Origin of the sequence: Pedobacter sp. HDW13, from assembly GCF_011303555.1 — a bacterium.
Lineage (GTDB): Bacteria > Bacteroidota > Bacteroidia > Sphingobacteriales > Sphingobacteriaceae > Pedobacter.
On the sequence record NZ_CP049868.1, the window covers coordinates 5,938,875 to 5,996,545 of the forward strand.

The 57,671-nt window shown below is 40.4% G+C and carries 57 protein-coding genes (2 of these 57 cut by a window edge); 27 read left to right on the top strand and 30 right to left on the bottom strand.

From position 1 onward, the window contains the following. Positions 1 to 111, bottom strand: the start of a protein-coding gene (locus G7074_RS24690) for an ion transporter (protein ID WP_124559914.1). It extends 714 nt beyond the left edge of the window; 111 of the gene's 825 nt are visible here — the first part of the coding sequence; it begins with the start codon at positions 109 to 111; its stop codon lies off the left edge, out of view. Positions 112 to 415: 304 nt separating this feature from the next. Here G7074_RS24690 and G7074_RS24695 point away from each other — a divergent pair, with 304 nt between their 5' ends. Continuing rightward, positions 416 to 1,765, top strand: coding sequence for an alpha-L-fucosidase (locus G7074_RS24695; protein ID WP_124559913.1), 1,350 nt, complete (start codon positions 416 to 418; stop codon positions 1,763 to 1,765). 101 nt (positions 1,766 to 1,866) lie between these two features. Here the strand turns inward: G7074_RS24695 and cobA are convergent, their stop codons facing one another. Next, positions 1,867 to 2,631 (bottom strand): uroporphyrinogen-III C-methyltransferase, encoded by a 765-nt coding sequence (gene cobA, locus G7074_RS24700; RefSeq protein ID WP_166211859.1) that lies wholly within the window; start codon positions 2,629 to 2,631, stop codon positions 1,867 to 1,869. 241 nt (positions 2,632 to 2,872) lie between these two features. On the opposite strand from cobA, the gene nirB reads away from it, so the two are divergent. The 7 genes from nirB to G7074_RS27415 are packed head-to-tail and all read left to right on the top strand — an operon-like array spanning position 2,873 to position 13,216. After that, complete coding sequence (nirB, locus tag G7074_RS24705; RefSeq protein ID WP_124559911.1) at positions 2,873 to 5,383, top strand: nitrite reductase large subunit NirB; 2,511 nt, start codon at positions 2,873 to 2,875, stop codon at positions 5,381 to 5,383. Positions 5,384 to 5,426: 43 nt separating this feature from the next. Then, positions 5,427 to 5,777 carry a nitrite reductase small subunit NirD gene (gene nirD, locus G7074_RS24710; protein WP_090763800.1) on the top strand — a complete coding sequence of 117 codons (351 nt, stop codon included), beginning with the start codon at positions 5,427 to 5,429 and terminating at the stop codon, positions 5,775 to 5,777. A 51-nt stretch (positions 5,778 to 5,828) separates the two neighbouring features. Further along, positions 5,829 to 6,224 carry a hypothetical protein gene (locus G7074_RS24715; protein WP_233603869.1) on the top strand — a complete coding sequence of 132 codons (396 nt, stop codon included), beginning with the start codon at positions 5,829 to 5,831 and terminating at the stop codon, positions 6,222 to 6,224. A gap of 36 nt (positions 6,225 to 6,260) precedes the next feature. Then, the gene (locus G7074_RS24720; RefSeq protein WP_166211862.1) at positions 6,261 to 7,628 is read left to right on the top strand and encodes an MFS transporter; all 1,368 of its coding nucleotides are present in this window, start codon (positions 6,261 to 6,263) and stop codon (positions 7,626 to 7,628) included. Between the two features lie 40 nt (positions 7,629 to 7,668). After that, entirely contained in the window at positions 7,669 to 11,214 is a 3,546-nt protein-coding gene (locus G7074_RS24725; protein ID WP_124559908.1) for a nitrate reductase, read from the top strand. A gap of 15 nt (positions 11,215 to 11,229) precedes the next feature. Next, on the top strand, positions 11,230 to 11,727 hold the full coding sequence (locus G7074_RS24730; protein WP_205944117.1) for a nitrate reductase associated protein: 498 nt from the start codon (positions 11,230 to 11,232) through the stop codon (positions 11,725 to 11,727). Between the two features lie 10 nt (positions 11,728 to 11,737). Then, positions 11,738 to 13,216 (top strand): rubredoxin, encoded by a 1,479-nt coding sequence (locus G7074_RS27415; protein ID WP_124559907.1) that lies wholly within the window; start codon positions 11,738 to 11,740, stop codon positions 13,214 to 13,216. Positions 13,217 to 13,227: 11 nt separating this feature from the next. On the opposite strand, the gene G7074_RS24740 is transcribed toward G7074_RS27415, so the two are convergent. The 3 genes from G7074_RS24740 to G7074_RS27425 all read right to left on the bottom strand — a co-directional run bounded on the left by G7074_RS24740 (position 13,228) and on the right by G7074_RS27425 (position 14,467). Continuing rightward, positions 13,228 to 13,812 (bottom strand): molybdenum cofactor guanylyltransferase, encoded by a 585-nt coding sequence (locus G7074_RS24740; protein ID WP_166211865.1) that lies wholly within the window; start codon positions 13,810 to 13,812, stop codon positions 13,228 to 13,230. Positions 13,813 to 13,823: 11 nt separating this feature from the next. Then, the gene (locus G7074_RS27420) at positions 13,824 to 14,123 is read right to left on the bottom strand and encodes a Crp/Fnr family transcriptional regulator (RefSeq protein ID WP_240916403.1); all 300 of its coding nucleotides are present in this window, start codon (positions 14,121 to 14,123) and stop codon (positions 13,824 to 13,826) included. An 83-nt stretch (positions 14,124 to 14,206) separates the two neighbouring features. Next, positions 14,207 to 14,467: a Crp/Fnr family transcriptional regulator gene (locus G7074_RS27425; protein WP_240916404.1), complete on the bottom strand. Its 261-nt coding sequence runs from the start codon at positions 14,465 to 14,467 to the stop codon at positions 14,207 to 14,209. Between the two features lie 236 nt (positions 14,468 to 14,703). On the opposite strand from G7074_RS27425, the gene G7074_RS24750 reads away from it, so the two are divergent. After that, complete coding sequence (locus G7074_RS24750) at positions 14,704 to 14,913, top strand: hypothetical protein (protein ID WP_124559904.1); 210 nt, start codon at positions 14,704 to 14,706, stop codon at positions 14,911 to 14,913. Between the two features lie 46 nt (positions 14,914 to 14,959). Here G7074_RS24750 and G7074_RS24755 read toward each other — a convergent pair whose 3' ends face one another. From G7074_RS24755 to G7074_RS24765, 3 genes are read right to left on the bottom strand one after another with little or no spacing between them, the layout of a single operon-like run. After that, on the bottom strand, positions 14,960 to 16,273 hold the full coding sequence (locus tag G7074_RS24755; protein WP_124559903.1) for a PepSY domain-containing protein: 1,314 nt from the start codon (positions 16,271 to 16,273) through the stop codon (positions 14,960 to 14,962). Between the two features lie 39 nt (positions 16,274 to 16,312). Then, positions 16,313 to 17,539 carry a DUF4374 domain-containing protein gene (locus G7074_RS24760; protein WP_124559902.1) on the bottom strand — a complete coding sequence of 409 codons (1,227 nt, stop codon included), beginning with the start codon at positions 17,537 to 17,539 and terminating at the stop codon, positions 16,313 to 16,315. Positions 17,540 to 17,569: 30 nt separating this feature from the next. After that, the gene (locus G7074_RS24765; RefSeq protein ID WP_166211868.1) at positions 17,570 to 19,936 is read right to left on the bottom strand and encodes a TonB-dependent receptor; all 2,367 of its coding nucleotides are present in this window, start codon (positions 19,934 to 19,936) and stop codon (positions 17,570 to 17,572) included. Between the two features lie 251 nt (positions 19,937 to 20,187). Between G7074_RS24765 and G7074_RS24770 the strand changes: the two genes are divergently transcribed. After that, the gene (locus G7074_RS24770) at positions 20,188 to 20,775 is read left to right on the top strand and encodes a DUF4142 domain-containing protein (RefSeq protein ID WP_166211871.1); all 588 of its coding nucleotides are present in this window, start codon (positions 20,188 to 20,190) and stop codon (positions 20,773 to 20,775) included. A 36-nt stretch (positions 20,776 to 20,811) separates the two neighbouring features. Here the strand turns inward: G7074_RS24770 and G7074_RS24775 are convergent, their stop codons facing one another. Then, positions 20,812 to 21,207, bottom strand: a complete 396-nt coding sequence (locus G7074_RS24775) for a LytTR family DNA-binding domain-containing protein (RefSeq protein ID WP_124559899.1) — start codon at positions 21,205 to 21,207, stop codon at positions 20,812 to 20,814. A gap of 169 nt (positions 21,208 to 21,376) precedes the next feature. Continuing rightward, positions 21,377 to 22,039 (bottom strand): competence protein, encoded by a 663-nt coding sequence (locus G7074_RS24780; RefSeq protein WP_233603867.1) that lies wholly within the window; start codon positions 22,037 to 22,039, stop codon positions 21,377 to 21,379. A gap of 194 nt (positions 22,040 to 22,233) precedes the next feature. Between G7074_RS24780 and G7074_RS24785 the strand changes: the two genes are divergently transcribed. From G7074_RS24785 to G7074_RS27750, 6 genes are all read left to right on the top strand, one after another. Further along, positions 22,234 to 22,452 carry a hypothetical protein gene (locus G7074_RS24785; protein WP_166211874.1) on the top strand — a complete coding sequence of 73 codons (219 nt, stop codon included), beginning with the start codon at positions 22,234 to 22,236 and terminating at the stop codon, positions 22,450 to 22,452. A 61-nt stretch (positions 22,453 to 22,513) separates the two neighbouring features. Beyond that, complete coding sequence (locus G7074_RS24790) at positions 22,514 to 22,897, top strand: transmembrane 220 family protein (protein WP_158674035.1); 384 nt, start codon at positions 22,514 to 22,516, stop codon at positions 22,895 to 22,897. Between the two features lie 139 nt (positions 22,898 to 23,036). After that, the gene (gene pta / locus G7074_RS24795; protein ID WP_166211877.1) at positions 23,037 to 25,124 is read left to right on the top strand and encodes a phosphate acetyltransferase; all 2,088 of its coding nucleotides are present in this window, start codon (positions 23,037 to 23,039) and stop codon (positions 25,122 to 25,124) included. A 1-nt stretch (position 25,125) separates the two neighbouring features. Continuing rightward, entirely contained in the window at positions 25,126 to 26,328 is a 1,203-nt protein-coding gene (locus G7074_RS24800) for an acetate/propionate family kinase (RefSeq protein WP_166211879.1), read from the top strand. Between the two features lie 74 nt (positions 26,329 to 26,402). After that, complete coding sequence (locus G7074_RS24805; protein ID WP_124559894.1) at positions 26,403 to 27,473, top strand: aminotransferase class V-fold PLP-dependent enzyme; 1,071 nt, start codon at positions 26,403 to 26,405, stop codon at positions 27,471 to 27,473. A 201-nt stretch (positions 27,474 to 27,674) separates the two neighbouring features. Continuing rightward, entirely contained in the window at positions 27,675 to 27,809 is a 135-nt protein-coding gene (locus G7074_RS27750; protein ID WP_255420103.1) for a hypothetical protein, read from the top strand. Positions 27,810 to 28,000: 191 nt separating this feature from the next. On the opposite strand, the gene G7074_RS24810 is transcribed toward G7074_RS27750, so the two are convergent. The 8 genes from G7074_RS24810 to G7074_RS24835 all read right to left on the bottom strand — a co-directional run bounded on the left by G7074_RS24810 (position 28,001) and on the right by G7074_RS24835 (position 35,239). After that, a complete protein-coding gene (locus G7074_RS24810; protein ID WP_205944118.1) occupies positions 28,001 to 29,710 on the bottom strand; it encodes a M1 family aminopeptidase in 1,710 nt (569 codons plus the stop codon). After that, positions 29,662 to 30,564, bottom strand: coding sequence for a hypothetical protein (locus G7074_RS26825; protein WP_205944119.1), 903 nt, complete (start codon positions 30,562 to 30,564; stop codon positions 29,662 to 29,664). Before G7074_RS26825 ends, G7074_RS24810 begins: the two co-directional genes overlap by 49 nt. A 4-nt stretch (positions 30,565 to 30,568) precedes the next feature. Continuing rightward, positions 30,569 to 31,378 (bottom strand): NRAMP family divalent metal transporter, encoded by an 810-nt coding sequence (locus G7074_RS24815; RefSeq protein WP_240916405.1) that lies wholly within the window; start codon positions 31,376 to 31,378, stop codon positions 30,569 to 30,571. 11 nt (positions 31,379 to 31,389) lie between these two features. Further along, the gene (locus G7074_RS27430; protein ID WP_240916406.1) at positions 31,390 to 31,752 is read right to left on the bottom strand and encodes a hypothetical protein; all 363 of its coding nucleotides are present in this window, start codon (positions 31,750 to 31,752) and stop codon (positions 31,390 to 31,392) included. Then, the gene (locus tag G7074_RS24820; protein WP_166211882.1) at positions 31,742 to 32,509 is read right to left on the bottom strand and encodes a LamB/YcsF family protein; all 768 of its coding nucleotides are present in this window, start codon (positions 32,507 to 32,509) and stop codon (positions 31,742 to 31,744) included. Before G7074_RS24820 ends, G7074_RS27430 begins: the two co-directional genes overlap by 11 nt. Next, complete coding sequence (locus G7074_RS24825; protein WP_166211885.1) at positions 32,506 to 33,507, bottom strand: biotin-dependent carboxyltransferase family protein; 1,002 nt, start codon at positions 33,505 to 33,507, stop codon at positions 32,506 to 32,508. The genes G7074_RS24820 and G7074_RS24825 overlap by 4 nt, the downstream gene beginning before the upstream one ends. A gap of 3 nt (positions 33,508 to 33,510) precedes the next feature. Continuing rightward, positions 33,511 to 34,248 (bottom strand): 5-oxoprolinase subunit PxpB, encoded by a 738-nt coding sequence (gene pxpB / locus G7074_RS24830; protein ID WP_124559890.1) that lies wholly within the window; start codon positions 34,246 to 34,248, stop codon positions 33,511 to 33,513. A 193-nt stretch (positions 34,249 to 34,441) separates the two neighbouring features. Further along, positions 34,442 to 35,239, bottom strand: a complete 798-nt coding sequence (locus G7074_RS24835) for a LytTR family transcriptional regulator DNA-binding domain-containing protein (protein ID WP_166211888.1) — start codon at positions 35,237 to 35,239, stop codon at positions 34,442 to 34,444. A gap of 223 nt (positions 35,240 to 35,462) precedes the next feature. On the opposite strand from G7074_RS24835, the gene G7074_RS24840 reads away from it, so the two are divergent. Beyond that, positions 35,463 to 35,771, top strand: a complete 309-nt coding sequence (locus tag G7074_RS24840) for a hypothetical protein (protein ID WP_166211891.1) — start codon at positions 35,463 to 35,465, stop codon at positions 35,769 to 35,771. 97 nt (positions 35,772 to 35,868) lie between these two features. Beyond that, the gene (locus G7074_RS24845) at positions 35,869 to 36,093 is read left to right on the top strand and encodes a helix-turn-helix domain-containing protein (RefSeq protein ID WP_124559887.1); all 225 of its coding nucleotides are present in this window, start codon (positions 35,869 to 35,871) and stop codon (positions 36,091 to 36,093) included. A gap of 13 nt (positions 36,094 to 36,106) precedes the next feature. Here G7074_RS24845 and G7074_RS24850 read toward each other — a convergent pair whose 3' ends face one another. After that, positions 36,107 to 36,880 carry a GDSL-type esterase/lipase family protein gene (locus G7074_RS24850; protein ID WP_124559886.1) on the bottom strand — a complete coding sequence of 258 codons (774 nt, stop codon included), beginning with the start codon at positions 36,878 to 36,880 and terminating at the stop codon, positions 36,107 to 36,109. A 46-nt stretch (positions 36,881 to 36,926) separates the two neighbouring features. After that, positions 36,927 to 38,210 (bottom strand): ATP-binding protein, encoded by a 1,284-nt coding sequence (locus G7074_RS24855; RefSeq protein WP_166211894.1) that lies wholly within the window; start codon positions 38,208 to 38,210, stop codon positions 36,927 to 36,929. A gap of 233 nt (positions 38,211 to 38,443) precedes the next feature. Between G7074_RS24855 and G7074_RS24860 the strand changes: the two genes are divergently transcribed. From G7074_RS24860 to G7074_RS24875, 4 genes are all read left to right on the top strand, one after another. Continuing rightward, positions 38,444 to 40,030, top strand: a complete 1,587-nt coding sequence (locus tag G7074_RS24860) for a 7TM diverse intracellular signaling domain-containing protein (RefSeq protein ID WP_166211897.1) — start codon at positions 38,444 to 38,446, stop codon at positions 40,028 to 40,030. Positions 40,031 to 40,239: 209 nt separating this feature from the next. Beyond that, positions 40,240 to 40,428, top strand: coding sequence for a hypothetical protein (locus G7074_RS24865; protein WP_124559883.1), 189 nt, complete (start codon positions 40,240 to 40,242; stop codon positions 40,426 to 40,428). 150 nt (positions 40,429 to 40,578) lie between these two features. Then, a complete protein-coding gene (locus G7074_RS24870; protein WP_124559882.1) occupies positions 40,579 to 40,896 on the top strand; it encodes a hypothetical protein in 318 nt (105 codons plus the stop codon). 14 nt (positions 40,897 to 40,910) lie between these two features. Next, positions 40,911 to 41,285, top strand: a complete 375-nt coding sequence (locus G7074_RS24875; protein ID WP_124559881.1) for a response regulator transcription factor — start codon at positions 40,911 to 40,913, stop codon at positions 41,283 to 41,285. A 42-nt stretch (positions 41,286 to 41,327) separates the two neighbouring features. Here the strand turns inward: G7074_RS24875 and cysM are convergent, their stop codons facing one another. The 4 genes from cysM to G7074_RS24895 all read right to left on the bottom strand — a co-directional run bounded on the left by cysM (position 41,328) and on the right by G7074_RS24895 (position 47,706). Further along, on the bottom strand, positions 41,328 to 42,200 hold the full coding sequence (gene cysM / locus G7074_RS24880) for a cysteine synthase CysM (RefSeq protein ID WP_166211900.1): 873 nt from the start codon (positions 42,198 to 42,200) through the stop codon (positions 41,328 to 41,330). A gap of 12 nt (positions 42,201 to 42,212) precedes the next feature. Further along, the gene (locus G7074_RS24885) at positions 42,213 to 43,025 is read right to left on the bottom strand and encodes a serine O-acetyltransferase (RefSeq protein ID WP_124560070.1); all 813 of its coding nucleotides are present in this window, start codon (positions 43,023 to 43,025) and stop codon (positions 42,213 to 42,215) included. 181 nt (positions 43,026 to 43,206) lie between these two features. Beyond that, complete coding sequence (locus G7074_RS24890) at positions 43,207 to 45,090, bottom strand: heparinase II/III family protein (RefSeq protein WP_205944120.1); 1,884 nt, start codon at positions 45,088 to 45,090, stop codon at positions 43,207 to 43,209. A gap of 6 nt (positions 45,091 to 45,096) precedes the next feature. After that, complete coding sequence (locus G7074_RS24895; protein WP_124559879.1) at positions 45,097 to 47,706, bottom strand: c-type cytochrome; 2,610 nt, start codon at positions 47,704 to 47,706, stop codon at positions 45,097 to 45,099. Between the two features lie 476 nt (positions 47,707 to 48,182). Between G7074_RS24895 and G7074_RS24900 the strand changes: the two genes are divergently transcribed. The 4 genes from G7074_RS24900 (at position 48,183) to G7074_RS27440 (ending at position 49,984) form a co-directional block, all read left to right on the top strand. Then, complete coding sequence (locus G7074_RS24900) at positions 48,183 to 48,350, top strand: hypothetical protein (RefSeq protein ID WP_158674034.1); 168 nt, start codon at positions 48,183 to 48,185, stop codon at positions 48,348 to 48,350. A 253-nt stretch (positions 48,351 to 48,603) separates the two neighbouring features. Further along, positions 48,604 to 49,191 carry an SGNH/GDSL hydrolase family protein gene (locus G7074_RS24905; protein WP_124559878.1) on the top strand — a complete coding sequence of 196 codons (588 nt, stop codon included), beginning with the start codon at positions 48,604 to 48,606 and terminating at the stop codon, positions 49,189 to 49,191. Between the two features lie 65 nt (positions 49,192 to 49,256). Then, the gene (locus G7074_RS27435; protein WP_240916407.1) at positions 49,257 to 49,640 is read left to right on the top strand and encodes a hypothetical protein; all 384 of its coding nucleotides are present in this window, start codon (positions 49,257 to 49,259) and stop codon (positions 49,638 to 49,640) included. Further along, positions 49,637 to 49,984: a hypothetical protein gene (locus G7074_RS27440; RefSeq protein ID WP_240916408.1), complete on the top strand. Its 348-nt coding sequence runs from the start codon at positions 49,637 to 49,639 to the stop codon at positions 49,982 to 49,984. The genes G7074_RS27435 and G7074_RS27440 overlap by 4 nt, the downstream gene beginning before the upstream one ends. A gap of 20 nt (positions 49,985 to 50,004) precedes the next feature. On the opposite strand, the gene G7074_RS24915 is transcribed toward G7074_RS27440, so the two are convergent. Beyond that, the gene (locus G7074_RS24915) at positions 50,005 to 50,535 is read right to left on the bottom strand and encodes a hypothetical protein (RefSeq protein WP_166211903.1); all 531 of its coding nucleotides are present in this window, start codon (positions 50,533 to 50,535) and stop codon (positions 50,005 to 50,007) included. A 205-nt stretch (positions 50,536 to 50,740) separates the two neighbouring features. Here G7074_RS24915 and G7074_RS24920 point away from each other — a divergent pair, with 205 nt between their 5' ends. Further along, on the top strand, positions 50,741 to 51,523 hold the full coding sequence (locus tag G7074_RS24920; RefSeq protein ID WP_124559876.1) for an HAD-IIA family hydrolase: 783 nt from the start codon (positions 50,741 to 50,743) through the stop codon (positions 51,521 to 51,523). Between the two features lie 244 nt (positions 51,524 to 51,767). Here the strand turns inward: G7074_RS24920 and G7074_RS24925 are convergent, their stop codons facing one another. The 5 genes from G7074_RS24925 to G7074_RS24945 form a co-directional block, all read right to left on the bottom strand. After that, positions 51,768 to 53,177: an alkaline phosphatase gene (locus tag G7074_RS24925; RefSeq protein ID WP_166211906.1), complete on the bottom strand. Its 1,410-nt coding sequence runs from the start codon at positions 53,175 to 53,177 to the stop codon at positions 51,768 to 51,770. Between the two features lie 28 nt (positions 53,178 to 53,205). Next, complete coding sequence (locus G7074_RS24930) at positions 53,206 to 53,478, bottom strand: hypothetical protein (RefSeq protein WP_124559874.1); 273 nt, start codon at positions 53,476 to 53,478, stop codon at positions 53,206 to 53,208. 538 nt (positions 53,479 to 54,016) lie between these two features. Next, on the bottom strand, positions 54,017 to 55,519 hold the full coding sequence (locus tag G7074_RS24935; protein WP_240916409.1) for an alpha-L-fucosidase: 1,503 nt from the start codon (positions 55,517 to 55,519) through the stop codon (positions 54,017 to 54,019). 16 nt (positions 55,520 to 55,535) lie between these two features. Further along, the gene (locus G7074_RS24940; protein ID WP_124559872.1) at positions 55,536 to 57,122 is read right to left on the bottom strand and encodes a beta-N-acetylhexosaminidase; all 1,587 of its coding nucleotides are present in this window, start codon (positions 57,120 to 57,122) and stop codon (positions 55,536 to 55,538) included. After that, positions 57,122 to 57,671, bottom strand: the 3' portion of a protein-coding gene (locus G7074_RS24945; protein WP_166211909.1) for an alpha-L-fucosidase. 839 nt of this gene lie beyond the right edge of the window; only the last 550 of its 1,389 coding nucleotides appear in the window; its start codon lies off the right edge, out of view; the stop codon is at positions 57,122 to 57,124. Before G7074_RS24945 ends, G7074_RS24940 begins: the two co-directional genes overlap by 1 nt.

Genomic DNA, 57,671 nt, shown 5'->3' on the forward strand with positions numbered 1-57,671 from the left:
AAAAATAGCAATCAGAAGCCCTACATCGAAAGCCTTACCCGCCGGCGTATTCGATTCGTAAATAATTTCGTGCAATTTAAAACGCCAACCTTTCGAAGGACCTGATACCATGTAAGCTTTTTTGACTAAGATACAGAATTAACCATTAATCACTTCGCCGCCTATTATTAAAGCAATTTTACCATTAAGTTTTGCCGCAGCTTTGCAACCCGATTTGCTAATATTTCAGGTTAAACTTCTCTTCTAAAACAAACAAGCTTAAGAACTGTAAAGTTTTACAATCAAAAATTAAGCTAATTTCAATACCCGCATTCATACATGGTAATTTAGCTTAATCATTTGCTCATATCCGATTATTTTGATCAGATGTACCTCATTAAATTAGCTCTTCATATCCTAACCAAAAAACCACACAATGAAAAAACCAATTTTACTTATTTTACTATTGCTCAATCTGGCTCTAACCGGTTCGGCACAAAAAAGACTGGGTAAAGAAACTGCCGAAGAAAAAACCAAAAGAATGGAATGGTGGACGGATGCCCGCTTTGGTATGTTTATACACTGGGGCTTATATGCGCTACCTGCACGTCACGAATGGGTGAGAAATTATGAGCACATTACCAATGAGAACTACCAAAAATATTTTGATAATTTTAATCCCGATTTATTCAACCCAAAACAGTGGGCAAAGGAAGCCAAGGCTGCCGGCATGAAATATGCTGTTTTAACTACCAAGCACCACGAAGGCTTTAACCTGTTTGACAGTAAATACACCGATTATAAAGCCACCAATACACAGGCAAAAAGGGATCTGGTAAGAGAATTTGTTGATGCTTTCCGCGCAGAAGGTATAAAAGTTGGTTTCTATTATTCGCTTATTGACTGGCACCACCCCGACTTTACGGTAGACAGGGTTCACCCTTTACGTCCTGAAAAAGAATCTGAAGAGGCTTATGCAGCCTTAAATAAAGGTAGAGATATGGCCAAATACCGTAAATACCTATACGATCAGGTAACAGAACTCCTAACCAAATACGGCAAAATTGATATCCTTTGGGCCGACTTCTCTTATCCTGGTAAATATGGCAAAGGTAAAGACGACTGGGGATCGGTTGAATTACTTAAGCAAATCAGAAAACTGCAGCCGGGCATTATTGTAGATAATCGCTTAGATTTAAATGATTACGAAGACGGTACCGATTTTGAAACACCTGAACAGGTTGGACCGAAAGAACTGGAAAAATACCGCGGAAAGGTATGGGAAACCTGCCAAACCTTTTCAGGATCATGGGGCTACCATCGTGATGAAAATACCTGGAAAAGTAACAGAAAACTACTGGACTTACTAATTACATCAGTAGCAAATGGCGGTAATTTACTATTAAACGTTGGGCCAACCGCCCGTGGTGAATTTGATTACAGAGCTGAAACGGCATTAGATAGTCTCGGTATCTGGATGCATGCCAATTCTAAATCTATTTACCATTGTACTTTTGCACCGTCAGCTTTTAAAGCAGCCGAAGGGACCCGACTTACTTACAATAAAGATACAAAACGTTTATATGTTCACCTGTTCGAATACCCTAATACCGGCACCATTGCTTTAGACGGCTATAAAGACAAAGTAAAATACGCACAGTTTTTACATGATAATTCGGAACTTCAGGTTGACACCGAAAAATCTAAAGACAATACCCTGGTTTTAAAATTACCGAAGAAAAAACCCAACTTCGAAATACCAGTAATCGAACTAATATTAAATTAACCCATTAATATTAATAATCGGGCCTGCAAGCTAAACCTTGCGGGTTTTTTTTTAACCCAATCTCGATCATCCATCTCACCTCTTCCATCATCCATCATATTTTACGCCGACAACAAATCCGACTGATGCAAAGCAGCATAAGCTTTTGCCTGAACTACATTACCTATAATAATAATAGCAGGATAAGTTAAACCAGCATCTTCAGCTGCTTCCTGCAGGTTATTAGCCAAACATACCACCTGTTTCTGATTAGGAAGTGTAGCATGCTGAATAATTGCAGCTGGCATGGTACCTAAACCTGCATCACAATAAGCTTTAGAAATTTCGGCAACCTTTTTCATACCCATATAAATAACTACAGTTGCCGAGCTCTTCATTGCACATTTTAAATCTTCGGTTAAACTTCCATCCTTTTTGGTACCGGTTAGTATCCAAACACTCTCGCTAATGCCGCGATGGGTTAAAGGAACATCAATAAAACCAGCCCCCTGCATGCTGCTGATACCTGGAATATAGTGACATTTAATGCCCCGGGCTTCCGCATAAATCAATTCTTCGAAGCCACGGCCAAAAATAAAGGGATCGCCACCTTTTAAACGCACTACTACCTTATATTGATGTGCATTTTCTACAATTAATTCATTTATTTTCTCTTGTGGTGTATATTCTCCATAAGGTTGCTTACCAACATAAACCATTTTACATGTTTTCGGTGCAATTTCAAGCAATTTTTCATTACTTAAGTTATCATACAGTATAACTTCTGCTCTTTTTAACACATTAAACGCTTTCATAGCGATCAATTCCGGATCACCAGGACCTCCACCCATTATAAATACTCCAAAATCTCCTGTTTTTTGATTCATAATTTTAATGTTTTAACTATTTAAAGATAAAAGTGATAAAAATATCTTAAAAAATTAAATATTTTATGATAAAAATCACAAAATAATAAGTTTTAACTCATTTTTAACCTATATTTGAATATTAAAAATAATAAAACAAACAAATAAAGTGTTTTTAAAATCAAAATAACCTAAAAAAACACAACAAATAAACCAAACAACTAAAAAACAATACCATAATCACAATATACCTTTAAGATTTATGAAAGAACCACAAATAATCGTAATCGGAAATGGAATGGTGGGATACAAGTTCTGCGAAAAACTGAGATCAAAAACATCTTCCTTTAATCTTATCGTTTTTGGAGAAGAACCCCGCAGGGCATATGACCGTGTTCACCTAAGCGAATACTTTAATGGTAAAACAGCAGACGATCTTTCGCTTTCTACCGAAAACTGGTACCAGGAACAAAACATTACACTCTTTCTAAACAATCCTGTAGTTAAAATAGATCGCGAACAACAAAAGGTATATACTGGCAATGGTTTAGAGTATATTTATGATATATTGGTTTTTGCCACGGGCTCCGGCGCCTTTGTTCCGAACATCCCAGGCATAGAAAAAGAAGGCGTTTTTGTTTACCGTACCCTCGAAGACCTCGACCTGATTAGCGCATACGCAAAAAAAGCAAAAACAGCCTCAGTTATAGGTGGTGGCTTGCTTGGTTTGGAAGCAGCAAAAGCACTAATAGATTTAGGAATCGATAAAACCAGTATCATCGAATTTGCTCCGCGTTTAATGCCCAGACAAATTGATGCCGCAGGTAGTGATATGCTAAAATCGAAATTAACTGACCTGGGCTTACAAATCCACTTAAACAAAAACACCTCTAATATTGAAGGTGAGGGCAAGATTACTGCATTAAAATTTACTGATGACACAATACTAGAAGCCGACATGCTGGTTATATCGGCAGGTATTAAACCCAGAGATGAACTGGCAAAAGCCTGTGGAATTGAAGTAGGTCCGCGTGGTGGTATTGTTGTGGACGAGAAAATGCAAACCAGCGACCCGGCAATATTTGCTATTGGCGAATGCGCCCTGTTTGATGACATGATTTACGGATTGGTAGCACCTGGCTATGAAATGGCCGAAGTTTTAGCCACCAACCTGTGTGCAGGCAATAAAAACTTCAGCAGCTTCGACATGAGCACGAAGCTGAAACTCATTGGTATAGATGTAGCCAGTTTTGGCGATAACTTTATTACCGAACCTGATTGCCGCACCATTATTTTCGAAAACAAACACAAAGGTGTTTATAAACGGATTAATGTAAGTAACGACGGACAATACCTTTTAGGCGGTATACTTATTGGAGATGCATCGGCCTACAACATGCTCTTACAAACGGCCATCAATAAAATTGCATTACCCGAAGACCCTGAAGAATTAATACTGGGTTCACGTGGTGGCAGCGAGCCGGCAGGCGCAGGCATTACCAGTTTGCCCGATAGCGCGTTAATTTGCAGCTGCGAGGGAGTTAGCAAAGGCGATATCTGCGCTTCGGTTACCAGCGGTGGATGCGAAAATATAGATGATGTAAAAAAATGCACCAAAGCCGGTACAGGTTGCGGCGGTTGTATGCCAATGGTGAAAGATCTATTGAACTACACTTTAAAATCGCAAGGCAAATACATAAAAAATGTGATCTGCGAGCACTTTAACTACAGCAGACAGGAGCTTTACGACCTCATCCACATCCATGAGCTGAAAAATTACGACGAAGTATTGAATGCTTTGGGCGAAAACGATGGTTGCGAGATATGTAAACCATTGGTTTCATCAATCCTGGCCAGTCTTTGGAACGAAATGATCCTTAAAAAAGGAAACGATGTAGCTCAAGACAGTAATGACCGCTTTTTGGCTAACATCCAAAAAGGAGGCTCCTACTCTGTGGTACCACGCATACCTGGCGGAGAAATAACTCCTGAAAAACTGATCGTTATTGGCGAAGTAGCTAAAAAATACAACTTGTACACCAAGATCACCGGCGGTCAGCGTATCGATTTGTTTGGTGCACACCTGAACGATTTGCCTGTAATCTGGGAAGAACTGATTGCCGCAGGCTTCGAAAGCGGCCATGCTTATGGAAAAGGATTGAGAACGGTAAAAAGCTGCGTGGGCAGCACCTGGTGCCGTTTCGGATTGCACGATAGCGTAAGCTTTGCCATCCGCATTGAAGAAAGATACAGAGGTATACGTGCCCCACATAAATTTAAATCGGCAGTAAGTGGCTGTATCAGAGAATGTGCAGAGGCTCAAAGCAAAGACTTCGGCATTATTGCTACCGAAAAAGGCTGGAATTTATACGTGTGTGGTAACGGCGGTAGTAAACCGCAGCACGCACTCTTGCTTGCCACCGATTTAGATAGCGAAACCTGCATCAAGTATATCGATAGGTTCTTAATGTTCTATATCCGCACAGCCGATCCACTTACCAGAACCGCAACCTGGTTAAATAAAATGGAGGGTGGCATCGATTACCTGCGCAACGTAGTGATCAACGACAGTTTAGGCATGGCCAAACAATGGGAGCACGAAATTGAAAAACTGATCAGCTCGTACAAATGCGAATGGAAAGAGGCAGTAGAAAACCCGGCAATCAGAAAACGTTTCTCTCATTTTGTAAATGCACCTGAAGAGAAAGATCCTTCGATCGAATTTGTAGAAATGCGCGGACAAAAAAGAACCGCTGAATGGAAAATAGTCTAACCAAATATAATCAACCAACAATTTTCAATTTAAACTTAATCTTATGACAGAAACAACAAACAACTGGTTAGCCGCATGTCGTGTTGAAGACGCAGTAGAAAATGGCGGGGTATGTGTAAAACACGGTGAAGAACAAATTGCGTTATTCTATTTTACCAGAAGAAATGAGTGGTATGCCACCCAAAATGAGTGTCCCCACAAAAAGCAAATGGCTTTAAGCCGTGGAATGATTGGCTCTATTACCGACGAACCTAAGGTAGCCTGCCCTTTCCACAAAAAAACGTTTTCGTTAAACACCGGTGAATGCTTAAGTGGCGATGAATGCGCCATAAAAACCTACCCGGTAAAGGTAGAAAATGGAACTGTTTATGTTGGAATCAATCCAAAATCTTAAATTGTATTATTAAGAGAAAACAAACCAAAGTTCAACCTAAACCAAACCAAAATGAAAACTCAAAATCGCGTAGCTATTATTAGCTGCTTAGTATCCACTGTGTTCTTTTTTCAAGCCAAAGCACAAACCAAAGCTGTTTTATTTGATGGCATTTTAACTGCAGGCTATGTTGACCACGGCGCTTTTATAAATTGTGCAGGTCCAAGTATCAAATTCAGCAAAAAGCCTTATACAGTTTTACTAGGCATGTTACCTAGCTTAAGAATTAAGGAAGATAAAGTTGCAACTGGTGCTACCAAAAACTCAGTACTTACCCCTAATCTGGGTTTTGGCTTAACTGCCGCCTTCCGTCACATTGCCATTCAATTACCCGTTTTTTACAATGCTAAAACTGCGGTAAAAAATGGTGAATGGAACCTGGGTGCTGGCCTGGGCTATAAATTTTAATCCAACCATTAAATCAACCCCGCTTAACTGAACATTATGACAACTAACCTTAGCCCCAAACCGTTAGATAAACTGAATATATTTTCGCTTAAAGGCGTTCAGATGAAAACCTTCCACATTACCTGGCTTACCTTTTTCTTCTGCTTTTTTGCCTGGTTCGGAATGGCTCCACTGATGAAAATTGCCCGCGAGCAGCTGCATTTAACCAAAGATCAGGTTGGTAATATCCAGATTGCCTCAGTATCAGCCACTATTATTGCACGCTTGCTGATTGGAAGACTGATTGATAAATTTGGCCCGAAACTCATTTATACCTGGTTACTCGTACTTTGTGCCATTCCGGTGCTGTTAATTGGCACCAGTCAGTCTTACACTTCCTTTTTGCTTTTCCGTTTGGCTATTGGCGTAATTGGCGCATCATTCGTTATTACACAGTTCCACACCTCTATTATGTTTGCCCCAAACATTAAAGGCACAGCCAACGCTACAGCAGGTGGTTTTGGTAATGCAGGTGGCGGTGCTGCAAATTTGTTTATGCCCCTGATTGCCTCTGCGTTGACTGCTTTAGGCTTTTGCAGTACTGAAGATAGCTGGCGTTATGCCATGATTTTCCCTGGAGTAATGCTTTTAATCTGCGCTTTCTTATATAATCGCTACACGCTCGATAGTCCGCAGGGAGATTTTAAAAACATTAAAGACGAAAACATCAAAAGCACCCAAAACACTTTCCTGATTGCAGCAAAAGATTACCGTACCTGGATTTTAACCATTGCCTATGCAGCTTGTTTCGGTGTAGAAATTACGGTCGACAATTTTGCGCCGATTTTCTTTACCGATTCATTTGGTGCAACAATAGCTGTAGCAGGCATGGTTGCAGGTATTTTTGGCTGGATTAACGTTTTTGCCCGCCCACTTGGTGGCATCGTAGCCGATAAAATAGGTAAAACCTGGGGCTTTGACGGCAAAACCCTCTTGTTAGCCATATTATTACTTGTAGAAGGTGTTGGATTGATCTGGTTTGCCAAATCCGGCAATATCAGCATGGCTATTTTCATGATGTTCGTATTTGGCCTGAGCCTAAAAATGGCCAACGGAGCAACCTATAGCCTGGTTCCCTTCATCAATCCGCTTGCTGTGGGCAGTGTGGCAGGTATTGTTGGGGCCGGCGGAAATATCGGTGCCATGTTAATTGCCTTTATGTTTAAGGCTAAAGCCAGTCATGCTTCAAAAAACATAGTCGAAAATGGCATAAACGTACATAAAGACTTAATTGATTACACCAGTGCATTTACCTTACTGGGCTTCATCATTTTAGCAATCGGCGTTGTGGTATTCATTTTCAGAACGATTATGGCTCAGAAAACTGTAGAAATTGATGAGTTGGTACTAAGCACCGGTAAATAAAGACTTAATCCGAAAAACTACCTATAACCTTGTTTATCATTTGAACAACGAAACAAACATATCGCCAAATACCACCACCTGCTGCTATTGTGGCGTGGGTTGTGGTATTGTGGTAAATAAAGACATCCACGAAAGGATTACGGTTGAAGGCGACAAAACCCACCCGGTAAATAAGGGCATGTTGTGCAGCAAAGGGCTGAACCTGCATTATACCGCAAACGATAAAAGCGACCGCCTGCTTTATCCTGAAATGCGCTACAATAAAAACATGCCTTTGCAACGGGTAAGCTGGAATACGGCGCTGGATAGAACCGCAGCGGTATTTAAAGCGCTTATTAAAAAATATGGCCCTGATAGTGTAGCCTTTTATGCCAGCGGGCAATGTTTAACCGAAGAATATTACGTAGTAAATAAATTAATTAAAGGTTTTATCGGTAGTAATAACATCGATACCAACAGCCGCTTATGTATGAGCAGTGCGGTTGTTGGTTATAAAATGAGCCTGGGCGAAGATACCGTACCCATTAGCTACGACGATATTGAAATTGCCGATTGCATTTTTGTGGCTGGCGCAAACCCGGCTTGGTGCCATCCCATCCTGTGGCGCCGGGTTGAAGCCGCTAAACTAAATAACCCCAATTTAAAAATTATTGTCAGCGACCCGCGTAAAACCCAAACCTGCTCACTCGCAGATGTGCATTTACAACTAAACCCGGGTACAGATATTACGCTGCACCATGCTGTTGGCCGCTGCCTGATTGAAGACGGGAAAGCAGATGCTGATTTTATCATCAACAGTACCAACGGTTACGAAAAATACCATGAAACTGTTTTTCAAACCACCATAGCAGAAGCCGCTGCCATTTGTGGCATCGAAGAAAGCGCCATCCGTTTAGCTGCCAGTTACATTGGCAATGCCAAAGGTTTTATTACCATGTGGACCATGGGGCTTAATCAAAGCGTGGTGGGCACCAATAAAAACCTTTCGTTAATTAATCTCAACCTGATAACGGGGCATATTGGCAAACCCGGCAGTGGTCCATTTTCACTGACCGGGCAACCTAATGCCATGGGCGGTCGCGAAGTAGGCGGATTAAGCAATTTATTACCCGCGCACCGCAACCTTGCCAACGAAAACCACCGTAACGAGGTAGAAAAATTTTGGCAAATCCCTTTGGGCACCATCCAGTCTAAACCGGGCTTAACTGCCACAGAAATGTTTGACGAGCTGAACTCAGGAAAACTGAAAGCTGTTTGGATACTCTGTACCAATCCCTTAATCAGCCTGCCCGATGTACGTATAGCAGAAGCTGGCCTAAAGAATGCCAGATTCGTAGTGGTGCAAGACATCAGCAATAAGGTAGAAACACTGAAATATGCCGATGTAGTACTACCCGCAGCCGCCTGGGCCGAAAAAGAAGGCACCATGACCAACGCAGGACGTTATATTGCCTATCTGAGTAAAATTACCGAGGCGCCCGGAGAGGCTTTACCCGATTCGGAAATCATTTGCCGCTTTGCACAAAAAATGGGCTACAGCGGTTTTGGCTTTAAAAATGCTGCTGCTATTTATGATGAACATGCAGCACTTACCGAAGGTACCAATATTGATATAAGCGGGCTTAACTACCAGATTTTAAAAGAAAAAAGAGCGGTACAATGGCCATACCCAAAAAACAAAAACACAGAGGGAACTGCGCGTTTATTTACCGATCATCAATTCTTTACACCCGATAAAAGAGCTAACATTGTATCGGTGAGCGATGCCAACCAATCGGAAGCCCTCAGCCCTGAACACCCACTGATTTTAACCACAGGCAGGATCAGAGACCAGTGGCACACCCGAAGCAAAACGGGGAAGGTTAACAAACTGAACCAACACATCAGCGAATCTTTTTTAGAAATAAATCCGGTTGATGCAGCAGCAAGAAACATCAAAGACAACGATATAATCGAAGTGTTAAGCTTACGCGGTAATGTGCGTGTAAAAGCCAAATACTCTACCGATATTAAACCCGGTGTTGTTTTTATGCCCATGCACTGGGGATTGATTTTAAAAAGCGATTTAAACCGCGTAAACAACCTAACCAACAACCTGGTTGATCCGTTAAGTAAAGAACCCGATTTCAAGTTTACCGCTGTAGAAGTAAAGCTATATAAAAAAGCAAGGCAAAAAATTATTGTAATTGGTGCAGGAGCCGGAGCCTGCGGTTTTGTTAAAAGCTACCGGGCACTAAACACAACCGACGATATCGAGATTTTTAGCAAAGAAGATTTCCCTTTTTACAACCGCGTACTCCTTCCCGATTACATTATCGGTACGCTCCCATGGCACAACCTCATCAAAATGAGCGATAGCGAAGAGGAAGATTATAGAATTAAGCTACACCGTGGCTTAAGTATCGAAAAAATAAATAAAGCAGATAAAACCGTTACCGATAGCAAAGGAAAAACGCATCATTACGATGTACTGCTCCTTGCAACCGGAAGCAGAGCATTTGTGCTTAAAGACCTGCCCAAACTGAATGGCATTTTTACCATGCGTAGTCGTACAGATGCAGATGAATTTAAGAAACATGTACCCCAAACCAATGGCAAAGTAGTCATTGTAGGTGGCGGTTTGCTGGGAATCGAACTGGCTACATCACTAGCCGAAACAGGCTCAAAAGTAGCCATAATCCAAAGGATTTCGCGTTTAATGGGCCGCCAGCTCGATGCTTTAGGTAGCCAGCTATTACACGAAGAATTGATTAGCAAGGGCATCGAAATCTTTTACAACGATGAGGTAGACCGTGTGATCGGCGAAAAAAACATCACTGGTGTACGTTTAAAAAGCGGGTTGATGATTGATTGCGAATCTTTTGTAACTGCCATCGGCACCGTACCCAATATCGAATTAATTAAAGAGGCTGGCATAACCTGCAAAAGAGGTGTAGTGGTTGATGAATACCTGCGAACCAACGAAGAAGACATTTTTGCCATTGGCGAAATTGCCGAATTTAAAGGTGAAATGTATGGCATTACCGCAGCAGCAGAGCAACAGGCAGAAATAGTAGCACGATTTCTATGTGGCGATATTGCCAAATTTTACCAGGGCAGTTTGCTGATGAATATTTTGAAAATGCACAGTCTCGAACTTTGTTCGTTAGGTCTGGCCGAAATACCCAACAACGACCCTACCTACGAAGAAATTGTTTTTATTGACAAGGCCAAACGCTATTATAAAAAATGTATTGTACACAACGACAAACTGGTAGGCGCAATATTAATTGGCGATAAAGGCGAGTTCCTGGAGTTCCGCAACCTGATTGAAAACAAGATGGAGCTGAGTGAAAAAAGGCTTCAGCTTTTAAGAAGCGGCAAAACAACGGAACCGCTTATTGGCCGAACCGTTTGCAGCTGTAACAATGTGGGCGAGGGTAACTTAATCAACAAAATAAAAGATGGCTGTAAAGATCATTTACAACTTTGCCAGCTAACCGGGGCAGGCATGGGCTGTGGCAGTTGCCGCCCCGAAGTTAAAGCCATTCTCGATTCTTTTGTAAACGTACTCAAAACCGAACCTAAAGCCGCTCTGGCCGAATAAATTAAACTGAAAGCGATGATGAAAACAACTCTTGGTCCTTCTGAATTTATTAACGTTAAAGGCATCGAATATTTTAAGTTCGAAGAAGATTTTATTGAAGAAAATGTACGTTGCATCCCGATGATTGTCCGTTTTAAAATGGATGCTGCAGGGATAAAACTCAAACTGGCCGAATGGAGCAGGTTTCATCCGCAAGAGCGGGTTCAACTGGCCTTACTGCCTGTATTTACGCAAGAGGAAACCAACAAATACCACCAGTTCTTAATTAGCCTGATTGCCAAATACACCGGAAACCAGGCTACCACCCTCCCTATTGATCCGCTGCCCGACTGGGCCAATTTACACCAAATCCCAGCCATGCTTCAGGAGAAACTGGCAGAACTACAGCTACAGCTTTCCATTAGCCAATGGCGAAAGCTCACTAATATACAGCGATTTGCGCTTTTAAAATTATGCAGGCCCGGGCACGAAAACAAGAACTTCCCCAAAGCCATTATCGAATTTGGAATTTAACCAGCTGAGCATGTACAAAACAATTATTATTAACTTTCCAGGGGGCATTATCTCGCCCGGCAAGCTATTCAACATCCTTGTAGCAGCGAGTAAAGCACGCATTCAATACGTACGCTTTGGCCTGCGCCAACAGTTATTAATCGATACCACGACTTACAACATTGATATTTTTACGGCAGAACTAGATAAGCTGGAAGTTGACTATGAAGAAAACACCAATAATTCCCCCAACATCATTAGTTCTTACCCTGCAGAAGAAATTTTTATCCAAAAAACATGGCTAACAGAAGGCGTATATAAGGATATTCTTGATAGTATCGACTTTAAACCAACTATAAAAGTAAACATTTGCGATAACGACCAGAGTTTCACTCCGATGTTAACGGGTAACATTAACTGGATAGCCTCTTCACAATCGCAACATTACTGGCATCTGATTATCCGTTTTCCGAAAACCAATGTAATATACGAGTGGAACCAGCTCTGCTACACCAACCACATTGCCCAGGTTACAAAAGCTATAGAAACGATTATTAAGAACAACCCTGATAAATTTATCGATAATCCCACAGCCAATGGCGAGGAATTGTTTGCAGCACTGGCGCATGATCATTTCATCATTAAACCTGCACAGCAGTCCGTTTCCTTATCATCATTTAACCTTCCATATTACGAGGGCTTAAACCGTTATAACAATAAATACTGGTTAGGCATATACCGCCGCGATGAGCTGTTTAGCATAGCCTTCTTAAAAAAACTATGTCAGCTCTGTTTGGCTACCAAATTAGGTCAGCTTTGCTGTACCTCGTGGAAAACGATTATTATCAAAGGAATTAACGAAGAAGACAAAAAGCTTTGGAATACCCTGCTCGAAGAGTTTGAAGTGAACATGCGCCACGCCGCCAATGAGCTTAATTTTCAGGTAGAAGACAATTGCAATGAAGGTTTGGCGCTCAAAAATTTTCTGGTAAAAAGCTTAAGCATTGATGATACCCGCACCTTCGGGATTTGTTTCGGCATTAAAACCCGCAAAAAGAGCGAAGTTTTTAGCAGCATATTGATTCAAAAACGACATTTAATCGATTTGTTTGGCCTAAAACTCTTTCCGGTATACGATATTCTATGCGCCAAAGATTTTAACCCTAATGAGCGCACGGGAGAAATTTTTAGTCGCAGTAACCCAAGCTTTCTGCTACCTGAGCAAGTGAGGCGTGCGGTGTTCAAATTTTACAAATACCGTTTAAATACCATCAAAACAGATCAGCAGCAACCCATTATTACAGAAGAACCTGCTAAAAAAGGAAGCGATTTTTTGTACCAATGCAACAGTTGCCTCACGGTGTATAACGAAAAAACGGGAGATGAAACTCAGGGTATTTTACCGGGCACAACATTTAAAGATTTGCCAGAAAACTATTGCTGTCCACTTTGTGAAGGAGATAAAAATGATTTTAGCAAGATCGATCAATCTGCATTGCAATTGTTGTAAACACAATCGCCTTACAATCCATTAATTTCGGCATGGGAATTAAAATTCCCGAAAAAACGATCGTCGTTATCTTCAACAGCTATTTCGCACACCTGCAGCTTACTCAATACAAATTTCATACTGTGTTTGGTTAACTGATGCGTTTGTAATAAATGCCAGATGCTTTTTAAACCTTTGGCGGTATAAATACCACACAAAGGCTCTTGTTGGCCATTCCGCGTAAAAATATAGGCATCGAAAGCCTCAGCGGCAAGGTACGCTTCTGATAATTGATTGAGCAACCGGTTCTCCATCAGCAGTAAATCGCAGGCCAGTACAAATAAATCATGCCTGGGGCTTAACAAATGCGCAGAAAGTACGCCAAGTAGTGGTCCTCTAAAGTCAAACGAAGTATGATCGGCCACTAGATGCTCTTCTCCGAAATAGCCTGCATAAGCTACCTGTTGGATGGCATTAACAGAAAATATAACCGGAATTTGCAATAAAGCAAGTTTATCGGCAGCCAATTGTGCCCAAAGCTTATCCTGATGGCTTAACAACCCCTTATCGGAGCCCATCCTTAAACTTTGACCGCCACATAAAACTACGCCTAACATAGCCAATTGCTTTATTTATTACTCAATTCTTTTAGCCCCGCTTCATTTAAAATACCAATTTGCTTACCCGCTACCACAACCAGTTGCTCTGCAAGCAACTCGTTCATGGTCCTGAAAACCGTTTCGTAAGTTGCACCGGTATAAGCTGCCAAATCTTGTCTGCTTAAAGCCAGGTTTAAAAAACCACCTTCATTTAAGCCAAACTGATCTTTAAGGTTCAAAATAGCCATAGCCAACCTGCCTTTAACCGACATTAAGGCCAGGTCTCTCATTTTCTTCTCAGAAGTATGCAGCTCATCGGCATAAAACATTAACAAACCATAGGCAAACTCCTGGTTTACTTTTATGGTAGCTTTAAAAAATTCGATATCAACAAAACAAAGCTGTGTTGTTTCTAAAGCTGTTGCCGATATCGGGTAAGTAGAAATGTTATTGCTGATTCCCGATGGCCGATAATTGCACCATCGTTGGCAAAACGCAAAATCAGTTCTTTATCGCCCCAATGCTTATGCACTTTTACATTACCCGAAGTTACGAAATAAACCCCGCTCACGGGATCGCCTTCTTTAATAATCACCTCTCCTTTTTTGGCTGTAAAATTCCTTTTATGGTTATCAATAGCTGCATGCCATTCTTTTAAGGTAAGTTGGCACATAAAGCAAGTTTTAAGATCGCAACTACTGTTTTTTTTCATTTATAATGGGGATATAAACGTAAAATTAACAAATGTTACCAGCTTTTGGTCCTTTTCTCCCCAAATACCTGCTTATTAACCATTGTTGAAAATTTTATTACAACAAAACTCCCTGAATGTGAACGTTTAGCGTTTTTTGCCGGCTAACTATGCATAAAGAAGTTTAAAGATATGCCGTCAAATTTTAATTTTGTGTTATGGCAAATACGAACGTTAGAAAATCAATTCAGAATAAAATCGAATCATTGGGTAAGGAAATTGAAACCCTGCAAGGCGAATTAAAAAGATGGGAAAAAATCGCTGCTGATTATGAAACCAACTCAGAAAGTATCGATCTGATTTTATCGATTCAATTACCTGAAAAAGCTGAACCTAAAGCTAAAAAAAGTAAAGCCGTATTGGCTTAAAAAAGAATTCCCGGACAATGTCCGGGAATTCAACTCATTCAAAATCTCAGTGTTCATATGCAGCAACAGTTTCGCCTGTTTTACGTGCCGGAATTTTTGCCCTTGGCTTTACCTGTGCCAGCAAAGCTTTACCCCCTGTTTGTACGGGTTCCTTTTTCGTTGATTTTTTCTTGAATTTACGTCCGTACCAGATCAGAAAACCGGTAATGGGCAAGCTTGCACCAATTAAAGCGGCCAAAAATGCAAGCACTTTCCCCGGAAAACCTAAAATGCTGCCCACATGGATATCGTAATTCATTTTTCGCAGCTTACCACCAAAACCTGCCTCATCGTAAGGAATGGCATAAACTCCCTTTCTCTGAAATTCTTTTAAGGTATGCTGATCAAAAGTATAGCCCTGGTTATTGTAAAACTGACCTTTGTTGGGATAAACTGTAATGTTGATGGTAGCTTTCGCTTTACTGGTATCGGGGAAATTATAATAAAACCCTGCTGATTTCGGGTGTCTGCTGATTACTTTGTTCCAGGCCAGATCCATGGCTTTTTGTGGGGTATAAAATTTACCTAAAGCCAGCGAATCGGATTCTAAACGCTGAAAATCACCCAGCTTATCGCCACCCGAGGTTACCCAATAAAGGCCTTCGCTATACCACCTGATACCGTATACCATACCAGTTAGTGCAATAAACAATAAAAAGATAAGCGAATAAAAGCCCAGTACGTTGTGCAGGTCTAAATTAACCCGCTTAAATGAGGCACCCCACTTAATCTTGAAACTCTTATCGCGGGTAGATTTGTTCCATTTTTTAGGATACCACCAAATCAGTCCGGTAATGAGCAAGACCACGAAAACCAGCGTACCATAGTTTACAATTGGCCGGCCAATGGCATAAGGCAACCACAAAAAGCGGTGCCCGTTTAAAATAAACCTGAAAAAGTCTACCTCGCCTTTTTTATGCACCACCGTGCTGATTACCTCGCCAGTATATGGATTGATTTTAAGGCTTGTTCCGCCACCTCTTCTGCCCTCGTCTTTTTTGCCCCTTAAATTTAAATTAATAGCCCTTCCCTGCTGGTACTGGGCATAAGAAGGCACCTTATCCGGGTAAAGTTTAAAAGCAATAGCGCTCAGCTGCGAAGGTGGAATAACCGGTGTATCCTGTCTTTCAATTTTCGTTTCCGGTTCTAACAAGGCAGTAATTTCTTCGTTAAAAACCCAAATACAGCCTGTAATACAAACAATTAGGACAATAACGCCCGAAACCAGGCCCAGCCAGAGATGAAGCCATTTATTGATCCTGTTAAATAACGAATCTTTATTCTTTTTCTTTGCCTGAGTAGTTTTGATTACCGTTGCCATTGTCCTGTTTTGTTTGATGTTGAAATGATGATTTTAAGCTTATTTTAAATGCTGGATTGCGGTAATTAAACCACCTTCTACTTTTAGTCCTTTTGTTGCGGTTAGTGCTGATGCATCAACTTTGTACACGTAGCTGGTTCCATCTTTCAGGTTTAAACCGATGTAAGCTGTTTTACCATCTTTGGGTGTATAATTATTGGTGGTAATGCTCGAAATATCAGTAGAAGCAGGTATTCCGTTAACTTTTTTAAATGTTTTATCAACCACATTCAAAATTCCGATCGTTTTTCCTACTGTATAAGCACCTTTTTCTGCTTTTGGTATGGCGTTTACCACAAAATTATTGTTACCGATATACAACCAGTTGGTAATTACGTTACCACCAGAAACTGATTCAAAATCAACAAAATAACTTAAATCGAATTCGGTAGTACCGGCCTTAATTTTGGTAATGGTTGATGGCTTTGTAGAGCTTAACACACCATTGGTAACGGCTACAGAAGAAGAGAAAGCATACACATCACCATTTTCTACCAAACCTAAACCATCGGTAAAATACCTGCCGATAAAGCTGGTTCTGTCGTCTTTAATTACCTTTTCAAGTTTCATTTCCGGGTAAGAATAAACAGCAATCCAGGCATTGTTAGGGAAATTTGTACCAAAAGATTCACCACAGCAGGCCTTAATTGAAAAGTACGGCGCATAAACCTTATTGCCTACTTGTTTAATCCAACTAAAGTGGGCCGATTCGCCGTTGTTTGATGGCGCCTGAACATCAATGGTTCCTTCGCCTGCAATTAATAAACTATTGGTATTTACCCTGTACCAGTTGGCCAGTGGCGTAGCAATATTTCTCGGTATTTTAACCAAAAGGATATCATCGTTTACAGGAGCAAAAGCCTGCACCGTTTCGGTCTGGAAATTAGATAGTTTATTTAGCTTACCCGACAGGATGTTGTAAGTAGTTACAGCACCTGGATTTCCCTGCCCGTAAAGCATGCTGAAAAATTTATTGTTGTGAGTAACATAGTAACGGTAGGTTCCGTCTTGTTCTACCCCATTACCAACGGTAGAAATGCTGCCTTTATCTAAATCGCTTGCAGTAAGCAGGTAATCGGCTACTCCGGTTGATGCTACTGGTGTTACTGCCAGAATAAAATTACCCGGGTTGTTGGGAATACTTTCGCCTTCTTCTTTTTTAGAACACGAGGTTAGCACAGCAGCAAAAGCTAAAGCTATAAACGCTTTGGTTAAATTTGTTTTCATTATGAACTGTTTTAATAATTAATTATTGATTTAATTGATAAAATATCTTAGGTTCAGGTAGAAAGCCCTACCCGGTTTTTGGAGACTAAAATTGTCGAAGAGATTGGCGTTGGTGATATTTTTGGCTTCCAAACCAATGTTGTAGCGACCTTGTTTTAAGCTGTAAACGAGATTTACATCGTGATTAAATTGTTGAGGAATAACCTTTTTATCGTCGCTGATGGTTTTACCACCCTGGCTTGGCCAGTACAGCCAAAAGGCATGCACATATAGTAAATTATAGCCTATAGTAAGGTTATTGCCTTTATGACCTACATCTTTTAGCGATACCGAAACATCTCCGTTTCCGTACAAATAAGGGATATTGGGCATCTGATCGAGGTATACGATACTGATTGAAGCGAATTTTTGTCCGGTACTGGGGTCGATTTCGTATTTCTGCAGGTTTTTAAGGTTTTGATAGGTTACGGTTGTACCTATGCTTAACCAATTTTTGTAAGAATACCTGATTTCTGCATCACCACCAACTGTTCTTACTCCGTCGCGGTTATCGGCTACCAATTTGGATTGGTTTTGGTTTAAACGGCTATAAATGAAATTGGTAGCATTTCTATAAATTCCATTGGCCGAGAAAGCAAAGTTATGATCGTGCGAAACCGAAAAAGCATAGCTCAATCCCAAATTAAAATTATCGCTTTTTTCGGGTTTTAAGCTAGGGTTGGCATCCTGGTTTTCTACATCACCAAATATTTCCTGGGCTTCGGGCATGCGGTTGGTTAATTCGTACGAAGCTTTTAACTGAAGGTTTCTGTTTAAAAAATAACTGGCTGCTGCACCATAACCCAAACGCTCCAGATTATTTTTACCTGCACCAGTACCGCTTCCGTTAACATTATTCTGGTTAATGTATTTACCAAAAACCGTAGCACTCCATTTATTTTTTACGTCAAAATTATAACCCAGACCTAAAATATTCTTGTTGGTTTTCTTTGTACGTTCGTGCTCTGCATTGGTTGGATTCAGTTCATCACTTCCCTTACGGTTAAAAGTGCTGAAAACATTGCTCAGCGCTACCGATTGATTATCGTTAATGCGGTAATTGAGCATGGTTGTGGCCAGGCCATTGTTGTTTTTGTATTTGTATAAACTTCTTGCGCGCTCGCCATTCGATCCGTTTGGTTTACTATTGCCATACCAATCGTAACGTACATTTAGTGTATCGATATTTTGCTCGTTACCCAGGTTGTAATTGGCATTGATGGTTACATCCAGCCCTTTAACCAGGTTTTCTTTCTTGTATTTTAAGCTGGGCATTAAAATATTCCCCCGGCGGTGCCAGCCTCCAAAAACCGAAGCCATCCGGGCACCAGTTTGTATTTCTTTATAATTCTGACCAACAGTAACACCAAATAAGAGTTTATCGGCATAGCTTTTTCCTACTACGCCTACATTGGCAATTAAAGTTTCGTTATGGTAGGTATCGTTAAACCTCCGAAGTTTAGCGGCTGGTGCATAAGCCCCGGTCCAGATATCTGATGCTTCAACGGTTACTTTGTAGTCGTTATCAGAATAGTTCTGAAATGCATTTAACTGAATAGTAAAGCCATTTTTTGAAGTTGTGGCGGCATTAATTACGCTTCTGTGGGTGTTAAACGAACCAAAAGAATAAGAAGCATCGATATAGTTGCGGTAGCGATCGCCGGTTACAATGTTAATTGCACCACCAAGGGCATCCGACCCCAGCCACATCGGCACCACGCCTTTATATACTTCAACCCTGTCTGCAATGTTAATCGGGATATTGTTAATCTGAAACGAGGAACCAAAATTATCCATTGGTATCCCATCTATAAAATACCTTACGTGGTTGCCCGAAAAACCATTTAATGAAAGGTTAAAGTTAGAACCCACCCCGCCCGATTCTCTTACCCGTATGCCTGCAACGCGATCGAGGGCTCCCGAAATATCGAGTGTGGTATTGTACAGCTTTTTGGCATCTACCGCAGTTACGTTAAAAGCCTGTCGGTTTACCTCCTGCGTAGCCGTTCTGCCAATTACATTCACGGTTTCCATCTGTTCTGCAGATTCGGAAAGATTAAAATTGAGTCCGCTTAACGGTTTATCGCCAATGGTAATTTCTTTCTTAAGGGTTTTAAAACCAATGGCCGATACCTGTAAAGTATAATTTCCGGCGGGGATTTGTACGATTTTAAAATTACCGCTACCATCGGTAAGGGTACCAAAATTTGTTTTATTAACTTTTACGGTGGCACCAGGAAGCGGATCGCCGCCGCTGGTTTTAACTTGTCCTGAAATGCCCGGTATTGGATTTTGGGCTGAAGCAAAAATTACACAGGCACATAGTATGCCCAATAGCAAAATTTTCTTAATTTGCATGGCTTTTAATGGAGATTAAAGGTGAGCCGGATTTCCGGTTTAGCCACACGGGTCCGAAACCGTGTGGCATTTTTATTCCGGGCAAAGATAGCCTCTATTTAGATCAAGTCCAAATAAGAATAAATAAATGTTAAATTTCGTTAATCCCCACCTTTAAGCCTGGCAGAAAAAACACTTACGATAAATCTTTTAAAACACTCAAACCCTTTCACTTAAAAACATGTTCTTCCTATACAACAAAAACAATGTATATGAAAAATTTAATTTATTTGATGGCCATTTCGGCATCGGTTTTAACTTTCCAGGCATGTAGCGGAGGGAATAAAGATGCTAAAGAAAGTGCCGACAGTTTAAACATGGCGAAAGATACCACAACAAATGTGGCGGCTACCGGTGGAATTGCAGTAGACGAAGCTGATGCCAAATTTACCACTCAGGCTGCTGTGGGCGGCATGGCCGAAGTAGAACTGGGAAAAATGGCGCTCGAAAAAAGCAGTAATGCAAAGGTGAAAGAATTTGCCACCATGATGGTAAAAGACCACGGCATGGCCAATACCGAATTAATGGCCATAGCCAAACTCAAAAACATTACCTTACCAGGTACGGTTGATGATGAGCATAAACAGAAAATGGACGACCTGAGTAAAAAAGCAGGGACAGATTTTGATAAAGCTTATGTAGATGCTATGGTAAGCGGGCATAAATCTACACAGAAATTAATGGAAGATGAAGCTAAAGACGGAAAAGATGCCGATCTCAAATCATTTGCAACCAAAACTGCTCCGATCGTTCAGAGCCATTTGGTAATGATCAATAAGATAAACGATAGTATGAAATAAAAAACGTTAATCACCTTCAACAATGGTTGAAGGTGATTAATAATTGCCTTTAAAATTATCTCTTTTAACCAAATGGGCAATTGCCTGCCTGATTTGCTCGTAACCAACAGGTTTTACAAAGAATTTATCGCAATACACCCTAAAGGCATCGAGCGCATGCCTTTCATGGGCAGTCACAAAAATGAGGTACTTAACGCGATCGCGTATTACTTTGGCTATATCAATGCCCGACACTTCCATGCCAATATCAAGGAAAAGGAAATCAATTTCACCATATGCGCGGATCGCCTCAACCCCAGCAATCGGATCGGTATAGGTAGCTAACATGGTAAATTCTTTTATGCGCGAAATATAAGCTTTCAGGATATCGATACTGATCTGGTCATCATCGATTATGACACAGGTATATGGTTCAAGATGAGGTAACTGCATTAACTTTTCTAACCAGTTAGCAAAGCTCAAGCCAAACCTGAAGGTAAGCCAGGCAAATTGAGCTGTTTAATCGCTAAACCCCTTTAAAACACGACCTATACAAATGGTTATTCCCCTTAAAAAATAGCCTTAAAACACATTTAAACAACGATTTTAGCTTGGTCTGAAATTATAACTCTGGTGGTGTATAACGTTCTATAAATGTCTTCCGGCTTAGCAATTTTAAATAGGGATAATTTCCGTTTAACTGCGGTCTTTGCTTAAGTTCATATAGAAAATGGCCGCCTAAATCGATGATAATCTTTGCGGTAGCACTATACCATACCATATGAGGCTGTTTCCAGCAAAAAGAATAGAGATTGGAAGTGAATTTTATGTCCTTTAACTCACTGTGGTAAAAATTCAACGGTTTGGGGAATAAATTCCCCTGTTCTATCTCTACTTTCCTCACCATCGAAAGATGATCGCTATGGCAAAACTCATAGTCCATTAATTTAGGATCATCCACATCTGGAAGGTGTTTAAGCACTTTAAAGCCTTTAAATTTCTTTCCATTCAGCACCCAAATCAGGTTTGGATAGAAAGCTTCCCGGCTATTTAATTCGACCAGTGTAATTGGGGAATTCTGAAACTCTATGGTATAGCCCGAAGGCGTAAAAATATCAGCCCGGTGCAGGTTATTATTGGCCGCATCGTAAAAGGCAATTTCCCGGAAAGAAGGCGGAAAAGCCAGTTTCCAATCGCGGTGCCAGACGGTTTCTTTTCTATAAAATTCTTCTTTTAGCATAGAAACATCCAAAACGGGTTCGGGAAGGGGATTAAATTTCTTCATCAGCTATTGCCCGCAAAATTGCTTAATTAGGGATACGCAAAATTAGACTAAAAATATTAGCATACAAAAAATATATCCACTCCCGGTATGACTAAATACTTCGAACTGAAATTATTCGGTCTGAACCAGAGCCATATATCAGATTAAAACAAACTTGTTTTTAAGGACCAGCAGTATAATGGTAACTTTGTGGCATGACCCTGGAAGAATTAAAACAGTTAGAAGATTTTTTTGCCAACGCCGAGCCCCAGCAGGTTCCAATCTATCTAAACGAGGCTACCGTAATTACAGATTATAAACATTTTCTGGAGAGCCATTTTCTTCCTTTAAGGCTTAATCCCGATGCCAAGGTAAATGCGCCGCTGGTACACCGGCTTAAAATGCTGAAGTTGCTGATCGAATCGAATGCCTAAATACACTACTCATTTTTTTTAATAAAATGGTGTATTTTAGCCTATTAAACAAATTCAAAATTTGAAAGCTTTTAATCTCTTATTCTGCATCCTGTTTATTGTTTCTGCCGGTTTACAGTACAACGATCCCGATCCCTATGTTTGGATGCCCATCTATCTTTTTGGCGCCTGGCTATGTTGGATGTATTTCCGTGGAAAATATTACCGCAAAGCTTATTTAGGTGGAATACTGGCTTACAGCGTGTATGCCATATACCTGTTTTTTGATAAATACGGCGTATTGAACTGGTATAACGACCATGCTGCCGAAAACATAGCCATGAGCATGAAAGCAACCAAACCATGGATAGAAGAAACCCGCGAATTTGGGGGCTTACTGATCCTGATTGTTGTACTTGCCATTGATTATCTAACCACCAGGGTAGCTTCGAAACGACTGGCCTAAAGTAGCTTTTAACTGATAAAAGTAAAATTTAGAATTATTGCGGGCAGATTTTAAAACTTGACGAGCATCAGTTTTTAAAACAAATATTTCCAACTATATTGGGCATAATTGGTTATACCTATACCTTGATGCTTCCTTTATGACAAAAAATATTTTCATTGCCTCGGCCGAACCTTATACCGGAAAATCGGTAATCGCTTTCGGCATGATCAATATGCTGTTGGCAAAAACCCAGAAAGTAGGTTATTTTAAACCCATTATTGCCCAGGATGGCCCGAATGTTAGAGACGAACATGTAGAGGCCATGCTCGATTATTTTTCGCTCCCGGTTAAATACGAAGATGCTTTTGCTTTTACCCGGCAGGAAATGCTGCATCAATCAGACGATAGCAGTACCATCATCAATACCATTATCAGTAAGTATAAAAAACTGGAAGACAATTATGATTTCACGGTAATTGAGGGTAGCGATTTTTTAGGCGAAGGCATGGCATTTGAGTTTGAATCGAATGCGCTGATGGCAAAAAACCTAGGTGCACCGGTGCTTATTGTCGTATCAGGAAAAAACAAAACAGCCAGTCAGCTTTTTAAAAGCGCCATTAATATTTACCGCAATTTTTTATTAAGGGATGTACAGGTGCTTGGCGTGGTGGCCAATATGGTTAATCCCGAAGAGGCCGAACGCATTAAACAGGCGCTAACCAACCAGCTACCAGCCGAACTATTGATAGCGGTAATACCAACAGAAACCGGATTGCAAAGCCCAACCATGAAAGAAATTACATCGGCACTGGGTGGTGAAATACTTTTTGGTACAGAGTTGCTCGACAATCAGGTTGATAATTTTGTAACCGGTGCCATGATGTTACCTAACTTTTTAAGACACATTAAAGATAACCTGCTTATTGTTACGCCAGGCGATCGTGGCGATATTATTATTGGTGCACTTCAGGCCAATTTATCGGCCAATTACCCAAAAATCGCGGGTATTGTTTTAACAGCTGGCAGTTTACCCGATGAGCCGATAATTAAACTGATAGAAGGTTTACAGACCATTATCCCAATAATTGCAGTACAAAAAGGAACTTTCGAAACCACTACTACCATTGGTGGTATTCATTCTAAAATTACCATAGCCAACAAAAAGAAAATTGCCCTTGCCATTGAGTTGTTCGAAAAATATGTAGACAGCAAGGCCCTGGATAATAAAATTATTACTTTTAGCTACCAGGGGATTACGCCGCACATGTTCCAATACCAGCTGGTTAAATGGGCCAAACGCGATAAAAAACACATTGTTTTGCCCGAAGGAAACGACGAGCGGATTTTAAAGGCAGTAGAAAAACTTATTGCCCAGGATATTGTTGACATTACACTCCTTGGCGACCCGGTTGAAATAGGCAACAGCATAAAAAGGCTTGGTCTTAATCTGGATATCAATGTGTTAAAAATTTACGATCCTATCCATTCTGAGCAGTATAATAATTATGTAGATACACTGCACGAATTGCGCAAAGCCAAAAATGTAAACCTCGAAATGGCCAGGGATATGATGACCGATGTTTCTTACTTCGGCACCATGATGGTCTACAAAGGCGATGCCGACGGCATGGTATCAGGCGCAGTACACACTACTCAGCATACTATCCGTCCGGCGCTGCAATTTGTTAAAACGAAGCCGGGGGTATCGGTTGTGTCGTCTATTTTCTTTATGTGCCTGCCAGAACGTGTGGCCATATTTGGTGATTGTGCGGTTAACCCCAATCCTACTGCCCAGCAACTTGCCGAAATTGCCATTTCTTCGGCTGAGAGTAGTGCCAGGTTTGGCATCGAGCCCCGCATAGCCATGCTTTCCTATTCGTCGGGTACATCGGGCGAAGGCGAAGATGTAGAACGGGTAAGAGAAGCTACGGCAATTGTAAAAAGCAGGTTTCCTGAATTAAAAATTGAAGGGCCAATACAATACGATGCCGCTGTTGACCCTTTGGTTGGCCAGCAAAAACTACCAGGATCAGAAGTAGCGGGCCGTGCGAGTGTACTTATTTTCCCGGATTTAAATACCGGTAACAATACCTACAAGGCAGTACAGAGAGAAACTGGCGCACTGGCCATTGGCCCCATGCTGCAGGGTTTAAACAAACCCATAAACGATTTAAGCCGTGGCTGTACGGTAGATGATATTTTTAACACTGTTGTTATTACAGCAATTCAATGCCAGGATCTTTAATATGAACATTTTAGTAATCAATTCAGGAAGCAGTTCTTTAAAATACCAACTCTTTAAAATGCCAGAAAAAAGCCCCGTTTGCAGTGGCTTGGTAGAACGCATTGGCATTGAAGGCTCCTTTATAAAACATACCGTTTATACAGCGTGCAGTAAACACAGTATAGAACAATCGGCATTTATTGCCAGCCACAGCGAAGGCTTAAAACAGGTACTCGCGCTACTAAGTGAAGGTAAATATGCCGTAATAGCAAGTCCTGATGATATTGCTGCTGTTGGCCACCGTGTTGTACATGGTGGTGAGCATTTTAACGGACCAGTGCTGATTACCGATGAAGTAAAAAAACAGATCAAAAAGCTGTTCTCACTCGCTCCCTTGCATAATCCGGTCAATTACAAATGTATTGAAGTAGCCGAAAAGACTTTTACCAAAGCCAAACAGATTGCCGTTTTTGATACTGCCTTTCATCAAACCATACCCGAGCAAGCTTACCGTTATGCCATCCCCGAGTGGTACTATAAAGAAGATGCCATCAGGGTTTATGGTTTTCATGGTACCAGTCACAAGTATGTGAGCGAACAGGCTATAAAATGGCTGGGTAAAAGTGATACAAAAATTATCAGTGTCCACTTAGGAAACGGCTGCAGCATTACAGCCATTAGCAATGGCAAATCGGTTGATACGAGTATGGGTTTTGGCCCATTAAGCGGTTTGATGATGGGAACGCGATCTGGCGATATCGATCCTTCGGTTATTTTTCACCTCATGGAGCATTCTGGCTATACTTTAGAGCAGCTAAGCACTTTACTCAATAAACAATCAGGGCTTTTGGGCGTTGGCGGATCGAGTGATATGCGCGACATTAGAAAGCTGGTAGCAGAAGGTAACCAGGCTGCTGTTTTAGCCCTTAAGTTATATGCCTACCGCATCAGGAAATTTATAGGTGCCTACACTGCCGTTCTAAATGGCGTAGATGCGATCGTTTTTACAGCGGGTGTAGGCGAAAACGACAAGCAGATGCGCGAAGCAGTATGCACTGACCTTGATTTCTTAGGCATTAGCTTAGACTCCGAACAAAATAACACTTATGCGGGCGAATTGAAGGAAATCAGCAGTTCTTCATCAAAAGTAAAAATACTGGTTATCCCAACAAACGAAGAATATGAAATTGCCCATCAGTGTTACGATCTTTTAACAGTTAACTAATCCACAGTTTTGTATAATATTCATTTTCTGCATGCATTTTGGCCCTTTGCCTTCTAAATCTTTTATTTTTGGTTATGAACCTATCTTTTCCGATCCTCGACACTTATACTTATTTAAATACCGCCAACTCTGGCTTACTATCAACCGAGCTGGCTGCCTGGCGTAAAACACATGATGAAGCATTTATTGCCGGCGGCAGTATTTTCAGAATGGAAAATGCGGCAATTATTAACGATCTCAGAAATAATTTATCAAAATGTTTTGGTGCTAAAGCTGATAACACCTATCTGGTTCCTAATTTTTCGGTAGGTTTTAATACGCTATTAAACGGATTGGATAAAAGCCATCGTTTTTTACTGTTGGAAGAAGAGTACCCATCAGTTAGTTATCCGGTAATTAGTATGGGATTTGAATACCAAACCGTAAAAATTGATGCAGATTTCGAAAATAACCTGATCCGGGCCATTGAAAAATTTAAGCCAACAGCACTGGCTTTTAGCATGGTGCAATACATTAGTGGCCTTCGGATGGATAATGAATGGATACAAAAGTTAAAAAGCAGTTACCCACAACTGTTGGTGATTGGCGATGGTACTCAGTTTACCGGTACTACGGCCTTTAATTTCGAAAAATCGGGTTTAGATGCCTTGCTAGGAAGTGGCTATAAGTGGCTGCTGGGAGGTTACGGCAATGGCTATGCCTTTCTTTCTGATGCGTTAAAAGATCAGCTTTATCAAATAAACAAACTTGCTGCTTTGCCTACTGCTCCGTTTTTACAAGGCAAGGATCATTTATCGCTATATTTTGAACCTGGTCATTTAGATACTTTAAACTTTGGCACACTGAACCAAAGCCTTGTACACCTTAGCGCTATTGGTTTTGATGAAATTGAAAGGACGACACAAGCACTCAGCAACAAAGCCAGACTGGCGCTAAACTCGAGAGGGTTAATTCCAAACTGGTTAATGGAAAGGAAATATCAATCGACTATTATCAGTATGCCTCTCGATCAAAAAAAGGTAGAACAGCTTCAGGATGCACAAATCATTTGCTCACCAAGAGGTGCTGGTACCCGCATTTCTTTCAACTTTTACAATACCGAAGAAGAATTGAGCAAGCTATTAAATGTTTTAGACAAGTCTTAAATCTGTCGATTCGATAAAAAACAACACATTAAAATACAATAGTATAGAGGCAATAAACTTAACAAACACTTTTGATAAAACACTATTATTTTATCAATGGTATTCGTGTGAAACAAGGAAAAATAACGCGTCAAATAAAAAAGTTACAAACTATATCAAAAATTGAGCGTTAAATAAAAAGACATTCACAAAACTATCCTTATGTACACACAAGCCACAGAAAACACAGACCTTACTGTTCACGTTCAGGATGATGCATCGATTGATGATAAAAGAGAAACGCTGCTAAAAAGCTTACTCGACGGATTAAATGCTGAAACAGCTTCCTTTAATTAAAGAACTAAAAATCAAGGCCATTTAGCCTTCAAAAAAACTACCGGAATTACGAAAATCTTTAAAAAAGAAAAAGGGCGAAACAAATTAATGTTCACCCCTTTCCATCTAAATTAACGCTCTCGCGACAAAAGTAGAAATTATCGGCAAAAACCAATGTAACAAATAAGTAACATAGGCCTCGCTAAATCATTTTAGTTTACAATCTCCTGTGCCCTGCACAGGTTGTCTGTAGTCTGCAAAATTTTATCCTTCAATTTTGGGTTGTAATTAGGATGCGATTTCAAAAATGCTTGCACCACCTGATAAGCTTCACGACTATTGTATGTTGAGAATATTGCCGCTAACCACGATTGCGGGAAAAATATGTCGCCGGTTTGCTGTATTTCCTCAAGTAGCTCCAAACTTTGTTTCAGATATTTTATTGAAGTCTGTTGCCTTAACGAATGATGCAGATAAGCCAATGCTGTAGTAGTCCAAGCCTCTTTCTGACGGTTTTTACGCTCTTTTAAACTATCAAAGAAGCGATCTCTTTCAGCTGGGTCCAACGATAACGCTGGCATCAGGTAAATCAGTCTGTTTTTACGGTCGGTATTACTGGTGCGTGCTAACTGCGCTTTTAAAATGCTATTTGCCGTATCGGTTTTAAGGGCCAAGGTTAAAGCCAGGTTACTATAATCATCTTCCTGCAGTTTAACGCCATCTGGTGCCAATTGCTTATCCCAAATCTGGTAAAGCCTTTCTCCTGCTTCTTTCCCTATATAAACATTTTGATAGGCATTGAATAAAATCTTTTTATGGTTTTGCTGTTCCTGCTGTTGCATAGCTGTCCAAATAGCATTTTCGAGGTCAGTATGCATACCCGTACGCATTTCTGGCGTAAGAAATGTCCAGTAAATATTAGTCAGGTAGCCCGCAATTAACCTTAAATTCATTTCGTTTTTCTCAATCGCTAATCCTTTCAGATAAAAATTAAGCAATTGCTTAGGTTTAAAGTTGTTGCCTGCCAGCATATTTTCGTAAGCATTGATATAAATTGATGCACGCTCCAGCGGATTGCTTTTCACATCCATATTCTCCATCATCAGCATATCAACAGGAAACAAGCCATAACCCGCACCATCGGCATTAAACAGCACGTACTGCGGTTTGGCTAATCCTTTAGCCTCATTAATAATTGTAGTAGCATTCGCCGCATTCACATTCAAAATCTTACTGTTATCACCATAAACCAGTTTAATGGTAAATGCCTGGGGCCATACGCGAGGCTCTCCATTTTCACTTTTTTGAGTTAAAATTAAGCTACTGATGTTATCTCCATCGTATTTAATTTCGTAACCAAATATCGGGCGACCGGGTTGGTTTACCCAAACTTTGTTCCAGCTGTACAAATCCTTTTTGGTGTATTTACTCAAAATCGCAATCAAATCGTTCCAGGTAGCATTTTTATAAGCATAAAGTTTAAGGTACTCGCGAATTCCTTTCTGAAAAGCTGCTTTGCCCATTAATTGCTCCAGCTGGCGCATCATAATTGGCGCTTTGTGGTAAATGATATTTCCATACATCGACCCCGCCTCTTGCAAATTATCCAATTGCTGACGAATTGGATTAGCACCTAAAGTACGGTCTACCCCATAAGCGGCAGGATAATGATCCTGCAAAAACTTCAAATCGAAAGTGCTTTTACCCATCAGCTTTTCGGTAACCTTATCGGCCATAAAATTGGCAAACACCTCTTTCATCCATACATCATTAAACCATTTCATGGTAACCAAATCGCCAAACCACATATGCGCTGTTTCGTGTGAAATAAGATTTGAACGCGAAATAAACTGATCTCTGGTTGCCCCCTGATCTAGAAACAAGGCTGATGATTTGTATTGTACTTCGCCCGGGTGCTCCATCCCCCAAACTGAAAATCGGGAATTGCAGCAAAACCAATTTTTTGAAAAGGATATTTAATGGCTGTCCAATCTTCTAAAAAATCGAGTGCATCATTATGGCCTGTAAACACCGAATCGACACTGAGCTTAATTTTAGCAGAATCTGTTTCACGGTGCAGAAATTCCATGTTGCGATTTTTCACTTTTCGGCTTAGGTAAGTATATTTTCCGGCAGTAAAAGAGAACAGATACGTAGGGAGTTTATCCGAATTTTTAAAATGATAGGTAACCATATCCCCATTAACCAGCGAATCCTTTTTGGCAGCATTAGCCATTACTTTCCAGTCATTTGGAACGGTTAACGAAAGTAAAAAATTAGCTTTTAAATCGGGCTGATCAAAACACGGAAAAACCATACGGGCATGATCGGGAACGAAGAGTGCGTATAAGAAATCTTTATTCCTGTTTAGTGATTCGTTGCCTGCAACAAACTCAATAGCAATGCGGTTATTGCCCAGATGTAAATCCTTATGGGCAATGAGAATATGTTCTTCTTTAAAGTTAATAGCAACTTGCTTTCCATTAACCACAATGCGTTTTAAATGATCAGCACTTTGCTTAAAGTCAATTTGCACATCACTTAACTTATTCAACTTAAAATCAATATTTTCTGTCGATTGAATTACCGCACTAAGCTCTTGCGGTATATTAAAATGAACCTGGTATTGAATATTGCTAATTGTTGTGCTTCTGTGACTGGCCAGCGCTAGCGACACGCCTGGCTCAACAGGTATATCAGTGTTTTTTTGTTGAGCAAAAGCCACCTGCCCGAGTAGTAAAAAGGAAAAAAAATATTTAGGGTTAATCTTCATCATTGGGTTATTCTCCGTTTATCATTTGAACTATGGTGCCGTAACTCATCCAAACCATGGTAAGTACTACGGCCAAACCAGTTAAGGTAAGCCATAGCGGCTGTTTGTAACTGGCAATTATTTTAGTGCGATAGGCTGCAACAAGCATCACTCCTAAAGCAATGGGCAATATAAAACCGTTAATTGCCCCTACCGTTAGCAATATTTTAACCGGCTTGCCAATGAGGATAAAAATAACACAGGAAACAGAGATAAAAGTAATGATGATGGCCCGGTTAAATTTAAGAATTAAAGGGTGAAAGCTCTTAATGAAAGATATAGATGTATAAGCCGAACCAACTACCGACGAAATGCCTGCAGCCCAAATTACCACACCGAATATTTTATAACCTATTTCGCCACTGGCCAGTTTAAATACCGAAGCTGCCGGGTTATCAGGATCTAAAGTAAAACCTTTACTTACCACACCTAATGCAGCTATAAACAACAATAAACGCATAACAGATGCCAAACCTATTGCGCTTAAAGCCCCTTTATTTACGGCGCCTAAATTTTGTATACCGGTTTGGCGGGCATCTAACAAACGGTGCGCTCCCGAAAAGGTGATATAGCCACCAACCGTTCCGCCAACTATGGTTAAAACTGCCGTAAAACTAAATTGCGTAGGGTTAACCGATCTTAAAGCTGCCTCTGCCAGGGGCGGCGAACTGGTGTAAGCAATAAACAGGGCAAGTAAAATTTTAATCAGCCCCATGCATTTGGCAAAAAGATCCATGGCTTTCCCGGCTTCCCTGTAAATAAAAATACCAATGGCCATAATGGCGCTAATTACTGCCCCTGCCCAACGCTGATGCCGAACAGCACATTTAAACCAAGGCCGGCACCAGCAATATTACCGATATTAAAAGCTAAACCGCCTAAAAAAACCAGAAAGGAAATAAAATACCCCAATCCTGGAAACACCTTATTGGCAATATCCTGTGCAGGTTTATCGGCAACGGCTATAATGCGCCAGATATTGAGCTGGGCAATGGCATCGAGTACAATTGAAAGCAGGATTACAAAAGCAAAACTAGCGCCCAGCTGCTGGGTAAAAACGGCTGTTTGGGTTAAAAAACCTGGGCCAATTGCCGATGAAGCCATTAAAAATGCAGCACCCAAAAGTACGCTCCAATTGTACTTAGCTTTCATATCGTGGTGCTTTAACCAAAATCCCTTCCGATTTTAATTTTTCGGCAATGCGTTTTGCAAAGGTTACTGCGTGTGCCCCATCGCCATGTACGCAAATGGTTTCGGCATCAACGGCAATGATTTTACCACTTACACTGCGCACTTCCTGTTTTAATGCAAAAGCAACAACCTGATTTAAAGCTGCCTCCTCATCAGTAATCAATGCACCGGGTTCGGTGCGCGGCGTTAACGATCCGTTATCCTGATAACTCCTATCTGCAAAAACTTCCGAGGCAGTTGCAATACCCTTATTTTGGGCTTCAGCAATCATTTTACTCCCCGAAAGCGCATACAAAATTAATTTCGGATCAAAATCATACACCGCTTGTACAATGGCTTTAGCAAGTTCAGCATCTTTAGCAGCCATATTGTAAAGTGCGCCATGTGCTTTTACGTGATTTAATTTTCCTCTTGCAACCTTTACAAAAGCGCTTAGAGCCCCAATCTGGTACAAGGTGAGCTGATAGGCTTCCTGTGCCGAAATTTTAATCTCCCTGCGTCCAAAACCCTGCAAATCGGGCAAGCCCGGATGTGCGCCTATAGCCACTCCTTTTTTGATGGCCAGGGCCACGGCGTGCTGCATTACGGCAGGATCGCCGGCATGAAAACCACAGGCAATATTGGCTGATGAAATGTAATCCATCAGTTCAACATCATTGGGCATGGTATAATTTCCAAATGCTTCGCCCATATCGCAATTCAGATCTATTTCTTTCATATAGTGCTGGTATATTTTATATTTATAGCCTTGCTAATCAACAACAAATCATGCTCTTTCTGAAGGTAAAGTTCTTCTGCTTCATCTCTCGATATTTCTGAAAAACTGATCTCATCTCCTGGTTTTAACTGTGCACATAATGGTAAATCTACATCGGCAACGTGTGCAATACGCGGGTAGCCGCCCGTTGTCTGGCAATCAGCCATTAATATAACCAAATCACCATTACCTGTTACCTGTATAACGCCCGGAGTAACCGCAGTGCTAAGCAGCTCCTTTTTTGTTTTCCGAACCATCGGTCTACCTGATAAATGGCAACCCATTCGATTGCTCTTTAAACTGATTTGGTATGTTTTGGTTAAGAATGCAATAATTGAGCTGGCATCAAACCAGTTAAATTCGTTGGCCAGTACCACCCTAATGGTTTTCCGGTTAGCAGACAATAAAATTTCGCGCGAGATGCGCCAGTTAGGATAAATTAAAGCCCTGCTGTTCAACTCATGTATAATAGCTGCAGAAACAGCACTGATGGCATCAACATTGCGCAACACATCGCCTTCTGCCAGCTTACGCCCTTCAAAACCGCCAAATTTAACCGGCAGGTAAGTGCTTTTACTCCCCAGTACCTCGGGCACCTGCCAACCACCCGCCATCGCCAGATAGGTACGCATACCTAGTGGATTATGGATTAAAGTAAGTATTGCCCCTTTCGGAAAAAGCAGTGGTTTTTCTGCAGGCATTACCTCGCCCCCGTACATCAAAAAAGCGCCATCACCCGAGTAAGCAAGCAAAACAACTGTATGGGTTGTAAATGAAGCATTTGCATAGGTAAATTCGAGGGTGGCCATATCATCATCATTGCCAACAGCTTTATTGGCCAACCGGTGGGCCAGCTGGTCCATAGCGCCCGAAACGGGTATGGCCTGCGCAAGGTGTTTGTATCTGCCCATATCTTGCACCGTAGTTAACAGGCCGGGTTTTATGATGCTTATCTCCATATTTTATTCAGGATAAGCATTAAATTCTTCAATGGTTATGGCTTTAAAGGTAATCGAATCGCCACCTTTTAAAAGCGCAGGTTGTTGGCGCTTTGCATCAAACAACTGCAATGGGGTTCGGCCAATTATTTGCCAGCCCCCAGGTATTTCAATCGGATAAATACCCGTTTGTAATCCGGCTATACCAACCGATCCGGCAGGTATTGCGGCAGCAGGAACCTCTTTTCGGGCTGTGGCCAATGTTGCTGGCATACCACCCATGTAGGCAAAACCAGGTACAAAACCTATCATATAAACACTGTAACTGGCACCACTGTGTAAGGCAATTACCTCAGCTTCGCTAAGGCCGTTATTTTGGGCCACAGTTAAAATATCAGGGCCAAAATTTCCACCATAACATACCGGAATAACGATATGGTTACCCCCAAGCCCTGTTTGGCTGGGCTCATTGTGACTAATTGTCTTTAAATAAGCCGAAACCTTTTCGTAACAGGTTTTACCCGGCAAATCTGCCGAGGCAACCACTAAAGGATCGAAAAAAACTGTTAATGTGCTGTAAGCAGGTACGGTAGTGGTAAAGCCCGAAAATGGATTTTGTGTTAAAAGCCAGTTAAAACTGCTTACCAGGCGCCACAATGTTTCACTTATAACATGGCCAAATACAACGGTTACGGCTTTTTCGCTTAATGCATAAATAGAAATGGAATAATCAGACGCAAAGTCTCCCTGCTGTTCGCTCATACTAATTACGCCAAACTATTTTTAGAATAAATAAGCTTCATACCTGTTATACAAACAAAGTGTAGCCATAAAAATGATTATATAATATCGAAATAGCAAGTTTAATGCATTTTAGGCTAAAAAGCTGTAAAAACAGGAGGCATTTGATATATATCGGAGCAAATAATCTTGTAATTCTGAATAAACAATCTGTTTAAGCTCCCTTATACCATCGTTTAAAAGCCACCACTTTACGTTGGCTAACTATTAAACTGCGGTTATGGGGTAAAGTAAATTTTAAAATCAGTTTTAACCGCCTCGAATGGCCTAACTCAAAGCCTTCAATAATAGCCCGGTTTACAATATCCGACCGGTTAATTAAAAAATATTGATCGGCCGGTAATTCGCTTAAACTTTGTTCGATTGTTTTACTCCATATTACCGATTCGCCGTTTTTTAAAACCGCTAAATAACCCTGCCCTAGTGGATAAATAACTGCGACTTCAGTTTTAGTTTGGTTAACTTCTGTTGGTTTATGTTTACTGGGCAAGCGTAATTTTGCCAATTGTTGCCGCCCCTGCATTTGAGCAATAATTAAGTATATTAAATTTAGAAACAGCACAAAGCACACCACCAGGGTAAAATCGTATTTAAAATAGTCTGCAGTAATAATATTCTGCCCTCTGATGTAAAAATATGCCGCAGCGAGTAAAATCGCCAGCAATAGGGTTACCAGTACCCCCAAAACCAGTTGCAACCAAAGTCTGCGCCTAAAGTGAGCACCCCAGGGTTTTACTTTATCTAAATACCGCGTAACCACCAAAATAAACTCGGCAGTAGCCATGGTAATTATAAAGCTACCTAAAACAGCATAATAGTAATAGGGCAATTGCAATAAAGTAAAAAAGCTTTCGGGTTCGCCATAGGCTACCAGATAATGGGCAGTTAATAAAAAAATAGGTGTTCGGTAATAAATTGCTGGATAAGTAATATTGCGTTTGGAGAGGTACATAGCGCGTTGAATTTAATATGATAGACCAACTTCAGATTTCAGATACTTAGAAACCTACAAGCGCAACTGCAAAAGGTTCTCCAAAATTACCGGATGTGTATCGTTCAGCTCGTTTTTTGCTATCATTCGGCTTCAAAACCGCTTTAAATCCACAAAAAATATTAAATGGAGATTATGTTTGTTTACCCAACTGGGGAATTTATTAACCATAACACCTACTATTATGCAAAAATTTCCATTCACCGATTTAGGAGTTCAAGACCTTCAAAATCAACTTTACCAATGCACCGATGCCCAACTTAAAGCAGAAGAAGATCTGATTTTGTTAAATTTCAGAAAATGGGTTGCTGAGCATTTTACATTAAGTACTGATCAGTTGCTTTTTATAGAGAAACAAGATCGAAAGATGATTAGTTTTTTAGCTAGTCAAACTGCTATTGCAATTATTAACCGCTTGCCCATTACGTTAATAAAACCTGCATCAAAACCAAGTAATCAACTGGCATATAGCGAGTTAATACCTAATTATTAAATCAAATATAATACAAATAAATGAAATTGCGGTAATAAACAACCGCAATTATTTAAAATAAGTTAGAGACTTTAAGTGCTAAATAATTATAACCTTAATGATTAAGAAAGAAGGCTCAGAAATTCAAAAGAAATTTGGTTTCCATCTGAAAAAGATCAGGAATCAAAAAGGCTTGAGTTTACGCGCCATGGCCCGGAATTGTGAGATTGATGACAGCAATATTTCTAAAATCGAAAACGGTAAGTTCGATGTACAACTTACCACCATTATCGAGCTGGCCAAAGGCTTAGATATTCATCCTAAAGATTTACTGGATTTTTAACCAGTTTATCAGGCTAAAAATTCTTGCGTACTATATTTCCTATTGCATTAGCCCAGAAGCGGCCTAATGATGCTGCCCCTAATTTATTTGGATGCAAGTAAAAAGTGCCTGCCTGTCCTTTCTCAGGTATCAGTTCAGTTAAGTGGTGTTTCTTAAAATAGGTAAATGCTTTTTTATCTCCAACAAACACATGTTTTGGATTAGTTAACTGATAACTTTTAGCCAGACTATCTATTTTTGGAATATAACTTTGCAACCGAGATAAACCTTCCTGCAGGTATTTAGAACTATTGTAGGTATTTGGGCTATACCATATTGGATGCTGCAATACCACTACAGCTTTAGGAAAACCGGCAAGCAATTTATCGACAATAATTTTCACATTTTCAATATAGCGTTCTGCAGATACGGGTGAACCATGGGGCCCTTGTATTGCACTATCGTTCGTGCCGAGTTTCACAGAAAAAATAAGCAGTGCTTCTTTATCTGTAAAAGCACTTGCAGCCTCCTCTATTTTAGTAAACGTGCGTGTTTCAGCAGGTAAAAAATCGAAAGTAGTATACCCGCTATGCCCCTGGTTACTGAAATTAACCTCTCCTATTCCTTTTTGTTTAAGCAAATAGGCAACAGCGTTAGCTGGCGGAGCTTCTACAACATTAGCCAATTGTACCCCCTGAGTTATACTGTTACCAATAAAAACAATATTCAGGTTTCGTTTTTCGCTTTGCGCATATAAAAACGATGCGCTAAATAATAACAAAGCTAAACAGGTCAGTATTTTCTTCATCTCTACGGGTGATTTAATTTTGGCTAACCTACAACAAATTAACTGGTTAATGCTCCTGCGATTCCATTTTTTTTATAATACTTAAAAGTGCTTCCTTTTCCTCTGTTTCGAGGTCAATCATACTATTAAAGAGCTCAAAAATCTGATCGCGCTGGTTAGAAACAAGCAAAAGATCCATTAATCTTACCAACGTTCTTTTCTGCCCGGTATTTAAGCTACCAAATAATTTAGGTTCGGCTTCGTAAATAGCCTTAATTAAATTAATCAACTCGGGTTTTCGCTGTTGTTTTTCTCTTTCTGTGGCATATACCGGAAATACATCTTCCTGCTCATAGGCATCAATTAATCTACTTGCATATTCCTTTAAAAAAGGTTTTCGCTTACTTTTTAAGTACTCAGTAAGTTCTTTAATCAGAAAGCGGTATTCAGCCGACGATTTTGCAGCGCCAAATATGGCCACCTGACCTTCATTTTCAAAGCTTTTAAAATCAAAATGGCGAAAGAAATCGCTGTCGATATAAATACTATGGAAATAATCATCACTTTTTTTATTGAGCGTAGTGTAATCTTTATATACTTCTTCTCCCCCTGCCAAAAAATAATACTTAGATAGCTCCCTGTGCAGGTTATCTTTCCAATGCACATATTTAATCTTAAAGTTAACAGCCGTATCGGGATAAAAAATATTAAACTCCTCTAAACTTTTAATGTTATCGTTAAAATTAAGAGGGGTACCATTTACAATAAGCGAATAGTTTTTATGCTTATTCAGCTCAATGAACCAGCAGAATTCATTGATTAGGAAAGGAATCACAGTTTCTTCCAAATCCTGTTGCCCAATGCGCAAATTGGAAAAAGAAACCACCGTACCTGTTTGGGCATTAGCAGTCGGTGGAGCGGTAAAATCGTGACTATAACTGTTAAGCCCGCCTGTACTGATATATATTTCTCCATGCCTGAATCCATTTTCGGTCTGGTAAGTTGTACGCCAGGTAGCATTATGGGCAAATGTAAAAAAGGTAAGCCTCCCCACACCGTTACGTCCATGCATTTTAGATGTGTGTTTTGGCGCAATAATCTGTATGGCTTTCTCCGATTCAAAAAACGGATCGAACTTCTTTTGCAAACGATCGAAATTTATTCCATAACCATTGTCAGCAATATCCAAACTTTCTAAATGGCCTAACGCATTGGCTACATAATCCAGTTTAATGGTATCTGCATTGGCATCAAAACCGTTCCAGATGTACTCTGCAATGGCTTGTTTTTCATTATAGTTTTTTAATACTTTTTGAATACCCTTTGAGGTGATGTTAACACTTACCGACATAATACTAAATTAATTAGCAAATATAATATTAAATTCAACCTTGTTGGAAATTTTCAATCTTAAGTTTTAAACATGATGAAATTTGTATCTCAATCGAGTTATATTCTACTCATAAATTAACTCAATTACAGAAGTATTCCTCTTTTTTAAGATAAAATTTGGATTTTCTGTAATAAAGCTATAATTTCTCCCCTGTAATAGATCATCCCGAGTCTTTTGTATTGGTTTAATTAATGAGGGCCATATTTATTATTGTTGCTTGCTGTATAGTAAGCGGCCTATGTGTTGCACAGCCCGTGATAAAGGTTGAAGGGCAAAACTTCATCAATTTAGGTAAATCGGCTTATTTTTGGCGCGATACTACCGGAAAAACCCCTTTCGAAACGGTAGAAAAGTTTAATTCCAAACGGTTTAGTCCAGGAAAATCGCCTGTTTTTAACGGCGGAACCGATGGTCATGTATGGTGGATGAAATTACGTTTCAGCCGAAAGCCAGAAACCGTACCCTATCTTTTTATTGATTATGCCAGTATTGATACGCTGTGCTTATTTTACCGCGATACTTTGGGCAATGTACAGCATGTACACTCGGGCATGCTTGGTTTAAAACAAAATGATGCCGTGCTGGGCACAGGATATATATTTCCATTACAACAAGCCAAAGGGCCAGTAAGCGAAATTTACATCCGAATGCAGACCATGAATACGCTGCTGGTACCATTTAAATTAATTACCGAACCTGTATTAAACCGTGCATTAACTAAGGAGTATAGTGCGCAGTTAATTTATGTAGGTATTGCACTCATGATCATCATTTTCCATTTGTTTATGTTTGTAATGACGCGGAGTAAGCTTTTTGCCCTTTACATGGCGCGCGTAGTATTGCTTTTCTTCATTACCATGGTCTGCTATCTTCAGGGCTATGGCCTGATGCTTGGTTTACCCGCAGCCCGGTTTATTTTTTTGCATGCGCATTTCTTTATTGCACTTGGCTATATCTGTACCATTCTTTTTAACAGTTATTTTTTAAAACTAAAAAGGCAACTTCCGTTTTTGCATAAAATATTCAAAATACTGAGTATGGCATGGGGCATAATTTTAATCTGCTCGCTTTGGGATGCCAGAAGTATTACGAATGCGCTCACCCAGCTTTTATTTCTAATTACCTCACTGCTTTTTTTATTTAGCAGTATAAAAGTTATTGTGATACGCGGCTATGCCAAAACGGCCCCTTTTATTAGTTTTTATGTTTTAGGATGGATCCCTGTAGCACTGGTTTCTATTTATCTTGTATTAAGTTTAATGGCCATCATTCCTTTTCAGTCTTATACCTTTAACCTGCTTACTTTTGCAGCCATAATTGAAGGGATATTAATTAGTTTGGGGCTGTTCGGACAAAGATTGCGCCTGCTTTCACGTCATAATGCACACTTTCGCCGCCAACGTATTCTTTTACAAGAACAAATGGAAGGCTACAAAAAGCAGCTAAGCGAAAAAAAGATGGCTCCCACTGTACATTTATCACTTAAGGAGTTGACTAATCTGGCACAAACAAAAGATCCGTCATTTATGGAAAGATTCCGTGAAAGCGAAGCTGGGTTTATAAAAGAGCTTTTACAGCTTTCGCCACAGCTTCTTACAGCCGAACTTGAATTGTGTGCTTACATGCGGTTAAATTTTGACACCAAAGAAATTGCACGGGCCTGCCGCTTAAGTGTTCGTGCAGTAGAAAGCCGAAAATACCGTGTACGTAAGAAATTAGGTATCGATGCTGAGGCGAATTTGCAAACTTGGATACTTGATCTGGCTAGAACGTCCTAAATAATATACAAGAAACATACAGTATAAACCATTAGCATTGCCAATCTATACAGGCTAAGAACTTTAATAAAACGCTTAAAAGCAACAACTTAACAATACGTGAGTAGAAATGCGTAGTTTGAAAATGCACCTACCGCATCTTCTTTGCATAAATTCAAGTGGAGTACTGGCGGTGCGATGCCGTTTATTGACCAAACAAACTCATGTTTATGTCTGATAAGTACCCGATTTTAACCATGTCGGTAGCAACGGTCTTATCCGGGATGATTTGTTACACGACTATCGGCATGGTTTATTTAATTGAACGCGAATCAAACCAAAACAACATGAACAAACTAACTGCAGACATACATTTATTTTATACACCTGGAAAACAGCACTTTAAAAAAGATGCGTAGGAGTGAGTAGAGAATAATTTTGATAACTTTTAAATGCGTTATTTCTTTGTCCCTGTCTGCCTTAATAAAGATTTTAAACAGATGCTGCGCTTTGGGAGGTCTGGACAGGGGACGGTCCAGCCTTCTAGATGCCAGCACATATAGCAAACTATGAAACCAAGTGCCACACCCGCAAAAATTATTGAAAGCATACAAGAATTTTATAATGGAAAAGAACCGGAACTCATTTATTCAGAACTGGCAATAGACAAAGATTGCTTTGATGCCTGGATACGGGATTTCGGAATTCTTGCCAACGAACTAATGGAGCTAAAGGATGAAAATGAAAAATTACGACTTATGTTTACCAATTTAAGCCTCGTAAATCAAAGCCTCCGTAGCTCGCTTGATAGTTTAACACGTTCCGATTCTAAATTAATTGATTTACTGATCGAAAAACGAAAGACAGGAAGCCTCCGATATCCCTAAAATATACCCGTAACATGCCCAAAATCATTATCATAGAAAATTACCCTGCAACGCTTGATGCCATTAGAATGATTTTCGAATTTGAGGGTTACGAAGTATTGGCGCTTTCAGGACTGCATCATTTACATACACAGGTTTCAACTTTTCAGCCTGATGTTATCTTAATAGATGTTTTGCTTGGATTAACAGATGGCCGTTCCATTTGCACTGAACTAAAATTATCAGTTCATGCAGAAATCCCGATACTGCTCATGTCGTCACATTCCAGTTTTCTAAACAATCCTCATTTTGCTGTTCACTGGGATGATTATATCGAAAAACCCTTTGAAATGATGACCATAGTGAATAGAGTAAAAATGCTACTCACAAAAAAAGTCAGCCAGGATTAAACTATTTCAATCCTGGCCGACTTATAAAAATGAACGGGTAAATTACCCAAACAAGTCACTGCTTAAATATCTGTCGCCCCTATCGCAGGCAATAAATACAATAGTACCCGATTCAAGTTCGGAAGCTAGTTTTATTGCAGCAGCACACGCACCACCCGAGCTCATACCGGCGAAAAGTCCTTCTTCTTTGGCCATTCTGCGCGACATTTCAGTGGCTTCGGCCTGCGCAATATCCATAACACGGTCTACCCTTTCAGGTTCGAATATCTTTGGCAGGTATTCTTCAGGCCAGCGCCTGATCCCTGGAATAGATGATCCTTCGGTTGGCTGACAACCAACTATCTGAATATTGCTGTTTTTTTCTTTAAAATACCTCGAACAACCCATAATGGTGCCTGTTGTACCCATTGAGCTCACAAAATGGGTAATCTGCCCTTCCGTATCCCGCCAGATTTCAGGACCAGTAGCTTTATAATGGGCCAAGTAATTATCCGGATTTGCAAATTGGTTTAATAAGAAATGTCCTGGAGTAACTCCTTTTGCTTCTGCATAATCGCGGCACTCCTCAATGCTCTCTAACAACGTTACTCTAGCACCAAATGCCTCCATGGTTACCTTACGCTCTCGCGTTGAATTGGTGGGCATTACCAGCTCAATTTCTAAACCATATAAACTTGCAATCATAGCCAGGGCAATGCCTGTATTTCCACTGGTTGCTTCTACCAACTTAGTTTCGGGAGTTATCTGACCACGTTCTATCGCACTTCTGATCATATTTAACGAGGCCCTGTCTTTTACACTTCCGCCAGGATTATTGCCTTCCAGTTTAGCAAATATCCTTACTGCGGGATTAATGTTAAGTTTTTGGAGTTCGGCCATCGGTGTGTTACCAATGAGATCGATTATTCCTGCCATATTATTCTTATTTTAACTTGTTTCTTTATGGTTTCTGATGGTAATTACCGGCGAATGGTAAGCGGTAGAAAATGGCGCTATGCTATCGGTAAGCCACACATTTCCGCCTACTATGCTATCGTGCCCAATAACAGTATCGCCACCTAAAATAGTTGCGCCCGAATAAATTACAACGCGGTCTTCTACTGTTGGGTGCCTTTTACTGCCGGCAAGCACTTTTTTCACACTCAGGGCACCAAGCGTTACGCCCTGATAAAATTTTACATAGCGACCAATTATGCTGGTTTCGCCAATCACAATCCCGGTTCCGTGATCAATATAGAAGTACTCGCCAATACTGGCAGCAGGGTGGATATCGATACCTGTTTTTGAATGTGCGTATTCTGTGAGTATGCGTGGAACAAGCGGAATACCAAAATTATACAAAAGGTGCGCAATGCGGTAAAAACAGATGGCATAAAAACCTGGATAAGTCCTGATCACTTCGAACCTGCTCTGAGCTGCCGGATCGCCTTCATAAATGGCCGAAATATCGGTATTGAGTACGCGGTATAACTCGGGGAGACCGGTAAAAAACTCGCCAGCCATATTTTTGCATTCGCTGTTTTTCAGCTTGCAACTGGCCGAAATGATCATGAAAAGCTCGAGTTCCAGTCCTGACACATATTGTTTCAATGCTGAAATATCTGAAAATTCCTGACCTGCATTTTCGGGAAAAATGACCTTAATCAGCTTTTCTGCCCAATTCGATATGACTTCGTTTGGTGGAATATTTGGCTGCTCGAGGGGATTTTTAAAAATATGCTCAAAAAAATGGTCCTCCATCATTATTGTCTGCCCCACTAAAATTTGTTTTGTTGATTAACTATATAGATTTAATCGTTAAATGTAAGTTTTGTTTTTTTAAACCAAAACTTATCAGGCATTTTTTATTACAAAAATTGCCTTATCCTAACAATAAGATCAATAACAACCCCAAAACTATGAGGAATACCAGAATCGGAGATTAATTTTTAGGCCACGCAGCCAGATCGGCTGTTGCAGGTCTTTTAAGTAAAGGTTTTTCAGGAGTTAAAAAAACAGATATGTTTTTCCTGCTGTTCGCCTTAAGCTGAGTAGTAAAACCAATAATAGTAGTTCCGGGGTTTGGAGCATCGTAACTGGTAACCGGAGCGGTAGGCCATTGTTTCACCTCAATTTTGCCATCCGTTTCGATAAATAAGTAACATTTTTTGCCTTCACTATTCAATTCGATAGTATGCGCATTTAACACTTTCGCTACAGCAGGTGTAACCATCGACCAGCGTAAGGTAACACCCTGATCTCCTGTTTCTACTTCATCACGAATTAGGACAGTCTTTTTATTGATCAGCGCTACTCCCCTATGTGATTTTTTGAGTTTACCGGCATAAAGCGTAGTCATATCAACCACAGCATTCATAAAATTACTCTTATCGGAGCTGCTTTGAAAATTTCCCTTTCCGCCAACCAGCTGAAAAGCACTATCAATTGACAGCGTATTGTGTGCGAGATTATTGTACCTGAATATTTTCCAGCGTTGGGCATCCTGCCTGCTGTTCCATAAATCAATCCCTTTCGATTCCAGGGACTCGTATTCCTGCATGCCCAGATCCATTGCCCATCGCACACCCTGTGCTTCCATAACAAAGGAACCTATATCCATGTGTGCATGACTTGTTGCTGGCGAACCTCCTTTAAAGCCCACAAAAGTAACCAGGGGATCAGTCCACGAGCTTCGCATTAAAACTACTGGCGTAGTGCCATTTCCAATCCAAAAGGCGGCTTTAGGCGCATTTGCCTTACTAAAAGATATTCCATTGGCCCATAACATAGCCGATGGCAATAAACGATTATTTAGGAGTTTAGCATCATTTACCTGCTTTTTGCTTACCCACAGCAATGAGGGGTCTTTTAATTTTGAGGCAAACCAGAAAAGTGCCGGATTAAATTCTGCTACAGCTCTGCTATCCGAATAATTAAACGGCTTACCCGATGGGCCTGTCATATTTACCATGTAGCCCGCAGTTTTTAGAAAACCAGGCTGGGTACTCAATTCAAAATCCTGTTTAAACACACTTTCCAGTGCGCTAATCAACATCACATTAAAAGAAGTTCCATACTCCCAGTAGGCATATCCCTCCGGATAGGCTCCATCAGGTGCATATTGTTTCATGGGTAACACCACGCTTTTGATGGCGCGGTTAACCAATGTAGCCGAAAGTGCCGGGTGCGATTCGAAGGTGGCTATTGCGCCATAGGTAATGCCTGTATTGCATACCTGGTTCCAGTTATTGGTAATGTTAAGCCAGTTATTATACCGTCTATCCATTGAGGGCATAATCCCTTTCTCCAGAATGGCAAGTGATACTGTGTTGCGTGTTTCAACGGCTAAATCATGGTAAAGCCAATCGTAACCGATAGCTAAACCCAATGTCATTTCCCCAACATCGAGGAAATGATTTGGGTTCCAGTCTTTAAAGGCAGAAACAGCCAGCATTTCCTGTTCTGCTCTGCGTATGTATTTTTTATCGTGCGTAATCCTGTAAGCGTAAGCCAGGTAATAAATTCTTTTTAGTGCTTCTCTCGATACATCCAGCAATCTTTTGCCAATCATAACTCTTTCTAACACCGGCTGATTTAACATTTTACCAGCACCAGAAAGTATAGCCTGATGGATTTGCCTTAAACCTGTATCTGCATTTACACCTGCTATAATTTGTTTTTCTTTAGCAGCCGAGATCAGCAAACGGGGATGATCAGGGAGTTTATAAGAAGAATCGATTACAGTAATTTGCCCAATAGCCACGCCCCTGTAAAGGAGCATGGCTACCAGACATAAACCGGTTATAAATGACCGTTTTTGAATCACTTTTGCTTATTTTTTCTGTTCTGACAGGAAAGTAACCAATGAAGCAAGTTCCTCATACGATAGTGAGTTGGCCAGTCCTTCCGGCATCATAGAAGTCTCCAATTCTTTACGTGAAAGAATATCGCCAGCTTTGATGGTAAAAACTTCGCCAGCAATGTTACGCAATACCACTTTGGCAGCAGTTTCTTCTTGAACAAAGCCCATATACGTTTTGTCGCCTTTTGCACTGATCATTACCGAAGCAAAACCTTGCGAAATAGAAGCATTTGGCTTTAATATCGATTCTGCAATTTGCTCACGGTTCATAATCGAACCAATTTGCCCCATAAAAGGACCTTTCATTTTATCGGTTTTGTTTAAGCTGTGGCAGGCAATACATCCCTGGTTGTTGAAAATATTCTTTCCTTTAACCGGATTGCCCTGTAATTTATTAATGGCAAGCAATACATCCTCGATTGAAGATTTACCTACCTGTCCTTTTTGGTTTTTAATCTTTTCTAAATCAATTTTTGGCTCTTCAGCTGCTGCAACTTTTTCCTCTTCGGCAAATTCAGCAATATCCATGCGGTGGCGTGCATTTAAATCAACAAAAAATTGTTTTTCTTTTGCACCTTGTTTAAGCGCTTCTTCTTTCAAGAATTTCTCAATTACAGGAGACTCCGACCAGGTAACAGCTTTAAAATACGGACCATGCGAATCCGGACGTGTTCCCCACCACCAGCTTGCATCGTAAGCAATTTCTTCTTTATACAAGCGGGCCAAAGTAATTAAGATCTGCTTTTTCAGTTTTTCATCCTGTGCAGTTTTATAATTGTCGATTAATCCATTTACCGCTTTAGCGTTGTGCATATAGCGTAATGCCCATAAAGCAAGGTCAGCATTTTCAGTTTTAATTGCGGCTACCATAGCATCAGTAGCTTGTAATGACACCAATGCTCTAACTGCCAGGTGAGGCAAAATAATGGCCGAATTAGGTGTAGCGTGAGGTCCCTCTACTCCTTTTGCAGGTGCAGTAAAAGAAGCCGGAACTTTAGTCGCTAAAAGTGCTTTTGCTGCTTCATCTACTTTACCCAAGCGGTTTAAACCAATGATTGAAACGGCATGTACTCGCGGAGAAGCATCCTGAAGTCCTTGTAAAAATGGCTCAATTGGCACATTAGCCAGATAAATTTTACGGTCGGTTAATGCTTTTAAGGCAAATTCTTTTACAGCAGCATCTTTCGTTAATTCTACCAGCGCAGCTGTACCATTTTCTTTAGCTAACTGTGCGTAAGTGTATATACCTGCAACACGAACATCAAGCGCTAAAGCCTGATCTGAAGCGATTTTTAAAGCCGCCTCAGTAGCTTGTTTATTATTGCGAGCAACCAATTCCTGCGAAGCAGAAAGGCGAGCCACTGAACTATTCGATTTAAGCAAATCGGTTAGTTTTTTTACTGAAAGCTTTTTAACATCTGGGAATGCTTTATAAGTCCAGTCGGTAGGTACTGTACGTACAATGTAACCTTTATCAGGACTGCCAGAGTAACCAGCACCATCCCATGCAGAAAGGTAAAGCCTTCCTGATCCATCCACATCCAAATCGGTAATTTGTGGAAGTTTAATAAACTCTTCGTCTTTTTGGGTAAAAGTTGGTCCATCGGCAGTAACCCTGTGAATGTACAACATGCTTCTACCCCAATCAGCCATCATAGGCACATTATTATATTGTGCAGGCCAGTTTGGTTCATTCATAAATAATGCACCAGTACCCGAGCCACCACCTAAATCGGCAAGTGCGGGAATAATTTCATCGGTAAAATTTTGGAATAAAACCGGGTAACCGTATTCGCCTGATTGAATATGGTGCGAAAAACGCACATTCCATCCGCCACCATCATTGGTGTTTTCGCGGGTAAATACGTTCATATATGGATCGATAGCCACATCATACACATTACGTGTACCATGTGTAAATACTTCCATTTCGGTGCCATCAGGGCGTACACGTACGATACCACCACCAAGCATGGTCATTTTCTTGCCAGAGCGGTCTATGGCATCGTGGAAACCAAAATCACCTACTGAGATATAAATCCAGCCATCAATACCCATTCTAATACCATTGGTAGCATGATCGGTACCACGTTCGCGGATGTATTTTTCATTGCTAATGTGTTCGATTAGCGGTTTTTCTGGCCCATCGGCTTTGCCATCGCCATCTTTGTCTTCAAAAACCACTAAATTCATACCTGTAGCCTTTCCGGTTTCTTTAGAGAAGGTGGTATGTAGTACAAATACCTGGCTGCCCTGAACAATTATACCGCGTGGATTATCTACATCGGCAAAATCGATGTGTGCATCCATTTTACCATCGTTATTTTTGTCAACGAGTTTAAGAATACGGCCTTTGCCAGCATCCTTACCCAGCGAGCCAATCATATCCACACCAACAAATACCTCGCCCGTTGGCGCAACCGCCAAACATGCCGGGCTTGGGGTAACATCGGGACCTGCAAAATTAGTAATGGTTAATCCAGGGGGAGCAAAACGTGGTTTCTCGGGTTCACTGAAAAGGTTTTTAAAACCCAGGAAAATGACAGATAAGTAAATTAAACTTAAAGAAAATTTGATCATTGTGTGTGTTTGTTATTGTTTTTTTTGGTTAGTGTCGGGTAAACTTACAAAAAATACAAATTAACTCTTGCCAAAATTTTGTTATAATTAACTTTTTTTTGAATTACTCACGCCAAACAGCGCTTAATGTAATCATTCTCGTAAAAAAATCAGGAATTATTGATTCCTGCCCCACTCCATATTAATCAAATACAAACACGATGACAGAAAGTTGAATAAAACAACAATCGTTACAATGAAACACAAATACTTTAGAGAAGAACTTATTTCACAACAACTAAACCAAAAATTAACACAAAATTCACGCAAACCACAACAGAAACCTCTCAAAAAGATCAAATTAAGCAATTACACTCTCAAAATTTCATCAAAAAACTGTCAATTATCATTAAAATGCAAATAAAAAAAATTTTAGCTAGGTAAATCGAATATTTTTCGCTATATTTACTTTACAAATTTCATTAAATCAGTACGTTATGAAAAATATCCTTTATTTTTTCCTGACTGCCCTGATCTCTTCTATTGCTTTATTAACTACGGATGCTACTTTTGATCCCGAATTGGTTTATAGCACCGTAATATTAATCTGGTTACTGTACATCTGGTACCATGTGTATGCAAACAAGAGAAACTACAGCGAGTAGTCTGTATTTTTAACTTAATTATTCCCAATCAACAGATCAGGGGTTAAATTTTAATGGTCTATTAATTGGTAATGGTCAATAAGTAATGATCAATATTCAATCATCAATGATCAGACGGGGATTTCGGCAAGTAACAAGATTTGCACTATGGCCTGGATTAATGACCAATTAACCAGCGAACCAATAAACCTATTTACATAAACTTAACATAGTAAGCAGTTCTTCAAATGGCATATCTTTTTATCTTAGCCATATGTACTGGTACGAAGAAGAGGTTAAGCATTTAGAAAAAACACATTGGTTAGACCGGGAACATCCTGGTATTGTATTCTATGGCAGTTCATCCATACGTTTGTGGCATAGCCTTGAAGATGATTTTCCTACCAGTAAAGTAACTAACCTGGGCTTTGGTGGCTCTACTTTAGCGGCGTGCGTATGGTTTTTCGAAAGGATAATGACCAATTACCACCCGAAAGCACTTGTAGTATACGCTGGTGATAACGACCTTGGCGATGGTAGAAACCCTGAAGAAATATTCATCTTTTTTCAGCAGTTGATGGTAAAAGCTAATACCAGATTTAATGACCTCCCCTGCTATTTTATTTCATTAAAACCCAGCTTAACCCGCTGGCACATGGCCGATCAGTTTAGGTATACCAATAACCTGATTGAAAGCGAGATTATTAAACATAATGGAAACTGGAAATTTATTGATGTTTTTAAGAAAATGCTCACTAAAGAAGGTAATCCCGATCCGGCCTTTTATGATCATGACGGACTACACCTTAGCGAAGCGGGTTATCGGCTATGGGCACAAACGGTTAGGGAGAAATTAGGTTAATCATTACCATTAATTAATATCCTGATAATATCGAAGCCCTATTTTTCCCTCAAAGATTTAAATCAATGAAAAGGGAATACCATAAATGGCTTAGCCATAACCTACAAAGAGATATGGAACTTTTGGTTTTCGGTCATGGCGGAAGGGCTGTAATCTTTTTCCCTACCCGGATGGCGAGGTTTTATGATTATGAAAACTGGGGGATTATCGGCTCACTAAGTCATCAGATCGAAAATGGCGAAATACAGGTGTTTTGTTTGGATAGTATTGATGGCGAGAGCTTTTATAACGACGGTGTATTTCCATCGGTACGGATAAACCGGCACCTGCAGTATGAAAAATACATTTTAGATGAGGTAATACCTTTTATTGAACAACAAAATAATAGTGGTTATGTAGAAACGGCAGGTTGCAGCATGGGGCTTACCACGCCATTAACCTCGCCATGAAATATCCATGGCTGTTTAAAAAAGCTGTTGGCATAAGCGGAAGATACGATTTAACCGACAATATAGGCGATTTTAAGGATTTGCTAAGCGGATTCCATAATGAAGAAGTATATTTCAATATGCCTGCCCAATACATTGCCAACCTTAGCGACGACCGCTTATTAACGGCAGTACGAAATATGGAAATAATACTGGCAGTTGGTGAAACCGATCCATTTTTAAATGGCAATCAACACCTGAGCAGCTTACTTTGGGAAAAAGGTATTCCGAACCAGTTCCACACCTGGGAAAGCAATGCGCACCGCCCCCATTATTGGCGTAAAATGGCGCCAATATATATCTAAATTCAAAAAACAGGCTATAATTACTCTACAGCAGCGAAGTAATACTGTTTTAAAACCACGGTAGATACAGGTTCTGTTGCACCTTCCGCGCCAATACCTACACGGGCTTCAATCAACCATTTCTCGGGCGAGGAATTGGTTTTAGCGATCTTAATCCCTTTAACCGTTCCGCCTATTGCTTTATAATCAATGCCGTAACAGGCCGCACAGTAAGATACATATTTTACTTTACCTGCTTTAACATCGGCATCGCTAAGTAAAAACTTGTCGCCCAACATTGGTGCCTGCATGTACAACCAGTAAGTCCGGCCATCGCCCTGGCTCCTTACCCAAAATATCCGGTATTGCCCTTTCGTTAAGGTTAAGTTGTTGCCAATCATCGCGGCATTATCGGCATAAAGGAAACTACAATTGGCTCCTTGTGGGCATTCGGTTAAATTTTGTTCATCAATCGTAAAATCCAATGGTGCATCAGCTTTCTTTTTGCAGGCCATTAAAACACTTATTATCAACAAAGTAAAAGCTGTGGTTTTGAAAGCGTTTTTCATCATCTTGTTTTTTTAATACTAACACGTACAGGCAAAACCATTCGCTACAGCAGTTATATTAAGTTTTTGTTAAATAAATTAATGAGTTTAGGGCTGTACCAGCAGGGAATTTAATTCCAAAATAAACCCTTTCAAATACATTCTCTTAACCTGGATTGAACAAGAAAATATTATGTTTGCATCTGAACATTAAATCGACGAAAAAAACATGAAACAAGGCTTATTGATAGATATGGATGGGGTGATTTATAGTGGGGAGGAATTGATATTTGGCGCAGATAAATTTATTAAACATTTAATTGATGAAGATATCCCTTTTGCTTTTATGACCAACAACAGTCAACGCACTGCACTCGAAGTGGTACGTAAACTGAAAGGCCTGGGCATAAAGGTTGAGGAAAGCCATGTGTACACCAGTGCAATGGCTACCGGAAAATTCCTTTCCGACCAAAGTCCAAACGGTACTGCTTATGTATTGGGTGAAGGTGGTTTATTGAGCAGTTTGCACGACCATGGCATTACGCTGGTAAATACCGATCCGGAGTTTGTGGTGTTGGGCGAAGGAAGAAATTTCACCCTCGAAATGGTACAACGTGCTGTGGATATGATTCTGGCAGGGGCCAAATTCATTACTACCAACCGCGATCCGTCACCTAAAAAACCAGGCTGGAACAACTTAGGTATTGCTGCTACAACTGCTATGATTGAAGAAGCTACCGGAAGAAAGGCTTTTGTTACAGGTAAACCAAGTCCGGTAATGATGCGTTCGGCACGTAAATTTTTGGGATTAGAAACCAGTGAAACTACCGTTATTGGCGATACCATGGAGACTGATATTCAGGGTGGTGTACAGATGGGGTACAAAACCATTCTGGTACTTTCGGGTATATCAACAAAAGATACGCTTGGCCATTATGCTTTTAAACCGGATATGATTGCCAGTTCGGTTGATGAAATTAAATTTCCGCTCAACTGGTGGGAAAGTAAGTAGTTAAGTTTGGAGTTGGAAGTTAAGCACCTATAACAATTCCTTCAGCTGAATTTGATCGACTGAAGGAATTGTTTTTTATTTACTAAGTAGTTTTAGCTTTGCTGAGCACTGCATGGTGCCCGGTTCTGCTGCGAGTAGATAGATTTCTCAACTCCGTTGCACTCCGCTCGAAATGACGATTTTGGTTACAGATGGCACGAATGACTAATGAACCAGTGAACAAATGAGCTAATGAACCAATAAACTACTTCCCTACCGATACCATAAAGCTTTCGGGCATTTCTGCAGCCTTTAGCATAAAGTTGTGTAGTTCGTAATTTTTAACAAAAGGCTTTAATTGTTCCGAACCGGGGCCAAACATGGTTAATTCTACATAATCGCCGGTATGGTTCATCCCAGCCCATTGCACATCGGTATATTTGCTCAAAATTTTACCATATTCGTAAAACGGCAGATTAGATTCGTTGTACAATTGACCCGGAACGATTTCTTTAAAATGGTTCAGTAACGATTTTACATCATCAGCTTTCATTTCAACACCCTGGTTTTCTTTAATCATTTCCATGATTTTTTGCTCACTAAACGATTGGTTAAGCTGACCCAGCAACCAGGTATTGCTATGTTTAAACCGTTGAAGACTATCAAACTTTTTATTGGCTTCGTCTGCATAAAACAAACCGGGATTGGCATTACCATGATCGGTTGTAATAATTACCAATGTTTCGCCATCCTTTTCGGCAAACTCAATTACCTTACCCACGGCTTCGTCAAAAGCCAGCTGATCGAAAATAAGTCCGCTTAAATCGTTGGAATGTGCAGCCCAATCCACCTTTCCACCTTCAATCTGTAAAGCAAAACCCTGCGGATTATCTTTCATCAGTTCAATGGCTTTCATGGTCATTTCGGCCAATGTGGGTACTTCTTTTTGAAGTTTAACATCGTGCAGGCGATCTATCTCGTAAGGCAATCCATCTTCGGCAAAAAGCCCTAAAACAGGTTTCGATTTGTCTAAAGCCAGCATTTCGTTACGGTTTTCGGCCACTTTATAACCCTGGGTTAAAAATTTAGGCAATAGGTTTCCTCCAGCCCTTTTCTCTCCAAAGTACTTGCTTCCGCCGCCCATCATCACATCAAATTTTAAACCCAGGTAAATTTCTGCAATTAGATCCTGTCCGCTACGATTATCGATATTGACACAGAAACCGGCAGGTGTAGCATGAGTAATAGGCACAGTGGTTACACAACCTACTTTTTTACCCTTTTCTTTAAATTTCTGTAAAATAGGTTGAGGTTTTTCGCCATTCATACCCACATTTAACGAACCGTTTTTAACACGTATGCCTCCACCCCACGAAGAGCTGGCAGCAGCAGAATCGGTAACCATCGAACTGGCCGAAGCAGTATCCATCAAGGCTCTTACAGCTTTATTGTCGCGGTAAAGTCCTAACCATTTACTGCTTCTTCCAAAAGTGCGATTGGCATATAAATCGGCCATATTTAGAGTGCCTGTGCTCATGCCGTCGCTCACCATCATGATGATGTTTTTTGCTTTTTTGCTTCCGCCAACGGGTGCGGCTATTACATCTTTCAGGCCAATTAAAGGCAAGCCAAAGCCAGCCAATAAGCCGCCTTTTAATAACGATCGTCTGTTCATATATTTTTATGGCATCAAAATGCCTTAATTATGGTTTGGTAAATAAAGGAATGGAGCTGAAATAGCTTCGCCCATCAAAGCGTGGACTGCAACCGGCTTTGTACGATTCATCTTTACCTGAATTATCTTTTACCGTTGTCTGAGTTGCCGATAAGTGTACCACGTTTAAGTGCCGGATATTTTTTTTAAGCTGTTTCGAATCTCTATCAGTTGATTTACTAGCTGGCAAGTCTTCTGCTTTAATTAATAAGGCCACTGCAGGTATAACCATTAACAAGGCGACACAGGAAATCAGTCTCATATTATTTCGCTTAAATTATCTGCCTCCGGAAGCTTTCAATACTGGTAATGTATGGGTAAAACAATAACCTATTGATGTGTTATTGTTTTAACTTCCAGAAATATAATACAAAGATGAAAAGCTGCTATTACCGCTGTGGTTAATTAGGATTACGAAATTGTTAAAAGGAGGCTACCAGTTTTAATTGAATATTAATTGGGCTAAAAATCATTAATCGTCCTCGTTTGTAACGACGATGAAGGAAATATGCATTTGCAATGCATGGCGATACAATCGCGGCTCTCGTTTATCCTCGTTACAAACAAGGACAATAAAAGGATTGCGCAGCAACATCCATCGCTACGCAATTATTAACTAACTAATCAAAATGTTTATACTGCTGTACATTAGATCACCAATCCTACGTACGTTGTCAGTATTTCTGGTAATTGTATTGGATATCCTAATAAACCAAGACTTTATACTACCACTTTGTCTCCATTTAAATTACATTAATTAAGTTTTCAGCTCACTGAGCATGTCAAAAGAAGATGTCCAACTACATTTTGGCATCCATTAATTTTGTTGTTTTAGTTTTTGCAGCAATCAGTTTCATCTTGATTACAAATGCCTGGCTGGGCTCAAAATCTTTTGGAAGGAGCACGTCAAAATAAGTGTTCTTATCCAGGTCGATTCCAATATCTGATTGTTTTAACGTTAAGCTTTTAGCACCAATTAGCAGTGCAGCACTACCTGGAACCTGTGTAGCATTTTTAGGCACGGCAATACGCACAATGCCATTAACAGGCTTATTGAAAACAGTTAGGTACAACTGATCTTCTTTTTGGGTAAAATAGCCCAGTTTGGAAGGCGTTAAGGCTGCGTGACGTACTCCATACACAGCTTCTGCATTTAATTTCATCCACTCTCCTATTTCTTTTGCAATTTTATCTTCTTCGGGGTGCATATTTCCGTTACCATCGGGACCAAAATTTAACACGAAATTGCCGTTCATCGATACTGAATGCATCAGCATATCCAGCAAATCGTCGGTGGTTTTGGTGTAAATGCCCGACCAATCTTTCATATAGCCCCAGCCATTAGGAGGAATAGTCATTACCGCATCCCAATCGTGCCCGTTTAACCATTCGAACTCTGCAGGTAGTTTACGTTCCCAGCCCTGCTCATAATCGCCCATAATATTGCCATTTGAATCGAAGTGACGTGATCCATGTTCATCATTACGGAAACGCGAACCGATAATTAACCCCGGGTGTTTTTCGCGGAGTTCTTTTTCCAAATTGTAAGTAAACTGATATGCACTTTTCCACGAAGCATCCCAAGTGCCATCAAACCAAAAACCTTTTATCTGCGGATAGTTCTTCAGCTGCTCTAATAACTGATTACGCGTATATTGTAAAAATTTGTCAAATTTTGTTTTTTCTTCATCAGTTTGTGGTGCCTTACCCATATAGTTTGGATTGTTCCATTCCAGAATGGAGAAGTAGAGGTACACATCAATTCCTTCGGCAGTGTAGGCATCAACAATTTGCTTTACAATATCTTTTTTATAAGGAGTATTGCTAATGTTGTAATCAGAATATTTGGTTGGCCAAAGTGCAAAACCATCATGGTGCTTGGTAGTAAAAATTACATACTTCGCGCCCATGTCTTTAGCCTGTTTAGCCCAGCGTTTGGCATCAAAGTCCTTTGGATTAAACTGCTTATATAAATTATCGTAAGTTTTTGTCCAGTCTTTAGGGGCCGTAGGCCCACCCCATGAGCGGATCCACTCTGAAGCAGCTGCGCCGCCACGGGCACTTACCCCGTTCCATTCGTTGCCGGCAATAGAATAAATGCCCCAGTGGATAAACTGGCCTAAACCGTAACTACGGAAAGCCTGCATATCTTTATCGGTACGGTTAGGCGGTGTTAAAGTGCCGTATTTCACTTCAACTTCTTTGGCAGGCTTACTTTTAGGCCCTGTCCACTGTGCATTTGCCTGGCTTATACCTGCAAATGCCGAAACAGCAATTAATGCGCATCTTAACGTATTTTTCATGTATATTTTTGTGTGTTTAATCTTTATAGTTTAAAGGCTTCTTCCTTTTTACAGGCAATTCGGGGTTTTGCAGCGGTTTGGAAGGATTGTAATAGTACAAACCTGCCTGGCCATAAAGGGTTAAATGTGGTTTTAAGCTGTTGCTGAATACAGTAAAATCTTTACGGGAGTTTTTGGTCCAGGCGGCTTCAGCCAGTGCAGCAATACGTGGAAAGAGTAAATAATCCAGGCGAAAATCACCATCCACGGTTTCGGTCCAAAGGTCGGCCTGAATACCTAAAATGAGCTTTTGTTCTTTTGCATCTGCAGCAAAACTGCGTGCATCGAACTGATATACCTGCTCAATCGGGTTATATAATTTATTCCATTTGCGGCCGTACTGATGGGTACTATCCTGCACAAAATCGAAATAAAGCGGTAGTCTTGGACATAAAACAGTTTGATAGCCTTTAGTAAGTGCTGTACGCAACTGGGCTGGCTTATCATGCCGCCACCAGAAGATAATTGTTTTTTCTTTTGGCACGTTAACATCAACCATTTCATCCCAAAAAATTGCTTTGGCACGGAGGCTGTAAAGCGAATCTGCCATGCGTTTCATGAAATATTGCTCTACTTCTGTATCATTATTAAGCTTTTCACGCTCACGTAGTTTTAATATATCGGCATTGCTTTTCCATTTTTCGTTGCCATAGCTCACTTCGTCGCCCCCTAGGTGGATCATACCGGCAGGAAAAAGTACATTGGTTTCTTTTAATATATCGGTTAGGTAACTGTATGTTTTTTCTAAACCGGGGTTAAAGGTAAACTCAGGGTGCCCAGCTGAGCCACCGCCCGAAAATTCGGGATAAGCCTTGTTGGCTGCTGTTGCGTGACCTGGCATATCAATTTCGGGGATTACCTTGATGTATCGTTCTGCAGCATAAGCCACAATTTCTTTAATATCGGCCTGGGTATAAAACTGAGCCGGTAAACCGGGATTTAAATAATCGCCAATTCCGCCGATAAGTGCCAGGTTTGGATATTTCTTAATTTCTAAGCGCCAGCCTGGTTCATCGGTTAAATGCCAGTGAAAGGTGTTGAGTTTGTAAAAGGCCATCCAGTTTAAAATCGATTTTACCTTTTGTTTACCAAAAAAATGGCGCGATTCGTCGAGCATGAAGCCGCGCCAGCCGTAAGCTGCCGCATCACTGATTTCTGCTGCCTCGATCTGATTATTTTTACTGGTAAGCGCCATTTGCAATAACGAAATTACGCCATAAAAAACGCCGTTTGGGTGACTGGCCGAAATGGTAACCTGATCAGGTTTTATATCCAGCTGGTAAGCACTCGAATCGGTATTTTTCGCATTCGGTTTAAGCACAAGCGCAATATTTGCCGCTTTAATTTGCCGCTGTACCACAATACCCTTTTGGCTCAACAGCTCATTTTGAAAATAGTAGGCTATTGTTTTTAACTGATTATTATTGTAGCTAATGGTACTGCTGTTATTCAACACAAAAAAGCCGTTGCCTTTAACATATTTATCGGGCATGGGGATAATGTTGCCAACCTGGGCAAATGCAACAGTAGTAAAAAACGAAAGGGCCAGAACAAGTAATTTCATTAATTGGTAGTTATTTTTAACACGTAAACTGGTACATCGGTTATATTTTTAAAATCAGCAGGCAAATCCAGCTTCAACTCCTGATTTGTACCAGTCCATTTAATTCTCTTTTTGCTGCCCAACAGGCTAATGTCTTTTACAGATGCGGTTTGGTTATTGATCTGTTTCAATATTACCTGTGGTGTTAGCCAGCTTCTCAAAAACACATAAATAACTTTACCTTTCGCTGTGTAATATACATCTGGTGCGATAGTTTGCGGTGTGCCATCAAAAACAGCATCTTTAGTAGCGTTTTTACTGGCTTCAATGGTGCTGCTTTCTTCAGCGGTTGCAGTGCTTTCCTTAACTGCCAGCCAGGGTTGTGTACCATAAATGGCTTCGTGGTTGGTTTTCATCCACCCGCCTATTGCGTTTAATCTTGCCGTAGCCCAATCCGGAAATGTACCATCGCCTTGTGGACCAATGTTTAATAAAAGGTTGCCACCGTTCGCTACCACTTCTACCAAATGGCGCACCAATACTTCGGGCGATTTCCAGGTACTATCGTGC

Bases quoted from the DNA above. Each gene is read 5' to 3' on its own strand.
- G7074_RS24695 (WP_124559913.1), top strand. From the start codon at position 416: ATGAAAAAACCAATTTTACTTATTTTACTATTGCTCAATCTGGCTCTA.
- cobA (WP_166211859.1), bottom strand. From the start codon at position 2,631: ATGAATCAAAAAACAGGAGATTTTGGAGTATTTATAATGGGTGGAGGT.
- nirB (WP_124559911.1), top strand. From the start codon at position 2,873: ATGAAAGAACCACAAATAATCGTAATCGGAAATGGAATGGTGGGATAC.
- nirD (WP_090763800.1), top strand. From the start codon at position 5,427: ATGACAGAAACAACAAACAACTGGTTAGCCGCATGTCGTGTTGAAGAC.
- G7074_RS24715 (WP_233603869.1), top strand. From the start codon at position 5,829: ATGAAAACTCAAAATCGCGTAGCTATTATTAGCTGCTTAGTATCCACT.
- G7074_RS24720 (WP_166211862.1), top strand. From the start codon at position 6,261: ATGACAACTAACCTTAGCCCCAAACCGTTAGATAAACTGAATATATTT.
- G7074_RS24730 (WP_205944117.1), top strand. From the start codon at position 11,230: ATGATGAAAACAACTCTTGGTCCTTCTGAATTTATTAACGTTAAAGGC.
- G7074_RS27415 (WP_124559907.1), top strand. From the start codon at position 11,738: ATGTACAAAACAATTATTATTAACTTTCCAGGGGGCATTATCTCGCCC.
- G7074_RS24740 (WP_166211865.1), bottom strand. From the start codon at position 13,812: ATGTTAGGCGTAGTTTTATGTGGCGGTCAAAGTTTAAGGATGGGCTCC.
- G7074_RS27420 (WP_240916403.1), bottom strand. From the start codon at position 14,123: ATGTTTTATGCCGATGAGCTGCATACTTCTGAGAAGAAAATGAGAGAC.
- G7074_RS27425 (WP_240916404.1), bottom strand. From the start codon at position 14,467: ATGTGCCAACTTACCTTAAAAGAATGGCATGCAGCTATTGATAACCAT.
- G7074_RS24750 (WP_124559904.1), top strand. From the start codon at position 14,704: ATGGCAAATACGAACGTTAGAAAATCAATTCAGAATAAAATCGAATCA.
- G7074_RS24755 (WP_124559903.1), bottom strand. From the start codon at position 16,273: ATGGCAACGGTAATCAAAACTACTCAGGCAAAGAAAAAGAATAAAGAT.
- G7074_RS24760 (WP_124559902.1), bottom strand. From the start codon at position 17,539: ATGAAAACAAATTTAACCAAAGCGTTTATAGCTTTAGCTTTTGCTGCT.
- G7074_RS24765 (WP_166211868.1), bottom strand. From the start codon at position 19,936: ATGCAAATTAAGAAAATTTTGCTATTGGGCATACTATGTGCCTGTGTA.
- G7074_RS24770 (WP_166211871.1), top strand. From the start codon at position 20,188: ATGAAAAATTTAATTTATTTGATGGCCATTTCGGCATCGGTTTTAACT.
- G7074_RS24775 (WP_124559899.1), bottom strand. From the start codon at position 21,207: ATGCAGTTACCTCATCTTGAACCATATACCTGTGTCATAATCGATGAT.
- G7074_RS24780 (WP_233603867.1), bottom strand. From the start codon at position 22,039: ATGAAGAAATTTAATCCCCTTCCCGAACCCGTTTTGGATGTTTCTATG.
- G7074_RS24785 (WP_166211874.1), top strand. From the start codon at position 22,234: ATGACCCTGGAAGAATTAAAACAGTTAGAAGATTTTTTTGCCAACGCC.
- pta (WP_166211877.1), top strand. From the start codon at position 23,037: ATGACAAAAAATATTTTCATTGCCTCGGCCGAACCTTATACCGGAAAA.
- G7074_RS24800 (WP_166211879.1), top strand. From the start codon at position 25,126: ATGAACATTTTAGTAATCAATTCAGGAAGCAGTTCTTTAAAATACCAA.
- G7074_RS24805 (WP_124559894.1), top strand. From the start codon at position 26,403: ATGAACCTATCTTTTCCGATCCTCGACACTTATACTTATTTAAATACC.
- G7074_RS27750 (WP_255420103.1), top strand. From the start codon at position 27,675: ATGTACACACAAGCCACAGAAAACACAGACCTTACTGTTCACGTTCAG.
- G7074_RS24810 (WP_205944118.1), bottom strand. From the start codon at position 29,710: ATGGAGCACCCGGGCGAAGTACAATACAAATCATCAGCCTTGTTTCTA.
- G7074_RS26825 (WP_205944119.1), bottom strand. From the start codon at position 30,564: ATGATGAAGATTAACCCTAAATATTTTTTTTCCTTTTTACTACTCGGG.
- G7074_RS24815 (WP_240916405.1), bottom strand. From the start codon at position 31,378: ATGGCCATTGGTATTTTTATTTACAGGGAAGCCGGGAAAGCCATGGAT.
- G7074_RS27430 (WP_240916406.1), bottom strand. From the start codon at position 31,752: ATGAAAGCTAAGTACAATTGGAGCGTACTTTTGGGTGCTGCATTTTTA.
- G7074_RS24820 (WP_166211882.1), bottom strand. From the start codon at position 32,509: ATGAAAGAAATAGATCTGAATTGCGATATGGGCGAAGCATTTGGAAAT.
- G7074_RS24825 (WP_166211885.1), bottom strand. From the start codon at position 33,507: ATGGAGATAAGCATCATAAAACCCGGCCTGTTAACTACGGTGCAAGAT.
- pxpB (WP_124559890.1), bottom strand. From the start codon at position 34,248: ATGAGCGAACAGCAGGGAGACTTTGCGTCTGATTATTCCATTTCTATT.
- G7074_RS24835 (WP_166211888.1), bottom strand. From the start codon at position 35,239: ATGTACCTCTCCAAACGCAATATTACTTATCCAGCAATTTATTACCGA.
- G7074_RS24840 (WP_166211891.1), top strand. From the start codon at position 35,463: ATGCAAAAATTTCCATTCACCGATTTAGGAGTTCAAGACCTTCAAAAT.
- G7074_RS24845 (WP_124559887.1), top strand. From the start codon at position 35,869: ATGATTAAGAAAGAAGGCTCAGAAATTCAAAAGAAATTTGGTTTCCAT.
- G7074_RS24850 (WP_124559886.1), bottom strand. From the start codon at position 36,880: ATGAAGAAAATACTGACCTGTTTAGCTTTGTTATTATTTAGCGCATCG.
- G7074_RS24855 (WP_166211894.1), bottom strand. From the start codon at position 38,210: ATGTCGGTAAGTGTTAACATCACCTCAAAGGGTATTCAAAAAGTATTA.
- G7074_RS24860 (WP_166211897.1), top strand. From the start codon at position 38,444: ATGAGGGCCATATTTATTATTGTTGCTTGCTGTATAGTAAGCGGCCTA.
- G7074_RS24865 (WP_124559883.1), top strand. From the start codon at position 40,240: ATGTCTGATAAGTACCCGATTTTAACCATGTCGGTAGCAACGGTCTTA.
- G7074_RS24870 (WP_124559882.1), top strand. From the start codon at position 40,579: ATGAAACCAAGTGCCACACCCGCAAAAATTATTGAAAGCATACAAGAA.
- G7074_RS24875 (WP_124559881.1), top strand. From the start codon at position 40,911: ATGCCCAAAATCATTATCATAGAAAATTACCCTGCAACGCTTGATGCC.
- cysM (WP_166211900.1), bottom strand. From the start codon at position 42,200: ATGGCAGGAATAATCGATCTCATTGGTAACACACCGATGGCCGAACTC.
- G7074_RS24885 (WP_124560070.1), bottom strand. From the start codon at position 43,025: ATGGAGGACCATTTTTTTGAGCATATTTTTAAAAATCCCCTCGAGCAG.
- G7074_RS24895 (WP_124559879.1), bottom strand. From the start codon at position 47,706: ATGATCAAATTTTCTTTAAGTTTAATTTACTTATCTGTCATTTTCCTG.
- G7074_RS24900 (WP_158674034.1), top strand. From the start codon at position 48,183: ATGAAAAATATCCTTTATTTTTTCCTGACTGCCCTGATCTCTTCTATT.
- G7074_RS24905 (WP_124559878.1), top strand. From the start codon at position 48,604: ATGTACTGGTACGAAGAAGAGGTTAAGCATTTAGAAAAAACACATTGG.
- G7074_RS27435 (WP_240916407.1), top strand. From the start codon at position 49,257: ATGAAAAGGGAATACCATAAATGGCTTAGCCATAACCTACAAAGAGAT.
- G7074_RS27440 (WP_240916408.1), top strand. From the start codon at position 49,637: ATGAAATATCCATGGCTGTTTAAAAAAGCTGTTGGCATAAGCGGAAGA.
- G7074_RS24915 (WP_166211903.1), bottom strand. From the start codon at position 50,535: ATGATGAAAAACGCTTTCAAAACCACAGCTTTTACTTTGTTGATAATA.
- G7074_RS24920 (WP_124559876.1), top strand. From the start codon at position 50,741: ATGAAACAAGGCTTATTGATAGATATGGATGGGGTGATTTATAGTGGG.
- G7074_RS24925 (WP_166211906.1), bottom strand. From the start codon at position 53,177: ATGAACAGACGATCGTTATTAAAAGGCGGCTTATTGGCTGGCTTTGGC.
- G7074_RS24930 (WP_124559874.1), bottom strand. From the start codon at position 53,478: ATGAGACTGATTTCCTGTGTCGCCTTGTTAATGGTTATACCTGCAGTG.
- G7074_RS24935 (WP_240916409.1), bottom strand. From the start codon at position 55,519: ATGAAAAATACGTTAAGATGCGCATTAATTGCTGTTTCGGCATTTGCA.
- G7074_RS24940 (WP_124559872.1), bottom strand. From the start codon at position 57,122: ATGAAATTACTTGTTCTGGCCCTTTCGTTTTTTACTACTGTTGCATTT.